Origin of the sequence: Mesorhizobium temperatum (assembly GCF_002284575.1) — a bacterium.
Taxonomy (GTDB): Bacteria; Pseudomonadota; Alphaproteobacteria; order Rhizobiales; family Rhizobiaceae; genus Mesorhizobium; species Mesorhizobium temperatum.
Genome location: NZ_NPKJ01000038.1, coordinates 1 through 56,954, shown reverse-complemented (window position 1 = coordinate 56,954; position 56,954 = coordinate 1). Strand labels below are relative to the sequence as shown.

Below are 56,954 nucleotides of genomic sequence, written 5' to 3'. Positions count from 1 at the left end.
GGTATCGAACAGCGCGTGCACCCGACCATGGTGCCGACGGCTTCGGTCATCGCGCAGGTGCACGGCGTCACCAATGCGGTGGCGATCGAAACCGATATTCTGGGCGAACTCCTGCTCTCCGGTCCCGGTGCCGGCGGCAACGCCACCGCATCGGCGGTGGTCGGCGATATTGCCGACATCGCCAAGAGCCGCCCCGGTTTCCAGCACGGTCCGGTCTTCGGCCTGCCGGCGAAGGAATTGCGGCCGTACAAGAAGGCGCAGATGCGCAGCCATGCCGGCGGCTATTTCATCCGGCTGACCGTGCACGACCGCATCGGCGTCTTTGCCGCCATCGCCAAGCGCATGGCCGACAACGACATTTCGCTGGAATCGATCGTGCAGCACGCCGCCGGGCCGGATACCGCCTTGCAGAAGACGGTGATCCTCGTCACCCACGAGACGACGGAAGCGGCGGTCCGCAAGGCTGTTGACGGCATCACCAAGGACGATCATCTGACCGACAAGCCGCAGGTTATCCGCATCGAGCGGGCGGAATAGGGATTTCTCCTTCTCCTTCAATCGATTGATATCGTTGCGTTTTCAAAAAAGACCCGCCCAGGTCTTGCTGTTGTCATGGAGCTTTGACACAACCGGCGCGCCTCTGGCGGGAGGCAATGTGCCAACGAGGATTGTCCACGATGAACGTCGCCCAGAACATCGTCGCCGGCCTTGACCGGATACTCACCATGGAACTGGTGCGTGTCACCGAACGCGCAGCGGTTGCGGCGGCAAGGTTGCGCGGACGCGGCGACGAAAAGGCCGCCGACCAGGTTGCGGTCGACGCCATGCGCGAGGAGCTCAACCGCCTCGCCATCAACGGCACGGTGGTGATCGGCGAGGGCGAGCGCGACGAGGCGCCGATGCTCTATATCGGCGAAGAGGTCGGTTCCGGCAAAGGCCCGGCGGTCGACATCGCGCTCGACCCGCTCGAAGGCACGACGGTCTGCGCCAAGAACCTGCCTAATGCGCTGGCCGTCATCGCCATTGCGGAAAAGGGCAGTCTCCTGTTTGCGCCCGACGTCTATATGGACAAGATCGCCATTGGCCCGGGCTACGCGGACGGCGTCATCGATATCGATGCCTCGCCGGCCGAAAACATCGCCAGCCTGGCCAGGGCCAAGGGCGTGCCGGTGTCGGAGATCACCGCCTGCATCCTCGACCGGCCGCGCCATGGCGCGCTGATCGAGGCGGTGCGCGCCACGGGCGCTGCGATCCGGCTGATCGGCGATGGTGACGTCGCCGGCGTTATCCACACCACCGATCCGGACGAAACCGGCATCGACATCTATCTTGGCACCGGCGGCGCCCCGGAGGGCGTGCTGGCGGCGGCAGCGTTGCGCTGCACCGGCGGCCAGATGCAGGGAAGGCTGATCCTCGACACGCCGCAAAAGCTGGCGCGCGCGGCAAAGATGGGCATTTTGGATCCGAAGCGGGTCTACCGCGCGCAAGACATGGCGCGCGGGGACGTCCTGTTCGCGGCAACCGGCGTGACCGACGGCAATATGCTGGCCGGCGTCAAGTTCGGTCGCAATTCCATCACCACGCATACGATCGTGCTGCGTTCGTCGTCGCGCACCGTGCGCGAGATCAAGGCAAGGCACCAGGATCTGGAAAAGTTTTGATTCCCGACTCGGCTAGCCGTCGCATATTGTGAGAAATGACAATCCGCAGACGGCGCGTCGCATGACGGGCGAAAATCGTATCTTCCTCGACGTCAGGCAGTCGGCATCAGGTGTTTCCTGGGAACACCGGCTGACCGAGCGGCAGGACATGACTGCGCTTGCCATAGCGCAGGGCTGTGGCGTGCCGGACATCGTCGCGCGCGTCCTTGCCGGGCGCGGCGTGACTGCCGAGCAGACCGAGCGGTTCCTTGATCCGACCATCCGCGACCTTTTGCCGGATCCGGCGTCGCTGACCGACATGAACAAGGCCGCCGCCCGCATCGCCGGGGCAATCATTGCCAGGGAAAAGGTGGCGATCTTCGGCGACTACGATGTCGATGGCGCCGCCTCGTCGGCGCTGCTCAAGCGGTTTCTCACGCATTTCTCCGTGCCAGCGGAGATCTACATACCGGACCGTATCTTCGAGGGGTACGGTCCCAACCCCGAAGCCATGCGCGAACTCGTCTCGCGCGGCGCAACGCTGATCGTCACCGTCGATTGCGGGACCAACAGCGCCATTTCCATCGACGCGGCGAAGGCCGCGGGTGCTGATGTCGTGGTGCTCGACCATCACCAGCTCGGCGGTCCGTTGCCGGCAGCGGTTGCGGTCGTCAATCCCAATCGCGAGGACGACCTTTCGGGGCAGGGCCATCTTTGTGCCGCCGGCGTCGTCTTCCTGGCTCTGGTGCAGACGGCGAAGATCCTGCGCGGCCGGTTGCCGGATGCCGCACCGCCGGACTTGCTCGGTTTGCTCGACCTCGTTGCCCTGGCGACCGTTTGCGACGTGGTGCCGCTGACCGGCGTCAACCGCGCCTTCGTGGTCAAGGGACTGCAGATGGCGCGCCAGCAGAGGAACGAAGGGCTGGCGGCGCTGGCGCGGGTCTCGCGCATCGGCGAGCCGGTCAGCACCTTCCACCTGGCCTATCTGATTGGCCCGCGCATCAATGCCGGCGGGCGCATCGGCGACGCAGCGCTCGGCAGCCGCCTGCTCGCCACCGACGATCCCGTCGAGGCCCGCACCATCGCCGAGACGCTGGACCGGCTCAATCAGGAGCGGCAGCAGATGGAACTGGAAATGCTGGCCGCGGCACGCGTGGAGGCCGATGCGGAGCTTGCTGGCGGCAATGGGCCGGCCATCGTCGTCACCGCCAGCTCCAATTGGCATCCGGGCATCGTCGGCCTGCTGGCCTCGCGTCTCAAGGACCATGCGCGCCGGCCCGCTTTCGCCATCGCCTTCAACGCCAACGGCGTCGGCACGGGGTCTGGCCGTTCGGTGTCGGGCTTCGACCTTGGCCGGCTGGTGCGCGAGGCAGCCATTGCCGGGCTGATCGTCAAGGGCGGCGGCCATGGCATGGCGGCCGGCATCACAGTGGAGCGGGCGAAGCTTGGCGCGCTCCGGGCCTTCTTCGAGGAACGAGCGGCGGCCGACGTGTTCCGGCTGCAAGGCGCGGAAAGCCTGGCGATCGACGGTGCGCTGGCCGCCGAGGGCGCGACGCTCGGCTTGCTCGATGCATTGGAGAAAGCCGGCCCGTTCGGCGCCGGGCATGTCGCACCGATCTTCGCGCTGCCGCGCCATCGCCTCGCCGATGCAAGGCCGGTCGGCACCAATCACATCCGCGCCGAGTTGCAGTCGGAAAGTGGCGGCCGCATCCAGGCGATCGCGTTTCGCGCCATCGATACGGCACTCGGCGAATTCCTGTTCAAGAACAGGGGCAAGCCGGTGCACGTCGCAGGTTCGCTGTCGGGCAATCACTGGAACGGCAACCGCACGGTGCAGTTCCGCATCGTCGATGCCGCACGCGCCTGAGGATCGCTTCCCGATTCTGCCGCGCGGATCGCGTTTAAGCCAGAACCGTCTGCAGGCGGGCCAGCTCGTCGATCTGGGCCATCGTCACCTGATAGCCGATGCGGATCGCCTCGTCGGCGCGGTGGAATTCGGTCAGGCCGATATGGCTGAGCTTTGGCTGCAGCGACATGTCAGGCGGGTCGCCGGCAAGTCGCGCACGCGAAATGCGGTCCTGGATGATGTTGAAGGCTTCGACCATGACGCCGGTGATGCCGAGCCGTGTCTGGTACTGGTGCCCTGCGTCGATCTGGCCGGGCCTTGGCGCATCCTTTTCGACGACCAGTTCGCCGGCGCTGTGCTTGATGACGGCGGCGCGGCCGAACAGATCGTAGTGAAGGTTCACCGCGACCACGAGCGGCTGCTCGTAGGCGCGGCAGACCGAGACCGGAACCGGATTGACCAGCGCACCGTCGACCAGCACGCGCCCGTTGCAACTGACTGGTTCGAAAACGCCGGGCAGAGCATAGGAGGCGCGCATGGCGGTAATCAGCGACCCGCCCGACAGCCAGATTTCATGGCCGGTGCGGATCTCCGAGGTGACGCAGACGAAAGGCTTCGGCAGATCCTCGAAACGGATGCCGGCCATGTGCTCGCGCAGCCTTGCATCGAGCTTCATGCCGCCGAACAGTCCGCTGCCGCGCAGATTGAGATCGAGAAGACCAAAAATGCGCCGCTTGGTCAGGCTTCTGGCGAATTCTTCCAGCTCATCCAGCTTGCCGGCAAGATAGCAGCCGCCGACCAGCGCGCCGATCGAGGTGCCGGCGATCATCGATACTTCGATGCCGGCTTCGTCGAGCGCGCGCAGCACCCCGATATGGGCCCAGCCGCGCGCGCAGCCGCCGCCCAATGCCAGCGAAATGCCTGTCTTCTTGGCGGGGTTCGTTTCGGATGCACCGGCGGACGATGACAGGCCATTGGCCTCTCGAACGTCCGGTCTGTTGCGCGATGACGCCCATTCGAGCATCACAATCTCCCTTGTCCCGCGGCCAACATACAGGCTGGCCGTATCGAAATCATGAATATACGAGGCTGCAGTTCGGCGAATGGTTCATTTGGATGGTTCATGGGGCTTTCGATACGTTTCTTCCGCATCGAACAGCGGCTTACTACCGTCGCTGGCAAGCGTCCCCTTGCCGTCGATCAGCCCCACCGTCCGATAAAAGCAGGAACGCCGGCCGGTGTGGCAGGTTGCGTCGTGGCCCATCACTTTGACGCGCAACCATATGGCGTCCTGGTCACAATCCGTGAGCATCTCGACAACGTTCTGGACATTCCCGGACGTTTCGCCCTTCTTCCACAGAGCGTTGCGCGAGCGTGACCAGTAGTGGGCAATACCGGTTTCCAGCGTCAGCGCCAGCGCTTCGGCGTTCATATGCGCGACCATTAGCAGCATGCCGTCTTCGGCATCGGTGACGACGACGGTGACGAGGCCGTCGGCATCGAAGCGCGGCGAAAAGACCGTGCTTTCTTCCAGTGCCTTCTTGTCTGATGGAGCTTTCGGAAATTCCACTGCCGACATCGCCGGTCCTTGTTCAGAGCCTCGCCCATTCCGATAGGATCGGAATGGGCGAGGCCCTGTCTTGTTGTTGGCCATGATCTTGTCCGAGAACGGGTTCCCACTTCTCGGGATCATGGCTAGCCGACCGGCGAGGATCGTTCAGCCCCTGCCGCCGCGCACCATGGTGACGAAACGGACCTGTTCCTCGGGCGTGTCCTTGAAGACGCCGGTGAAGGTCGAGGTCAGCGTTGTGGAGCCTTCCTTGCGGATGCCGCGCATGGCCATGCACATATGCTCGGCTTCGAGCATGACGGCGACGCCGCGCGGATTGAGCACGTCCTGGATGACGCCGGCGATCTGTGCGGTCATGGCTTCTTGGGTCTGCAGGCGCTGGGCGAAGATATCGACGACGCGTGCGATCTTGGACAGGCCGACAACCTTGCCATCCGGCAGATAGCCGACATGCGCCTTGCCGATGATCGGCACCATGTGGTGCTCGCAATGCGAATGGAACGTTATATCCTTGACCAGGACAAGGTCGTCATAGCCGGCGACTTCCTCGAAGGTGCGGCCGAGTTCCTCGGCCGGGCACTTGTCGTAGCCGCCGAACATTTCGCGATAGGCCTTCACCACACGCTTTGGCGTATCGACCAGGCCCTCCCGGTTCGGATTGTCGCCGGTCCAGCGCAACAGTGTGCGTACCGCGGCCTCGGCTTCGGCCTCAGTCGGCCGATCGGTGACCGGCTTTTCCATATAGGCGGAAGGGGGCATGAATTTCTTGATGACGGCATCCATAAAGGCGTCTCCCGTAGTTCCCCTCTCAGGAGGAACGAGTTGAACGGACCACGACCTTTCGGGTGTTAGAAACGTGCCCTGTTTCCAGCCCGTAAGCGGCGTGAAGTGATTTTGAGCAAGGACGAGGTTGTTGGTTGCCTTGTCCATACCCGAGTACCAGCATTATATATGATCGTGCCGAGCGAAAGGAAGACCGTCAGCGGCAATCGCTGTTCGCTTGGCGGCGACGGATTGGAAAAATATGATCGACGACGTCTACAATGCGAAAATTCTGGGATTTGCCGGGAATATCGCGCGGATCGGCCGGCTCGACCATCCCGACGCAACCGCGCGCGCGCATTCCAAGCTGTGCGGCTCGACCGTGACCGTCGATCTGAAGATGGATGACCGCGTCGTCACCGATTTCGCCCATGACGTTAAAGCCTGCGCGCTTGGCCAGGCGTCGTCCTCGATCATGGCGCAGCATGTCGTCGGCGCCAGCGCGGATGAATTGCGCGCAGTGCGCGAAACGATGCTGAAGATGCTGAAGGAAAACGGCGCGCCACCCGAAGGCCGCTTCGCCGACCTCAGATATCTCGAACCGGTGCGCGACTATAAGGCGCGCCATGCCTCGACCATGCTGACCTTCGATGCGGTGGTCGATGCAATTGGCCAGATCGAGAAGAAGCGCGCCGAACAGGCAGCGTAGCCATCAAATGGCGACGGATCACACGCACCATCACCAGAGGCCGCGATACACGCGCAACTGGCCCGGCCCATGGCGCAAGACGCCCGGCCGAATCCTCGGCACGTCGCTCGTGCGTTTTTATCAGCTGACGCTGTCAGGCTTTGTCGGCAATTCCTGCCGGCACCTGCCGACCTGTTCCGAATATGCGCATGAAGCGATCGCCCGCCATGGATTATGGGCCGGCGGCTGGATGGGTTTTTTCCGCGTGCTGCGCTGCGGGCCGGGCGGAACGCATGGCATCGACAGGGTGCCGGAGGTGCTGACTGAGCGCTATGTCTGGTTCACGCCCTGGCGATACTGGCGGATCGGAAAAAAGCGCAGTGACCCTGAAAGCTGATGCGGAAAGGGGAGCTCTGCATCGGGCAGGATCTTTACGATTTGCTAGGGTTAACCGCACGTTGCGCATTTAGGACAAAATCGAGACAAGACGCCTCGTTAAGCCGCTCCTGACATGCCTCAGGAGAGATTGCCCCAATGCGCCAGATCGACCGCCGCCCATTTGTTTTCGCTTTGGTTCTCTACCTCCTGGCCTGGCTGTTGGGTTTTCCGATCCGCGCTCAATCCGCGCCGCTGAAAGACCTCGAATGCACACTGATCCTGGATGCTGCGAGCGGCGAAACGCTGCATCGGCAAGGAATTTGCGACCAGCGCTTCAGCCCCGCCTCGACTTTCAAGGTTCCCTTGTCGCTGATCGGCTATGACGCGGGAATCCTGATCGACGCGCACACCCCGAGCTGGGACTACAAGCCCGAATTCAAGGCGGTAAAGCGGGACCAGAAGACCGTCGACCCAACGATCTGGGAAAAGGACTCGGTGCTGTGGTTTTCGCGGGAAATCACCCGCCGCCTCGGCAGCGAGCGGTTCGCCGGCTATGTCTCGAAATTCGACTACGGCAACACCGATGTTTCCGGCAATGCCGGCAAGAATGATGGCCTCACCCGGTCCTGGGTGAATTCTTCCCTCAAGATCTCGCCGGTTGAACAGGTCGATTTCTTGCGCCGTTTGCTCGCCCGCAAACTGCTGGTTTCGGACAAGGCCTATTCGATGACCGAGGCGATCTTGCCGACCTTCCAGGCAGGTGGCTGGACCGTGCAGGGCAAGACCGGGACCACACGGCTTGGCGACAGCGGCGACAAGCGCTCGCTTGGCTGGTTTGTCGGCTGGGCGAACAAGGATACTCGCAACATCGTCTTTGCCCGCCTGGTAATCGATACGAAACGTTCCGACACGCCCAAGGGTCCTCAGACGCGGGCGATATTCCTGAAAGAGCTACCGAATCTCATCAACAAGAGTAAGTGATCGGCCATTCGCCTTTACGGCACGGGAATCTGCCCATAAAAGACTGCCGCCGGACGCATCCGGCGTTTACTTGTGCATGTCGTAGCCCCAAAACCGCTGCACACTTTTGGGCGACACGCATTTCACCACCCGCGCTCGTTTGCGGGACTGGATAGGAGAATTTTATGCTGAATTCCGTTTCCCTGACATTTCCCGATGGCTCCGTCCGCGACTACGATGCGGCGATGACCGGCGCTGGCCTGGCAGAGTCGATCTCGAAGTCGCTGGCCAAGAAGGCCGTTGCCTACAGCATCGACAGTGTGGTGCGCGATCTTTCCGATCCGCTCGGCAAGTCCGGCACGATCGAGATCATCACCCGCGAAGACCCGCGCGCGCTGGAGCTCATCCGCCACGATGCAGCACATGTGTTGGCCGAAGCCGTGCAGGAATTGTGGCCGGGTACGCAGGTGACCATCGGCCCGGTGATCGAGAACGGATTCTACTATGATTTTGCCCGCAACGAGCCGTTCACGCCCGATGATTTCCCGGTGATCGAGAAGAAGATGCGCGAGATCATCGCGCGCAACAAGCCGTTCACCAAAGAGGTCTGGTCGCGCGAGAAGGCGAAGAAAATCTTTGCCGACAAGGGCGAGCGCTACAAGCTGGAACTGATCGACGCCATTGCCGAAGATCAGGACCTCAAGATCTATGCGCAAGGCGATTGGTTCGACCTCTGCCGCGGCCCGCACATGGTCTCGACCGGGCAGATCGGCAGTGCCTTCAAGCTGATGAAGGTGGCCGGCGCCTATTGGCGCGGCGATAGCAACAATCCGATGCTGACCCGCATCTACGGCACGGCCTGGGCCGATCAGGCGCAGCTCGATGCTTACCAGATGATGCTGGAGGAGGCCGAAAAGCGTGATCACAGGAAGCTCGGCCGCGAGATGGACCTGTTCCATTTCCAGGAAGAGGGGCCGGGCGTCGTCTTCTGGCACGCCAAGGGCTGGAGAATGTTCCAGAACCTGGTCAACTACATGCGCCGCCGGCTCGACGAGCAGGGTTATCAGGAGGTCAACGCGCCGCAGGTGCTCGACAAGAGCCTGTGGGAGACGTCAGGCCACTGGGGCTGGTACCGAGACAATATGTTCAAGGTGACGGTTGCTGGCGACGACACCGACGACGACCGGGTGTTTGCGCTGAAGCCGATGAACTGCCCCGGCCACGTCCAAATCTTCAAGCACGGGCTGAAGTCCTACCGCGATCTGCCGGTAAAACTTGCGGAATTCGGCAATGTGCATCGCTATGAGCCGTCGGGCGCGCTGCATGGGTTGATGCGCGTGCGCGGCTTTACCCAGGACGATGCCCACATCTTCTGCACCGAGGAACAGCTCGCCGACGAGTGCATCAAGATCAACGACCTGATCCTGTCGACCTATGCCGATTTCGGCTTCGACGAAATCACCGTCAAGCTGGCGACCCGCCCCGAAAAACGGGTTGGCACCGACGCGATGTGGGATCATGCCGAGGCCGTGCTGCAGGACGTGCTCGACAAGATCGCGGCGCGGTCGGGCAACCGGATCAAGACGGGCGTCAATCCGGGCGAGGGCACGTTCTACGGGCCGAAGTTCGAATATGTGCTGAAGGACGCCATCGGCCGCGACTGGCAATGCGGCACCACGCAGGTCGACTTCAACCTGCCGGAACGGTTCGGCGCCTTCTACATCGGTTCCGATTCGGAAAAAAAGCAGCCGGTGATGGTGCATCGCGCGATCTGCGGTTCGATGGAGCGTTTCCTCGGCATCCTGATTGAGAACTATTCCGGCCATTTCCCCCTGTGGTTCGCACCGCTGCAGGTGGTGGTGGCGACGATCACCTCCGATGCCGACGATTACGCGCGAAAGGTCATCGCGCAGCTGAAGGCGGCCGGATTGTTGGCGGAAGCCGATCTTCGCAACGAGAAGATCAACTACAAGGTCCGCGAGCACTCGCTGGCCAAGGTTCCGGTCATCCTCGTCTGCGGCAAGCGCGAGGCGGAGGAAGAGACGGTCAACATCCGCCGGCTCGGCTCGCGCGACCAGGAGTCGCTCGGCCTTGGCCAGGCGGTGGCAATGCTTGCCGAAGAAGCGGTGACGCCCGACCGCAAGCGCAGACGAGCGGCCTGAGTTCAGCCGGATTGTCGACGAAATGGCGGTGGAGCGATCCACCCATTTCACATGCTTGTCACGCCAGCCTTGTAACGAGCCCTCATGCTCAAGCTGAAGATGCGCGAAAGGCCGTTTCCCGAGCTTTCCTATGCCAGCCCGCATCAGCCGGCATTGACGCGCTGGTTCATCCACTCCATCGAAGGCCTGTCCGGTCGCGACCGCTTCGCGGCCCTCTATGACTTTTGGCGGCGCCATGTGGTGCCGACCGGCGAGCGCGTGTTCAGCCGCATGCTGGAGCTGATCGATGTCGAGGTGCGGACCACCGGCCAATGGCCGCCGGAAAAATTGCCTGACACGCCGCTGGTGATCGTCGCCAACCATCCGTTTGGCATCGGCGACGGCATTGCGGTGCTCTCGCTGGCCGAGCAGCTTCAGCGCCCGTTCCGTGTCATGATCCACAAGGATCTGCTCAAGATCCGCGAGATGGAGCCCTATTCGCTGCCGATCGACTTTTCCGAGACCAAGGACGCGCTCAGGAATAATATGGCGGTGCGCCATGAGGCGGTGCGGCTGCTGAAAGAGGGCGTCATCATCGTCATCTTCCCCGCGGGCGGCGTCGCCACCGCGCCAAAAGGTTTTGGCCGGGCGCGTGATCTGCCGTGGAAGATGTTTCCGGCCCGTCTCGTCCAGGATGCCAAGGCATCGGTTGTCCCAATGCACTTTTCCGGCCAGAACGGCCGGCTGTTCCACCTAGTCAGCGGACCAATGAATATGGCCGAGCGCGACGGGCGTGTGGCGAAGTTAGTCGGCAAGGCTTCGCTGACGCTGCGCATTTCCCTGCTCATCCACGAATTCGCGCGGCTGTCGGGCAAATCGATCGACGTGCGCATCGGTGACGTGTTGGGATGGGACGAACTGGAGCCGCTGCGCGACCGCAAGGCTTTGCTCGACCGCCTCCATCGTGGCGTTTTCGATCTGGCGCCGGCCGAGGCGCGCGGCCGCGGCCAATTCCCGCCGCGACGCATACGCAAGGCGGCCTGATCGACAAATCAGGCTGCTGGACCCGAATCTACACGGCAATGTCCGGACGGTTAGTCCGCGCCTTCCTCGGGATCCATCGCCGATGCCTCCGTGGCCAAAACCTCGATTTCCTTGTTCTGCCCGGCCACGACGGTAAAATCCTTCTGGTAGATCCGGTCGCGGTTCTTGGCGATGATCGTGTAGTCGCCCTCGGCAAGCACCATCGAAGCAAAGGCGCCGACGGTTTCCTTGATGGGATCACCGGATTCATTGAGCAACGACCAGGAGGTGTCGGCGATCGCCTCTCCACCCGTTTCGCGTACCAGCTTCATAGTCATCTCCGCCGCACGGTGCTCGACGGCCGCTTCGGTCAGCTTGCCGGCCTCGACGCGGATGTCGGAGCGGATGACCGCATTCACCGAGCCATAGGTCGAGACGACGTGATAGACGCCCGCGTTCAGCCGCACGACGCTGTTCGGCTCGACGTCGGGTATGATCAGGGCGCGATCGTGATTGGCCTCGGCTTGGCCTTCATAGATAGAAAAGCGCAATTTCTTCGGCGATATGCGCACCCCGCCCGACAGCACGGCGTCGAGCTTGAGTCCGCCGGCATCGAGCACGAGGCTTTCGCGCTTGGCGTCCTTGCCGACGGTGATGCGCTTGGTGGCGCCGGCCCGGCCGTAAGAGGCATGGACCAGATAGCTGCCGGGCTCGAGCTGGAACACCGCGCTGCCACCATGGGCGGAAGCGACCATCGGCAGCTTGCCGTCGCCGGTGGGGTCAGGCTTGAAGACGCGCCAGACGATGCCACGTGTGATGTCGGCGCCCTTGTCGGTCAATTGCGCCGACAGCGTGATCGCCCCGCTGCTCCCCACTGCCAGCGGTGCATCGCTTTTCGGAGGCGCATAGCTCGAAATTCCGGGAAGTTTCAGATCACCGAGGCCGTCCGCATCCTGAGCGACGGCAAGCGGCACCGGCACCATCAACAGCGCGGCAGCGAGCCAGATCAGGAAAAGTCGCAATGTCCCCTCAAACATGCCTTGCGTTGAAGCCCAAGGCGGTGGCAATTTCAAGGCTTAAGAGTCCGATCAGCTTCTGCTAGAGGCTCTTTGTCGGCGCGCCGCGCCAATGCCCGAGCCGCCCGATGCCCCGATGGTGCGCTTCAGCTTAAATTCCAAGGAGACTTGCGCCCATGGCGTCGCCGATCATCGATTTTCTGCTCACCCGAAATTCCGTGCCGATCCCGGAGTTGAAGGAACCAGCACCGAGCGACGCTGACATCGCGACGATGATTGCAGCCGCCTCGCGGGTGCCGGACCACGGCCGGCTCGAGCCCTGGCGCTTCATCCTCTATCGGGGCGAGGCACGCGTCGAGATCGGCAAGAAGCTGGCAGCCCTTGCCGCACAGCGCGAAGGGCCGCTGCCAGAAGGCCGCCACAACCAGGAACTGGCGCGCTTTTCGCGCGCGCCGCTGGTGATCGGCGTGGTATCAAGCCCGAAGGAAAACTCAAAAATCCCACAATGGGAGATGTTCCTGTCCGGCGGCATGGCGGCGATGAACCTGATGATATCAGCCAATGCGCTGGGCTATGGCACCAACATGATCAGCAACTGGTATTCCGATGTGCCGGAGGGCAGGGCGATCCTGGGGCTGGCGCCGCATGAGCGGGTCGTCGGCTTCGTCCATATCGGTTCCTATCAGGGGCCGGCGCCCGAGCGGCCGCGACCAGATCCGGCAAGGCTCTATGCCGACTATGCGGGGCCGTGGGTGGGCTGAATGTTCTACGAGCCGTCTAAAGGTCACGGGCTGCCGCATGACCCGTCCAAGGCGATCGTGGCGCCACGGCCGATCGGCTGGATCTCGACGGTGAACAAGGCTGGCGAGGTCAACCTCGCCCCCTATTCCTTCTTCAATGCGTTTTCGACGCGGCCCTTCATCGTCTGGTTTTCGTCCGAAGGCGAGAAGGACAGCGCCACCTTCGCCGAAGAAACAGGCGAGTTCGTCGCCAATCTCGTCAGCCGCGATCTTGCTGAAAAAATGGTTCGCACGGCGGTCGATGCGCCGCGCGGCGTGACCGAATTCGACTATGCTGATCTCACCATGGCGCCGTCGCGCCTTGTTGCGCCGCCCCGCGTGGCGGCAGCGCCCGCGGCGCTTGAATGCCGGGTGACGGAGATCTTGCGGCCAAAGGCGCTGGACGGGACGCTGACCGGCGCTGTCGTCGTTGCCGGCGAAGTCGTCGGCGTGCATATCGACGATGCATTTCTGAAAGACGGCATCTTCGATATCGCCAGGGCGGGCAATGTCGGCCGTCTCGGCTATATGGACTATGCCAGCGTCAGCGAGATATTTTCGATGCGCCGGCCGCGCTGGGGAAAGGATTAGAACCTGATCCCGATGGATCAGGTGGAACTCTAATTTCTTGGTTGGGAGGCATGCGTCAACGATTGCTTCTCTTGATCATCGCAACGATCGTCTCGTAAAGTTCGTCCTGCGCCTGTTGAGCGGTGATTTCTCCTGTCGCGGCAGCATTGGACAAGGCGTCGGCTGCGCCTAACATCGCCCAAAAACCGGCCTGCATGATCCCTCTTGGCCCTGTAGATGGGGCCAACGCCTTCCGGCACCTCTCGATGAAATCCAGTTGGTAGTCGCGCTTGACGGTCTCCAGTTCGGGCGAGCCTGCCAGCGCGGCCAGCACGCCGGGGATCTCACGGCCCTGGGCCAGCACGCATTCGACGTAGGACGATGCGATGACAGAAGCTTTCTCCTCCAAACCCGGAGCGCTTCCTTCAAGGGCGGCGTCGATCAGCGCCGTCTGGCGCGCGTCGAAATCCTGATAGAGGGCGGTCAGCAAGCCGTTGCGCGTCCGGAAATGGTCATAGACCACCGGCTTGGCGACACCGGCCTGTTCGGCTAGGCGCGGCAGCGTCAACGCGTCGGTGCCTTCTTCGCGAACCAGCCATCTCGCCACCTCAAGGAGCTGGCTTAGTCGCTGCTCGCGACTGAGGCGAACGCGTCTCTGCGTGGCTTCGCTATTTTTCGGTGTGCTTGACACGGCTATGTACCAAAAGTAACTTACCTGAAGTATATAGAGTTCGCTCTTCGATCGCAACCATCCGCCGGCCGTCCCCCGGCGGCCGAAGCGGCACGCCTTAGCATGCCGTACGCAGAGGATTTGTGTGCCCTATGACCGATACTTCACTTGCACGCCCGACCGACCGCAGGGCATGGTTGGGCCTCATGGCCGTCTTGCCCCTGGTCCTGCTCGTAGCTATGGACGGCTCGATACTCTATCTCGCCATGCCGCGTGTGACCTCGGCCATCACGCCGACCGCCGACCAAGCACTTTGGATTCTCGACATCTACGGTTTCGTGGTCGGGTCGCTGCTGATCGCCTTCGGCAATATCGGCGACCGTTACGGGCGGCTGAAGCTGATCATGGTCGGCGCGGTGGTCTTCGGTGCTGGATCGCTCGGCGCAGCCTATTCGCAAACGCCTGAAAGCCTGATCGCCTCGCGCGCCCTTATGGGACTGGGCGGCGCGACACTGTTGCCGTCCGGGCTGGCGATCGTGAGCTCCCTATTCCCCGATCCGCGAACGCGCGCTCAGGCGATCGGCATTTTCGCGGCGACTTTTGCGGCTGGTTTCGCCATCGGGCCCGTCATCGGCGGGTTGCTATTGCGGCAATTCGAATGGGGCGCCGTGTTTCTGATCAATGTCCCCGTCGTGATCGGCTTCCTGATCTCTGCACCGGTACTGCTGCAGGAGGTGCGTTCGACTAGCTACGGGCGAATCGATCTCGTGAGCCTCAAATTGTCCTTCGCAGGTATCCTGTTGTTCACCTATTCGCTCAAGAGCGCGGCGGCCCATGGCTTCACGCCGACACTGTTGACCATCGGGATCGTCGGCATCCTTGCCCTTGGGCTATTCGTGCGCCGACAGAGCAGGGTTGACTACCCGCTGCTCGACCTGGACCTATTCCGAGACCCCATTTTCTCCATCGCCATCTTAACCGGCCTTCTTACGCTGGTTGTCTGGTCGGCTACCGGATATCTATCGGGCATCTATCTGCAATCGGTGCTGGGCTTTGATGTTTTCAATGCTGCGCTGCTGACGTTGCCAGGCGCGATCGTGCTGACGGCGACTTGCGTGGGCACTGCTCGCATCGTGGAGCGGATAGGCCGCAAAACTGCCCTTGTTGCCACACATCTGCTCATCAGCGTCGGCGTCCTCCTGCTGCTGTTCACGACCACCGAGGTCGGAATCGCGGCCTTCATCGCCTCGACCATGATCGCTGGCGTCGGATATGGGTTATCCTTTAGCCTGGTGGCCGAGATAGCAGTGTCGGCCGTTCCTGCCGAACGAGCCGGTGCGGCGAGTTCGATCGCCGAGACCAGCAACGAACTGGGCAACGCGCTGGGAATTTCCCTGCTCGGATCGTTGGCCGCGCTGAGTTTCCGGCTGTTGGGTCCCGGCGTGGCCGGCACGCTCAACGAAACACTCGATCAGTCGGACCCTGAAATTATCGTGCGGGCCAACGAAGCCTTCCTCACCGGTTTACATGTCGCGGTCGGCGCCGGCGGTCTACTGACTCTTGCAACTGGCATCATCGCGTGGCTCTGGCTGCCGAGAAAGTTACCCGAATGACCTCTACTGCCGGCGAGTTATAGGACACCCCCAAAGTTAGCACATCCCGCAGAAAGCCCGCTCTAGGCCGGAATCCCTGCCGCTCTGGCTCGCGCCAGAAGCCGCTCTGCCAGCCGCAGATGCGGCCGGTCGTACATCTTGCCATCGATGCCGACGACGCCGGGATTTCCAGCCGCCTCGAATGCCTCGACGATCACCAGGGAGTGTTTCACCGCCTCGGCCGACGGCGTGAAGGCGGCGTTGATGGCCGGCACTTGCGCCGGATGGATCGCCATCTTGCCGGTGAAGCCGTCGCGCTCTGCCTCGGCGCATTCCGCCTCGAAGCCGGCCATGTCGCGAAAGTGCGGAAAAACCGTGTCGATCGCCGCGACTTCCGCAGCACCCGCGGCGAGGATGGTCATGGTGCGGGCGAAGCGGAACACATCGGTGTAGCGGCCAATCTCGTCGCGCGCCGTGCGCGCACCGATTGCTGCCGACAGATCTTCCGCACCCCAGGTCACGCCGACAAGCCGCGCACTTGCGTTGGCGTAGGTCGCGGCCGCCAGCACGCCGGCAGCTGTTTCGGTGATGATCGGCAGGATTTTTATCGCACCATCCGGCAGCCCGCTTTCCGCCTCGTGCACCCTGAGCTTGGCCGAGAGATGCTGGACATCCTGTCCGCTATTCGACTTCGGCAGCATGATGCCGTGGGGTTTCACTGCCACGAGTGCCGCCAGATCGTCATCGGTCAGGTCGGTCGAGAGATCGTTGATGCGGACATAGATTGCGGATCTGGTTTGATGCCTGTGTTCGGTGATGGAGCGTGCGGCGATGTCGCGTGCCAAAGCCTTGTTTTGTGGCGCGACCGAATCCTCGAGATCGACGATGACCACGTCGGCGCCGGCGCCAAACGCCTTTTCCAGCTTCTTTTCGGAATCGCCGGGAACGAACAGCAGCGAGCGCATCGGTCAGGCCGCCTTCTTCATCATCATCGCCTGCCTCGTGCATTTGGCAACGAGCACGTCATTCTGGTTGTAGGCGCGGTGCTCGAATTCGACGATACCGCGGTCCGGCTTCGACCTGGAGTCGCGCACCGACACCACCGTCGTCTCGACGCGGATCGTGTCGCCGTGGAAGACCGGATGCGGAAACATCGTCTCCTTCATGCCGAGATTGGCGATGGTGGTGCCGACGGTGATGTCGTTCACCGAAATGCCGATCATCAGGCCCAGCGTGAACAGCGAATTGACCAGCGGCTTGCCCCATTCGCTTTTGGCGGCGAAGTCGAAATCGATGTGCAGCGGCTGCGGGTTCAGCGTCATTACCGAAAACAGCATGTTGTCGCTTTCAGTGACGGTTTTCCGCAGCGTGTGCCGGAAGACATGACCGACGACGAACTCTTCCAGATAAAGCCCGGCCATGGTCGATCTCCTCCGCTGCCGCATCGGCCCGAAAATCGGAATCGATTTTTCGAAAAGCACGATGCGAAGATTCAAAGTGTTAGAGCGTACTTTCCGAAAGGGACCATGTCGCTCTAGGAAAGGTTGATAGGCGCTGCATACCGCGCTCGCAAGCCAGTTAACAAACATGGTGAACCGTTCGTAAACCATTTCTGCCTACGGTCTTCACTGGGGCGGGAACGGACTCGGGTTAGGGGCGCAGCGGACGGCATGGTTGTTTCGCATTTCCTGAAATGGATCTACACGGCCAAGGTTTCGGAGCGCGCCGCTGCGGCAGGCGCTCTGGCTCGCGCCTACATCAATGCCGATCTGCCTTTCGAGGATCGCTGCGCGGCGGAGGCCGCGCTGACGCTGCTGCTCGACGATGCCTCGTCGAAAGTGCGGCTGGCGATTGCAGAAGCGCTGTCGATGAGCCATCACGCGCCGCTGCAGATCATCAGCGCGCTGGCGTCCGATCAACCGGAAGTTGCAAGCCTGGTGCTGGCACGTTCGCCGATGCTCACCGATGCCGATCTGATCGACCGCGTTGCCGGTGGCCAAAAGGCGACGCAGAAACTGATCGCGGATCGTGCGCGTGTCTCCATGGCGGTCGCAGCGGCGATCGCCGAAATCGGCGAGCCGGAAGCCTGCGCCGCGCTTCTCGCCAACAGCGGCGCCGACATCGCTTCGCTCAGCTTCCGCCGTATCGCCGAACGCCATGGCCATCTGCCTTCGGTGCGCGAAGCGCTGATTTCAGATGCGCGCCTGCCCGCCGATTGCCGGCATATGCTGCTGATAAAACTTGGTGAAACGCTCAAAGGTTCGCCGCTGGTGGTGGCGCTGATGGGCCGTTCCAGAACCGAGCGCGTCATGCGCGACGCCTGCGTCAAAGCTTCCATGACGCTGATCGAAGGCACGCGCCAGGAAGAACATGCGGCGCTCATCGAGCATCTGCGCCTGCGCGGCGACCTGACCGCAAGCTTCATCATTCGCACCATCGCGCATGGCAAGGTCGACTTCTTCGGCTCGGCGCTGGTCGCGCTCAGCCAGCAATCCGAACAACGGGTGAGAGCGCTGCTGGCCGGCGGGCACGACGTGGCGCTGCAGGCGCTGTTCCGCAGCGCCGGCCTTGCCGCGGTCACGCACGCGATCATCCTGCGTGCGCTAAAGATCTGGCGCGAGGTCGCCAATGGCAAGCGCCTTGCCGGCGTCCAGGAAGTCAGTTGGCTAATGCTGAAGGAATTGGGCGGGCAGTCCGCCGAAGGCGATCTCGCCGGATTGGTCAAATCGATCCATCTCGATGCGCTGCGCGAAAACGCGCGCGGCCATGCGCTGGCGATCGCTGCGGCTTAGACCTTCGCGAAAAATCCGGGAAATCCTCGATCGCGCTCCGCAGAGAGGCTGGATCTGCGACATGTCGGCCGCCTCGCTTCGCTCGGTGATGCCAGCCACATACTGCCTTGCAACAGTGACGGCCGCCCGTTTGCGGTTCGCCGAGCAGAAGACGCTCAGATATCCAGCACTTCCGTTTCGGCAAACTCCGCACGTTCCTGGATGAAGCGGAAGCGGGCTTCCGGCTTGGTGCCCATCAGCGCGTCGACCGCGTCTTTGGTCGCCGCCTCGGCGTCGATCACGTCGACCCTGAGCAGCGTGCGCTTTCTCGGGTCCATGGTGGTTTCCTTGAGCTGGGCGGCCATCATTTCGCCCAACCCCTTGAAGCGGCCGATTTCGACCTTGCCGCGCCCGGTGAACTCGGTGCGCAGAAGTTCGTCCTTGTGCGCATCGTCGCGGGCATAGGCGACCTTGCCGCCTTGCCGGATCGAGTAGAGCGGCGGCACCGCCAGATAGAGATGGCCGCCGCGGACCAGGCTCAGCATCTCCTGATAGAAGAAGGTGATCAGCAACGAAGCGATATGGGCGCCGTCGACGTCGGCGTCGGTCATGATGATGACCCGGTCGTAGCGCAGATCCTGATCGCGGTACTTCGAGCGTGTGCCACACCCAAGCGCCTGGATCAGGTCGGAAATCTGCTGGTTACCGGCAAGCTTGTCGTTGCCGGCGCTGGCGACGTTGAGGATTTTGCCGCGCAGCGGCAGCACCGCCTGGCTGGCGCGGTCGCGCGCCTGTTTCGCCGAGCCGCCGGCCGAATCGCCCTCGACGATGAAGAGTTCTGCGCCGGCCGCCGCATTCTGCGTGCAGTCGGCGAGCTTGCCGGGCAGGCGCAGCTTGCGCACCGCGCTCTTGCGCGAAACTTCCTTTTCCTGACGGCGGCGCACCCGCTCGTCGGCACGCGCGATCACCCATTCGAGCAGCTTCGAGGCTTCCTGCGGGTTGTCGGCCAGCCAGTGATCGAAGGGGTCGCGGATGGCAGTCTCGACGATCCTGATCGCCTCAATCGTCGCCAGCCTGTCCTTGGTCTGGCCGACGAATTCCGGCTCGCGGATGAACACCGACAGCATGCCTGCCGCCGAGATCATGACGTCTTCCGAGGTGACGATCGAAGCGCGCTTGTTGCCGACCAGCTCGGCATAGGCGCGCAGGCCGCGGGTCAAAACGTTGCGGAAGCCGGCCTCGTGCGTGCCGCCTTCGCCGGTCGGGATGGTGTTGCAGTAGGAATTGAGGAACCCGTCGCCGCCGAACCAGGTCACCGCCCATTCGAGCGAACCGTGGCCGCCTTGCCTGTCGCTTTTGCCGGCAAAGATTTCGCGGGTGACCTGGAATTCGTCGCCGAGCGAGGCTTTCAGATAGTCCTTGAGGCCACCGGGAAAATGGAACTCGGCCTTGGCCGGCGTCGTGTCCTTCTCCTTGATCAGCGACGGATCGCAGGTCCAGCGGATCTCGACGCCGCCGAACAGATAGGCCTTCGAGCGCGTCATGCGATAGAGCCGCGCCGGCTCGAATGCCGCACCCTTGCCGAAAATCTGCTCGTCGGGATGGAAGCGGATCTTGGTGCCGCGCCGGTTGTGCACTTCGCCGAGTTGCTCCAGGCCGGTCACCGGAACGCCGCGCGAAAAACGCTGGCGATAGAGCTGGCGGCCACGCGCGACTTCGACCTCGAGATGGTCCGACAGCGCGTTGACGACCGAGACGCCGACCCCGTGCAGGCCGCCCGAGGTCTCGTAGACCTTGCTGTCGAACTTGCCGCCGGAATGCAGCGTCGTCATGATGACTTCGAGCGCCGGCTTCTTGAATTTCGGATGCGGATCGACCGGAATGCCGCGGCCATTATCGGTGACCGCCAGATATCCGTCGGCGGAAAGCTCGACATCGATGAAGGTTGCGTGGCCGGCGACCGCCTCGTCCATCGCGTTGTCGATGACCTCGGCGAACAAATGGTGCATCGCCTTGTCGTCGGTGCCGCCGATATACATGCCGGGTCGCCGCCGCACCGGCTCCAGCCCTTCCAGAACCTCGATGTCGGCGGCACTGTAGCTCTCGCTGCCGTCGCGGGATGCCGGGCGCTTCGCCGCCTGCACCAGCGGGTCGGCCGGGCGCGCGGTTGCGCGAACCGGTTGCGGCTGCTTGTCCAAACTGCCGAAAAGATCGTTACTGTCGTCCATGCTGGTCCTGGATTCCGATGCTGCGAATCACCACCCGATACTGCCACGCTTTTTGCGGGCAGGCGACGGAGGTTCCTGTTACGTTCGAGGATAGAGCCTCTTACTGCAAAACCATCCGACAACCAAGCGGCGGAAATGGGTCGAGGGCATCGACGCTTTGTAAACCTTGTCCGAAGGTTACGTCCGAAGGTTGGCCGAAAAACGGTATCCGTCCACTGCCGCTGGCCTAGAATGCGGCAGAACCCGTGAAAAGGCTGCTGCTAGCGCATGTTGGATTACAGTTCGCTCCTGCTCGCGGCGGCACTGTCGGGCACGTGCCTCAGCATCACCATGTTTGCGATCTGGTTCACCGCGCCACAGGCACGCTTTGTGCTGACGGTGGCGTGCGGCATTCTCGTGCTCGTCGCGCATGTGGTCTTGTTCTGGCATTATGCCAGGCATCCCAGCCCCTGGCTTTGCCAGATTGTGCTTGCGCTTCTCAGCCTGGGTTTCCTGACCCTCTGCCTGTCGGCCATGCAGTATCTCGGCGTGCGCGACTACAGGCGCGCCATCTTGCCGACCGTGGCTGCGATGGCGGTTTGCGCAGGCGCGACGTCGCTGGGCCTTGATGGCGTCGGCTTCATCGTCACCTACGCGACGGTAACGGCGCTGCTCTCGCTTATCGGGGTGATGTTCTGGATCAAAGGTGGTCACGATCGCCGGATATTGCTGGTCGTATCGTTCCTGAGCGGCGTCTGTGCGATGTCCTTCGTGCTTTGCGGCGCTGTCCTGCTGGTCGAGGGCCAATGGGTGCTCGGCGTTGCACCCGACAACTGGGCCGAACGGTTGAATTCCGTCGTGGCGGTCGCCTGCATGACCGGGCTCGGGGCACTGACGCTCTCCCTGCACCATTTGCAGGCGCAGATCGAATTGAAGGCCGAGACCATGACCGACCCATTGACCGGGCTGATGAACCGGCGGGCCTTGACGGCATTCTACGGTGAGCGGGTTTTCGGCCCGTTCATGTCCGTCGCCATGTTCGACCTCGATCATTTCAAAAAAACGAACGACGTATTCGGTCATCCGGTCGGCGATCAGGTTCTGCGCCGCTTCGCCGCTGTCATCAGGAAATATGCCAGGACCGGAGTCGACGCCTTCCGGCTGGGCGGCGAGGAATTCGTCCTCGTCATGTCTCGGATGACTGAAGAGAAGGCTTACGACATTGCGAGCAAGATCAGCGTCGCCTTCGGCACGGAAGTCGTGGCCACCCAGCTTGGTCCGTTGCGCAGCACAGTCAGTGGCGGCATTGGCTTTGGCGGGACGGGTGGCACCAGTCTCGACCACGTGCTGGCCGAAGCCGACGCAGCACTCTATGCGGCAAAGCGCGCCGGGCGAAATCGCGTCGTCGCCCAGAAGACGAGCAAGGCCGACGCGCCGGCCTTGCGTTCTGCCTGACTGAGGCTTCTATCTTCTTGTTAGACCATGATCTTGTCCGAAAACCGGATTCCACTTTTCGGGATCATGGTCTACTCCGCCGCACCCAGATATTCCGACAGCGGCGGGCAGGAGCAGACGAGGTTGCGATCGCCGGCGACATTGTCGATGCGCGACACCGGCGGCCAGTATTTGGCTGATGTGTCGGCATCGCCGGCGGGGTAGGCCGCCTCCAGGCGCGAATAGGGATGGGTCCACTGGCCGGCCAGCGCCTCGGCCGCGGTATGCGGCGCATTGACCAGCGGATTGTCGGCCAAGGGCCATTCGCCTCTCGCCACCTTGGCTGCCTCGCCCGATATCGCGATCATCGCTTCGCAGAAGCGATCCACCTCGCTCTTGGGCTCGGACTCGGTCGGCTCGACCATCAAGGTGCCGGCCACCGGAAACGACATGGTCGGCGCATGGAAACCATAGTCGATCAGCCGCTTGGCGATGTCGTCGACGCTGATGCCGGCACTGTCCTTGAGCACGCGGGTGTCGAGGATGCATTCATGGGCGACGCGCCCGTGCCTGCCCTTGTAGAGCACCGGGAAATGCGCTTCGAGCCGCGTCGCCACGTAGTTGGCGGAAATGATCGCCGTCTCGGTCGCCTGCTTCAGGCCGGAAGCGCCCATCATGCGGATATACATCCAGGTGATCGGCAGGATCGAAGCGCTGCCGAACGGTGCAGCCGACACGGCATGACCCGAGCCTTCGGTGACGTGGCCGGGCAGATACGGCTTCAGATGCGCCTTGACGCCGATCGGGCCGACGCCGGGACCGCCGCCGCCATGCGGGATGCAGAACGTCTTGTGCAGGTTCATGTGGCAGACATCGGCGCTGATGTCGCCGGGGCGGGCGAGACCGACCAGCGCGTTGAGGTTGGCGCCGTCGAAATAGACCTGGCCGCCATGGCTGTGGATGAGGGCGCAGATGTCGCGCGCGCCTTCCTCGAAAACGCCGTGCGTCGAGGGATAGGTGAACATCAGCGCTGCGAGGTCTTGCGCATGCTCGTCCGCCTTGGCTTTCAGGTCATCGACGTCGATGTTGCCGTCTTCGGTGCAGCGCACGACGACGACGCTCATGCCGGCCATCGCCGCACTCGCCGGATTGGTGCCATGCGCGGATGACGGAATCAGGCAGACCGTGCGATGGCCTTCGCCGCGTGAGCGGTGATAGCCGCGAATGGCGAGCAGCCCGGCATACTCGCCCTGGCTGCCGGCATTGGGCTGCAGGGTCACCGCGTCAAAACCGGTGATCTCCGCCAGCCAGCCTTCCAGCTCGTCGATCATCGCGCGGTAGCCGGCCGAATGGCTTGCCGGGGCAAAGGGGTGCAGGTTGGCGATATCAGGCCAGCTTACCGGCATCATCTCGGCGGCGGCGTTGAGCTTCATGGTGCAGGAGCCGAGCGGGATCATGGCGCGGTCGAGCGCCAGGTCCTTGTCGGCCAGCCGGCGCAGGAACCGCATCATGTCGGTTTCCGAACGGTTGTCGTGGAAGACAGGCTGCGTGAGAAACTCCTTGCCGCGCGGCTTTCCGGGCATGGTGCTGCCGGTAGCGGCGCCTGCCTTGGCGCCGAACAGCGCCACGATCGCGTCCAGATCGGCAACGGTCGAGGTCTCATCGAAGCTGATGCCGATGTGGTCGGCGTCGATGAAGCGCAGCAACCGGCCGGTCTTTTCAGCAGCAGCGGCGATTGCGCCGGCTCTGCCTTTCACTTCCACCGTCACCGTGTCGAAGCGGCTGGCGCCAAGCACCGAAAAGCCTGCTGCCTTGAGGCCGGCAGCCAGGCGATTGGCCAGCGTGTGGATTCGCTCCGCAATCGCCTGCAGCCCGGCAGGGCCATGCCAGATCGCATAGGCTGTCGCCATGTTGGCGAGCAGCGCCTGCGCGGTGCAGATGTTGGAGGTCGCCTTGTCGCGGCGGATATGCTGTTCGCGCGTCTGGAGCGCAAGGCGATAGCCGGGGCGGCCCTTGCTGTCGGTGGACTGACCGACAAGGCGGCCGGGCATCAGCCGCGTCAGCCTGTCGGAGACGGCGCAATAGGCGGCGTGCGGCCCGCCAAAGCCCATTGGCACGCCGAAGCGCTGCATCGGGCCGACGGCGATGTCGGCGCCAAGCTTTGCCGGCGCGTCGGTCAGCGTCAGCCCGAGCGGATCGGCGATGAAGACGACCAGCGCGCCGGTGGCACGGGCTTTCTCGATGGCCGCCTTGTGGTCGCCATAGACGCCAAACGTGTCGGGCCAGGAGACCAGCAGAGCGGCGGTATTGTCGTCGATGGTTTCGCCGTCGACCTCGATGCCGAGCGGTTCGGCGCGGGTGCGCACGACGTCGAGCGTCTGCGGATGCGGCGTGCCGGCCAGCGCCACTTTGGTCCGCTTATCGCGATGATGGCGTAACGCGATGCCGACAGCCTCGGCCACCGCCGTCGCCTCGTCGAGCAGCGAGGCCGACGCCACCGGCAGCCCGGTCAGCTCAGTGACCAGCGTCTGGAAATTGAACAGCATTTCGAGCCGGCCCTGGCTGATCTCAGCCTGGTAGGGCGTGTAAGCCGTATACCAGGCCGGATTCTCGAACAGGTTGCGCTGGATGACCGGCGGCACGTGGACGCCGTGGTAGCCGGCGCCGATGAAGCTTTTCAGAACTGTATTTTTCGCCATTGTCGCTGAAAGCTCGGCCAGCGCCTCCGCTTCGCTCGCCGGGGCCGGCAAGGCCAGCGGCCGGTCGAGCCGGATAGATTTCGGCACAGCCTGGGTGATCAGCGTCTCGACCGAGGGAACGCCGATCGTCGCCAGCATGGCTCTGACGTCATTGAGGCCGGGGCCGATATGGCGGGCCGAGAAGGCGTAGGGTGCTGCGGTCATCTTTCCTGGTCCTGCTATCAACCAATATGGGCTTTATAGGCGGCCTCATCCAGGAGACCTTCGAGTTGGCTTTCATCGGCCAGCCTCATCTTCCACAGCCAGCCGTCGCTGGTCGCTGCCGAATTGACCAGAGACGGGTCCGACGAGAGCGAGGTGTTGGCCTCGGTGACCTCGCCGTCGACCGGTGCATAGACGTCCGATGCCGCCTTGACGGATTCGACCACCACGGCCGTATCGCCCTTGACCAGCTTTTTCCCAAGCTCCGGCAATTCGACGAAGACGAGATCGCCGAGCTGCTCCTGTGCGTAGTCGGTGATGCCGACGGTGGCGACACCGCCTTCGACGCGGAGCCATTCGTGATCTTCGGTGAAATAGGTTTTTGCCATGGGAAGGTTCATCCTTTGCGGTAGCGATGCGGCGTGAAGGGCAGGGGATTGATATCGACCGGGATTTTGGTCCCGCGAACGTCGGCGAAGAGTTTTGCGCCAGGTTTGGACAGCGACGTCTGGACATAACCCATGGCGACCGGATGGGCGGCCGACGGGCCGAAGCCGCCCGAGGTGACGTGGCCGGCGGGATCGCCGTCGGCGTCGAAAAGGGCAGCGCCGGTGCGCACCGGCTGGCGGCCTTCCGGCTTCAGGCCGACGCGTTTCTGCGCCGGGCCGCGCTCCAGGATTGAACGCAATGCGTCGGCGCCGATGAAAGCGCTAGAGGCGCGAACCTCCTTTGGGATCGCCCACATCAACCCGGCGCTGGCCGGGTCGGTCTCAGGCGTGATGTCCAGTCCGTGCAGGCACAGCCCTGCTTCGAGCCGCAGGCTGTCGCGGGCGGCCAGCCCAACCCACATCACGCGCTCGTCCTCGAGCAGTTTGGCGACGAGATTTCGCGCGTCCGCTTCCGGCAGGCCGATCTCGAAACCGTCTTCACCGGTATAGCCCGACCGGCTCATGAACCAGTTCTCGCGGGGCTCAAAGCCGTGCATGAACAGCAGCGCTCCAGTCTCGATGCCGCCGCGGGACAAGGCGGCCCAGGCTTCGGGCCCCTGGATCGCCAGGAAGACGCGGTCGAGTGCGTCCACCTTTGCGTCAAAATCCATGGCAAGGGCGCGCAAGTGCTTTTCGTCGGCTTCGGCATTGCCGGCATTGGCGACGACCATGAAGCGTGCCTGGCCGAGCCTGGTGACGATCAGATCGTCGAGGATGCCGGCGGCTTCATTGAGAAAGAACGTGTATTTGGACTGGGAAATCTCAAGCGCGCCGGCGTCTAACGGGCAGGCTCGGTTCAGAAGCGCGACGGTGCCCGAGCCACTGATCTCGAACAGCTTCATGTGCGAGATGTCGAACAGCCCTGCATGCTCGCGGGTATGAAGGTGCTCTTTCATCACGCCGGCCGGATAGGTCAGCGGCATCGACCAGCCGGCGAATGCGCCAAAGCGCGCACCGGCGGCCACGTGCAGGTCTTCGAGGGGAAGGTGTTTGGTGTCGTCGCCCGTCATGTCGTCTCCAGAGTCGCACGCAATCGGCCGCGAATGGCGACCAGTCCGTGCCCCTCTGTCTGAAGCCTGAGAGACTCGCGCCCCGTAACTCTGTCGGCAGCGCTTACACCTTCGGCGCGGGGGCAAGCCCCGACTTTCCAGAGTGTCTTTCCCGTCTACGGTTCTTTTGCCTGAGAGATTTCGGGCGATTTCCCCTTCGGCGGCAGCTCTCGCTGCTCTCTCCCGCAAACAGGTAGGACTCAATTTGAGCCCTCGACTCGTCATCCATAGCCTGTGGGCGACACCTTGTCACCTGCCAGCGACACCTTACCGACAAGTCTTTGCTAACCACGCGGTTTGCCGGTTTCTCAAGACACTGCCGATATATCCCCGTCCAAACGGCGTTTGGGCGGGGAACGAAACATGACCTCGAAGAATCGCATCACGGCCGAGGATGTCGTCATGCTGCGTCGCGAAGTGTTCGGCGATGGTGTGGTGACGCGCGGCGAGGCCGAGGCGCTGTTTGCGCTCGACGCAACGGCCAAGGACAAATGCGCGGAATGGCCGGACTTTTTCATCGAAGCCGTCACCGACTTCATCGTTCATCAGGAAAAGCCGGCGGGCTATATCTCGCAGGACAATGCCGACTGGCTGGTCCGAGCGATTTCGCGCGACGGCATGGTCTACAGCCGGACCGAACTCGAACTGCTCGTGCATGTTTTGGACAAAGCGAAGTCGTCGCCGAACGGGCTTTGCGTGTATGCGCTGGAGCAGGTCGCCGATGCCGTCATCGACGGCAAGGGGCCGCTGACGCACGGCGGCAGGCTGGTCCCCGGCCTGATCGCCAAAGCCGAAGTCGAGCTTCTGCGCCGCATCCTCTATGCCCATGGCGGCGACGGCAACATTGCGATCACCCGCGCCGAGGCCGAGATGCTGTTCAAGATCAACGAGCGGACTGCGGCAGCCAACAACGATCCGTCGTGGAATGATCTGTTCGTCAAGGCGATCGCCAATTTCGTCATGTGCTCGGCCGGCTATGAAGCGCCGGTACGCGACGTGGCGCTGCGCCAGGATTCTTTCCTGGATCAGGCCGATCCGGAGATCGGCGGCTTCTTCGGCCGCATGGTATCGGGCGGTCTCGCCGGCATCATGGAAGCCTATCGCGCGCCGGGCGATATCGAATCCGAATGGGAATCGAAGAACAAGGCAGCCGAGGCGCTGGCCCGCCGCGCCGAAACCATCGACGCCAGCGAGGCGAAATGGCTGGCCGAGCGCATCGGCAGCGACCGGCCGCTGCATGAGAACGAGCGCGCGCTGCTGACACTGATCAAGCATGCCTCGCCGGAAATCCATCCGGTGCTCAAGCCGCTGATCGACAAGGTCGCTTGAGCAAAAAGCGCTAAAACACTGATCGGAAACGGCGGAGCTTTGGCCTCAGATGCCGCCGTACCAGTCGTAGCCATTATCCTCCCAGTAGCCACCCCTGCCGCCGCCGATAGTGGCGAAACTGTCGACCAGTTCGATCTTGCGGAGATACTTTGGCATCTTGTAGCCGATCTGGCGCTCGACGCGGACACGCAGCGGCGCGCCGTTCTCGACCGGCAGCGGCTTGCCGTTCAAGCCATAGGCAAGGATCGTCTGCGGGTGACGGGCATCGATCAGGTCGATCGAACCGTAATATTTGATGTCACCGGACAGGCTGCGGTCGATCGTGTCGAGGCAATGGAACATCACGTAGCGCGCCTGCGGCTTGACCACGGCCTGATCCAGCACCAGCGACAGCGGCGTGCCGGTCCATTTGGCGATGCAACTCCAGCCTTCGACGCAGTCGTGGCGGGTGATCTGGGTGCGGCTTGGCATGTTCATCAATTGCTCACGGGTCAGCGACAGCGGCTTTTCGACAAGGCCGGAAACCTCGAGCCGCCAGTCGGCGAAATTGTTGGCGAGCAGGCCCTTGTAGACATCGTCGTCCGGTGCGGTGACGCCGTTCGGCCGTTGCGGCTGGCGAATGTCGGCCTCGGTGAATTCCGGCGCCAGCGAATCGCCGGCGAGCAGGCGCTGCGCGCGCCACGTCAGGCCGTTGGCGCCTTCGAGGAAGCTGCGCAGGCCGTCGCCGACGCGAAGCTGACTGTCGAAGGCATCGCAACCCGACAGCATGATACCGGAGACGCCGAGGCTGGCCGAGGTCAGGAATTTTCTGCGGCTGATCACAAACTTCGCCATCTCACACACTCCTCTCCGGCTTTTTGCTGCCATGCGCCGGCGGGTCGGTTCGGTACCAGCCGGTGATGATGGAACGCAGCTCGTTGATCGGGCCGGCGGCGAAGATCATCAGCATATGGATGATGAAGAAGGCGACGAGCAGCAGCATCACGATGAAATGAATGGTCCGCGCCGTCTGCCGGCCGCCAAGCAGATCGTTGAGGAACGGCAGCACCGCATTCATGCTAGGCGACATGGCAAGGCCGGTGATGATCATCAGCGGCAGCAGCACGAACATTACGCCGCCATAGGCCATCTTCTGCAGCGTGTTGTATTCGCGCGTGTGGTGGAACTTGAATTTGGCATGATCGACGAAGTCTCGCGGCAAGCGCCTGAGATCGCCGATGCGCGGAACAAGATCGCGGCGCAGATGACCGTTGATCAGGCTGGCGACCAGCCAGACGACCAGCGTCGTGGTCAGTATCCAGGCGAAGAAGAAATGGACGACGCGGGCGGTGCCGAGGTCATAATAGGAGGGGATCGTCGCCCAGGACGGGAAGGCGCGGGACGTCTCCCGACCCGCCGGCCCCGACCAGCCGAGCACGCCGGTGGTATCGAAGCGCTTGCCGAAGATTTCGGTGTAGCCGCGCGGGCCGCTTGCGGTGTTCTCGGCGCCGATGGCGAAGACGGTGTTGTTGTATGCAAATCCCGACTCCTTGCCGATATAGAGCTGGGGACGGGCGTTGAAGATCTGCAGGCCGGAAAGCAGCATGAAGAACAGCGAGATGGCCCAGAGCCAGTGCGTCAGCCGCGTCCAGCGCGACTGCCGGTAGATCAGCGTCGCATCCTTCGGGAGGGCAGTATCTGGCCCGACGGTGGATTGGCTCCTGGCGACCGATTCCATTCTTTCGCGTCCTCCCGGCCGTTCAGTCGGCCTTTCCGATCGTTCTCCTCCCAATACGTTGCCAGCCAAAGCGATGTTTCATCCGATCACGGAATTATTACGAGCTGCCCGATACTACCGGCTCCCGAGACTGACGGCGAGGTTGACCGCGGCGGCGACGATCACTGTATTGAAAAAGAACGACAGGATCGAATGCAAAAGCACGATGTGACGCATTTGCGTGGTCGAGACCGCGGTATCGGAGGTCTGCGAGGTCATCCCGACGGTGGTCGAGAAGTAGAGGAAGTCCCAGCCGTCCGGCCGTTCCTTACCGGCAAATACGAGGCCGCCGACCGGCTTTTTCTGTTTCGCTTTGCTGCCGGGGTTGGTCTCTTCATCGTTGACCCAGTAAACATGCGCGTAGTGCAGCGCTGTCATGGCGTGGATGGTGAACCAGCCGAGCGGGATCGACAGCAGCGCGAAGGTGAGTTCGACAGGGTGCGCGCTGCCCTCCCGATTGATCAATTGGAACAGCGAGATGATCGCGACGGTGACGACAATCAGCGTCACCGCAAAGATGACCAGCACCGGCTGGTCGGTGGCCCGCGCGTTCTTGCTCAGATAGCGGTCGGTGAGCAGCGGCATCTGGGCGACGACGATGACGGTGTAGGCGGCGAAAAACGCATTGGCGCCGATCGAAAAGGCGAGCGGAGTGCGCAAGACCAGCGCGATCGCCAGTGCCACTACACCGATGCAGGCCGACACCGCGAACTGCATGTGGCGGTGAAGTGGTTTCTTCAGGGGCAACTCGGTCGTCATGGCCCGTTGTCTTTAGGACGCGTAAACGACATTGTAGCACTTTTGAAGTCTGCGCATGCGTGCGCCACTCTCCGCGAGGATCGGCTCGCGATCGGGGAAACAGAACCGTTTCAATCACGACATGAAACGCTCTAGAAAACCCCGCCGATCCCAATGCCGCCGCTGATGTCGGGCGGAGGTGCAACCGGGCGCGAGGATTGCTGCTGCGACTTTGCGGCTTTTCGGCTGCCCGCCCCCTTGCGCGCCGGAGCCGCCTCTGATGCCACCTTCGCCGGCTTGATCTTCCGCACGACCACCGGATCCTTGCAAACCCGCCCGGAGTGCAGGAACAGGTCACTCAGGAGTTCAACCGTAGGCTCGGTCGCGGATGCGGTTCTCGCGGTGTTTTTGTAGTAGTTGGTGAGCGCGCGCACGGAGCCCTTGCCCCAACTTCCGTCCACTGTCATCCGATAGCAGCCCAAACGTCGCAATTCGGTCTGGATACTGCGCGCGAGATCAGTCGCTTTTTGGGAATCCGTTTCAGCCGCAGAGGTACCGACGATCAGCGCTTCAAGTCCGGAGACGATGCTCTGCCTGGTCCCCTCAAGGCTGGCGACCTGCGTGCCGGCGGGCTTGGCCGCAGCGTCGGGTAAGGGCGAAACCTCGACCGAACGCAATGTCTGGCCAACGATCAGCACGGCCGTCTGCAGGTCGTTGGAAGCGAGCTCGACCTTCAACCTCTCCTTGGCGGCAGGATCGGCCAGGATGCGCGACAGGCTGGCGCTGAGCTGGGCCGGGTCGAGCACTTGCTGCTCGGTGAAGTAAAACTGCTCGCGAAGGTTCGACTGATCCCACGGAACCTGACGCCCGATGGTGATTGCCTCGGTCTCGTTGCGCACCCGGATCATCATATCCGAAATGCTGAGCCCGGGAATCTCGACGTTCTTCAACAATGCCGTGGTGAAGGGGCTGTTGTCGCCCGAGCCGTCGACAGCAACGTTGCCAGGCTGTGTGGCAAAGGCAATGAACGTGTTTTCACCGACTTCGATCTGCGCGAGGCCGTCCATGGCGCTGAGGCCTTTGCCCATCGGGTTGTTACGACAGGCATCAAGAAACACGAAGGTCTGCCTTTCACGGCTGGCAAATCTCGAAATCACATCGTTGAGCTTGACCGCGCCCGCGATCAACTCCTGCAGGTTCTCGGCGCTGGGCGTATCGACCGGCAGAAGATAGTTCTCGCCCCCGAGTTGCACGCCGTGGCCAGCGTAGAAGATGAGGACAGCACTGGCGCCTGCCAACTTGCCCTCGGCTTGTTCGAAAAGCTTGGTGAACCCGTCGGACGACAGGTTGGTTGCCGTTAGCACATCGAATTTCAGCCTCTTCAAGCTTTCAGACAATCTGGCGGCGTCGTTTGCAGCATTGGCCAGATGCGGGAGACGGGCGCTCCGGTAGTCGGAGTTGCCGATGACGATCGCGAGCCGCTTGCTTGGCTGTGGCGACTGGCCTTCCCCGACCGCGGCTTGAGCGCCGAGGGATCCGAAAAGTGAAACCAGCAGGACCGCAGCAATGCGCAGGAGGGGACGGTAGCTCATGGCAAGGGCTCGTTTCGGCGCGTGAAATCTTCAGGTCGCCGAAGTGTCCGCCCGACTGACGCCGTTCCGCTCATGCGCCGGAAATCTTTTCTCCGAAGACCGCCGCAATTTTTACACCAGAACCCATATCAAAGAAAGCGTAAGGCGCGACCCGCCTTCGATCTGGCCGAGCTCGGTTTCCCTAGAGATGCCGTGGGGTCCAGCCGGACGATTGCCGCCGCAACCATTTCGGTCCGCCGGAAGCCAGCGGTTCCACACGAAATCATATCCACGCCAGAGATAATTTGTTACGCTCCAACCAACGCTGGCGTAGTGTTGCACTCGCATCTACTCCAGTCAGTGATGTTTTTCATAGTTCAACTGCGCATGGCATGTCCTGATATTTAAGCCAGATGACACAAGTAGCAGGGGAAGGGGATAATGAAAGGCAGGAGTTGGCGTTTGCGCCTGTGCACGAGTTCAATTTCGATTGGTGCTGCATTGGTTTTCCTGCCTTCGAAGGCAAACGCCTGTATCGACGACGAGAGTGAAGGTCCCCCTCTGCAGACGGACTGCTACGTCGGCGTGACCGTCAATAGCGCGATTGTCGACACGTCCCTGGATGCGCTTCTCAAATTGTCCGACGACATCATCCAGGCGGAAGTCGGCCCCGCAAACGCAGCTCCGCCGGCCCGGTCTTCACCGTTCGGCGTTTTCGCTTCCGGCCAGTTGGCCCACACGGAGCATGACGGCTTCACCGTTTCGGACGATTTTGACGTCTTTGACGGACCGAGCTTCGATGTCGATGAATTCTCCGCTGCCGTCAGTGTCGACTTCGATGCGGCAAAGCATTTCGGATTCGACAGCGAGCACGGATTGAACCTGGGGCTGTTCGGCGGTTATGCCTCGGCTGACGTCAATGTCGACGTTTTCGGTGTCGGTGACGCGACCAACAAAAGCGGCATGTTCGGCGGCTATGGGCTTTATCGTCAGGGCACCAGCTATGCTCTTGTGGCCGCCTCGGCTTTCCTGGGCAACACGGACGTCAAGGGAAATGACGGCAGCTACGACACGCAAGGCTACGCGATAACAGGGTCGATCGGCCGCATCTTCAACTTGACCGATCGCGTGCGTTTCGATCTTCGTGGCGGGCTGTTGGGTGTTAGCTTTACCGGCGACGCATACACGGACGACTCCGGCACTGAATTTGGAAAGAGCCGTTTATCGTTTGGCGCGATCAAGTTCGACCCTGGGGTTTACGCCGATTACCAGCTCGGAAACGGCATGGTCATCAGCCCCTATGCGCGCGCGGATCTGCAGCAGCGTTTCGGCTATTCCAACACGGCAAGCGTTTCTGGCCTGAAGAGCGATTTTGAGGATGCGGACTTCTCGGTGGCGCTGTCCTCCGGCTTCAATCTGAAGATGTCTTCATCGACAACCGTCAGCACTGAAATTCGCGGCAAATGGTCCGAGGACAGTTCAACCATCAGCGGCAAGCTGGGCCTCAAGATCGCGTTCTAATCCGGTGCGGCGGATTTCAGCGCACGCCGCAAGATGCGGTCGAGTTCGCCGAGAAACCGCGAGCGGTCCTGCGGCGCGAAACTGGCGTTGTAGCCCTTGCTTTCGCCGGTCTCGCGCAGGTGCTGCTTGAGGTCGCGCATCGCCACCGCCATGCCGATCGTTTCCGGCGTGAACGGGCGTCCGGTCGGCCCAAGCACATGGGCGCCGAGCGCCACCGTGCGGGCGGCAAGCGGGATGTCTGAAGTCACAATGATGTCGTTGGGCTTGGCATTGTCGACGATCCAATCGTCCGCCGCATCGGCGCCCTTGGACACGACGACGTTTCGGACCATGGGATCGCGCGAAGGGCGCAGGCCGCCATTGGAGACGAAGGTGACGACGACGCCATGACGCTCGGCGACTTTCTCGACCTCGGCCTTCACCGGACAGGCATCGGCATCGACGTAAATGGCAGGTGCGGGCATCGTTCGTTCCAACGCGTATGAAGCCGGGCGATTTCGCCAGGCTCGATCGACGATATTCGAGCGGTCAAAGGTCGGCGCTGCCCCTCATCCGCCTGCCGGCACCTTCTCCCCGTATAGTGACGGGGAGAAGGGGCTGGCCGCAGCCTCGGCACGCTTTCTGAAACGCTGGAGATTGGCGAAATCCCTTTGCGAAGGCGTCTTTCTCCCCGTCACTATACGGGGAGAAATGCCCGGCAGGGCAATGAGGGGCAGCGCAAACCTAAAGCGATTGCCATGCTTCTTCGCGGTCCAAGTCGCGATTTCTCAATAAACAACCACGCTCCTGATGCTCTTGCCCTCATGCATCAGGTCAAAACCCTTGTTGATGTCTTCCAGCTTCAGCGTGTGGGTGATCATCGGGTCGATCTCGATCTTGCCGTCCATGTACCAGTCGACGATCTTCGGTACGTCGGTGCGGCCGCGCGCGCCGCCAAAGGCGGTGCCCATCCAGGTGCGGCCGGTGACGAGCTGGAACGGCCGCGTCGAGATCTCCTGGCCGGCGCCGGCTACGCCGATGACGACCGACTTGCCCCAGCCGCGGTGCGACGCTTCTAGGGCCTGCCGCATCACCTTGGTGCTGCCCGTGCAGTCGAACGTATAGTCGGCGCCGCCGATCTGGTCGGCGCCGCGCTTGGTCATGTTGACGAGATAGGGCACGATGTCGCCGTCGATCTCCTTCGGATTGACGAAATGCGTCATGCCGAATTTCTCGCCCCATTCCTTCTTGTCGTTGTTCAGGTCGACGCCGATGATCATGTCGGCGCCGGCAAGGCGCAGCCCCTGGATGACGTTGAGGCCGATGCCGCCGAGGCCGAACACTGCGGCCGTGGCGCCGATCTCGACTTTGGCTGTGTTGATCACCGCGCCGATGCCGGTGGTGACGCCGCAGCCGATGTAGCAGATCTTGTCGAAGGGCGCGTCGGGATGGACCTTGGCCACCGCAATCTCGGGCAGCACGGTGAAGTTGGAGAAGGTCGAGCAGCCCATATAGTGGAAGATCTTGTCCTTGCCGATCGAGAAGCGCGACGAGCCGTCCGGCATCAGGCCTTGTCCCTGGGTGGCGCGGATCGCGGTGCACAGATTGGTCTTCCTGGACAGGCAGGACGGGCATTGCCGGCATTCCGGCGTATAGAGCGGGATGACGTGGTCACCCTTCTTGACCGAGGTGACGCCCTTGCCGACATCGACGACGATTCCCGCACCCTCATGGCCGAGGATCGCCGGAAAGATGCCTTCGGGATCGGCGCCCGACAGCGTGAATTCGTCGGTGTGGCAGATGCCGGTCGCCTTGATCTCGACCAGCACCTCGCCGTCGCGCGGGCCGTCGAGGTCGACCTCCAGGATCTCCAGCGGCTTTCCGGCGGCAACAGCGACAGCGGCACGGGTTTTCATCGGGAACCTCCTCTCAGGGCAAATCTGCAATCGGGGCGGAGCATTAGCGTATCTGCAGGTTCTGGACTATGGGACGAATTGACAGTTCGTGGCCGGGTTTTGGTCGGCGCCAGCCGACTTGCGCCCGGGCATATGCGCCAACTTGCCTTGACCGGCCGGGCGAAGCCCATAAAAGAAAGGCAGCCGAGGGAACGCAACCCGCATGTTCACAAAAATCCTGGTCGCAAATCGTGGCGAGATCGCCTGCCGCGTCATCAAGACGGCGCGCAAGATGGGCATTGCCACCGTCGCGGTCTATTCGGATGCCGATCGCGACGCCGTACATGTCGAGATGGCCGACGAGGCTGTCCATATCGGGCCTTCGCCGGCCGCTGAGAGCTATCTGGTGCCGGAGAGGATCATCGCTGCCTGCAAGGCGACAGGTGCTGAAGCCGTGCATCCCGGCTACGGGTTTTTGTCCGAACGCGCATCCTTCTGTGAAGCGCTGGAGAAAGAAGGCATCGTCTTCATCGGCCCGAAACCCAGAGCGATCAGGGCGATGGGCGACAAGATCGAATCGAAGAAATTCGCCAATGCAGCCAAAGTCAGCACGGTGCCAGGCTGGCTCGGCGTCATCGAGAATGCCGTCCATGCGGAAAAGATCGCCGGCGAGATCGGCTATCCCGTGATGATCAAGGCCTCGGCCGGCGGCGGCGGCAAGGGCATGCGCATCGCCTGGAGCAAGGCCGAGGTGCGCGACGGTTTCGACCGGGCGCGGTCGGAGGCCAAAAGCTCGTTCGGCGACGATCGCGTCTTCATCGAGAAGTTCGTGGTCGATCCGCGCCACATCGAGATCCAGGTGCTGGCCGACGCGCATGGCAACGCGCTTTATCTCGGCGAGCGCGAATGCTCGATCCAGCGCCGCAACCAGAAGATCGTCGAAGAGGCGCCTTCGCCCTTCATCGACGCCAAGACCCGGAAAGCCATGGGCGAGCAGTCGGTGGCGCTGGCCAAGGCGGTCGATTATGAGAGCGCCGGCACGGTGGAGTTCATCGTCGACAGCCAAAAGAACTTCTATTTCCTTGAAATGAATACGCGATTGCAGGTCGAGCACCCGGTAACCGAGCTCGTCACCGGCATCGATCTGGTCGAGCAGATGATCCGCATAGCTGCCGGCGAAAAGCTCGCTATCAAGCAAAGCGACGTCAAGCTGAACGGCTGGGCGGTGGAAAGCCGGCTCTACGCCGAGGACCCGTATCGCAATTTCCTGCCGTCGATCGGCCGGCTGACGAGATACCGGCCACCGGAAGAGGGACGGTTCGGCGACCTCGTCGTCCGAAACGATACCGGCGTCACCGAGGGTTCGGAAATCTCGATGTTCTATGATCCGATGGTCGCCAAGCTGTGCACCTGGGCGCCGACGCGGCTCGCGGCAATAGACGCCATGTCCGAGGCGCTCGACAGCTTCGTGGTCGACGGCATCGAGCACAACATGCCGTTCCTGGCGGCGCTGATGCAGCATCCGCGCTGGCGGGAAGGGCTGATATCGACCGCTTTCATATCAGAGGAATATCCCGATGGCTTCGCGCCGATCGTGCCTGATAGCGAGGAGAAGGCGGTGCTCGCAGCGATCGCCACCGCGGTCGAACTGCTGCGCCGCGACCGGCTCGACCGGCTGGGCGGGCGGCTGGCGCCGCACTCGGGTGTTCTGAAACGCGACTGGGTGGTCAAGATCGGCAAGGATTACCGTTCGGCCTCGGTTATCGAAGGTATGATCTCCATTCCGATGGAGCTCGGTCTGTCGATCGACGGCGGCAAGGCGCTGACGGTAGCCTCCGACTGGCGTCCGGGCGATCTCATCTGGCGCGGCACGGTCGGCGACCGAAAAATCGCGGCGCAGATCAGGCCGGTACCGAACGGGCTTCGCATCGCCTGGAAAGGCATGTCGGTGACCGCACGCGCCATGCTGCCGCGCACCGCCGAACTCGAAAGGCTGATGCCGGAAAAAGTGGCGCCCGATACCTCCAAAATGCTGCTCTGCCCGATGCCCGGCCTCGTCGTGTCGATCGCCGTTGCCGAAGGGCAGGAGGTCAAGGCCGGCGAGACGCTGGCGGTCGTCGAGGCGATGAAGATGGAAAACGTGCTGCGCGCCGAGCGCGATCTCACCGTGTCGAAACTCAAGGCCAGGCCGGGCGACAGTCTCGCCGTCGATGCGGTGATCATGGAGTTTGCGTGAGGATAGATGCCGTCACTTGTCACGTTGAACCACCGACAGTTACAAGGCAATCGCATTAGTTGGCGCTGCCCCTCATTGCCCTGCCGGGCATTTCTCCCCGTATAGTGACGGGGAGAAAGAGGCCTTCGCAAAGGATTTCGCCAATCACCAGCGTTGCAGAATGGGTGCCAAGGTTGCGGCCAGCCCCTTCTCCCCGTCACTATACGGGGAGAAGGTGCCGGCAGGCGGATGAGGGGCGGCGCCAGCGTCGACAATTGGCCGGTCGAGCGCCCGCTCTCGCTGGACTCGCATCGTCCGGTGCCGGACAATACATCTTCATCGACTGAGTCCTTGTGAGGCGGCGCTAAAAAACCATGGCGAATGAGACACTTCCACGCGATCCCTTGCGACGCGAGGCCTTTGTGAGGGCATCGCGGCCGGAAGAGCCGGCGCGCCCATTTATCCATCTGCGCGTGCATTCGGCCTATTCGCTGCTCGAAGGCGCTTTGCAACTCGGCACAGTCGTCGGCCATGCAGTCAAGGATCAGGCTCCGGCCATTGCCGTCACCGACACCAATAATCTGTTCGGCGCGCTGGAATTTGCGCAAAAGGCGGTGAAGGAGGGTATCCAGCCGATCATCGGCTGCCAGACCACGCTCGCCTTTTCCGGCGAAGCCAGCGATAGCCAGCGCGACCGCAGGCGGCAAGGCCCGGAGATGCGGCCCGTGGTTTTGATCGCGGCGACCGAGGCCGGCTACAGCAATCTGGTCAGGCTGGTCAGCCGGGTCTATTTGGAAACGCCGCCCGGCGAGGCCGTGCATCTGACGACCGAGATGCTGGAAGGCCATTGCGACGGCCTGATCTGCCTCAGCGGCGGGCCGCGCGGCCCGATCGGCAATGCCTTGAAGGAGGATCGCCGCGATCTCGCCGAGACGCGGCTTTTGGCGCTCAAGGCGTTGTTCGGCGACCGGCTCTATGTCGAGCTGGAACGGGTTTCCGGTTATGACCGGGCCATCGAGAAATCGTCAGTCGACCTCGCCTATACCAATGACTTGCCGCTGGTCGCCACCAACGAGGCGTTTTTCTCCTCGCGCGACGACTATGAGGCTCATGACGCGCTGATCGCCATCGCCGAAGGTTCGGTCGTCGCCGTCGACAATCGCCGCCGCCTGTCGCCCGACAATTTTCTGAGAAGTCAGGCTGACATGGCGAGGCTGTTCGCCGATCTGCCGGAAGCGATCGACAACACCGTCGAGATCGCGCTGCGCTGCTCCTACTATCCCAAGACCCGCAACCCGATCCTGCCGCGCTTTGCCGGCGGCGATGTCGCCGACGCCGAAGCGGCGGTGAAGGCGGAGGCGCAGGAGCTTGCCAGACAGGCGCATGAAGGGCTGGAAGCGCGGATCGCCGCGCACGGCCTGGCCCCTGGCTACACAGTCGAACAATATCGCGAAAGGCTGGATTTCGAGCTCGGCGTCATCGAGAGGATGAAATATCCCGGCTATTTTCTGATCGTCGCCGACTTCATCAAATGGGCGAAGGGGCAGGGCATTCCGGTCGGGCCGGGCCGCGGTTCGGGCGCCGGCTCGCTGGTCGCGTATTCGACGACCATCACCGACATCGATCCGCTGCGCTTCTCGCTGCTGTTCGAGCGCTTCCTCAATCCCGACCGCGTGTCGATGCCCGACTTCGACATCGATTTCTGCCAGGACCGGCGCGAGGAGGTCATCCGCTACGTCCAGCAGAAATACGGACGCGACCAGGTCGGCCAGATCATCACCTTCGGCACGCTGCAGGCCCGCGCGGTGCTGCGCGATGTCGGCCGCGTGCTGCAGATGCCCTATGGCCAGGTCGACAAGCTCTCCAAGATGGTGCCGTCGAACCCGGCCAATCCGGTCAAGCTCGCTGACGCCATTGCCAACGAGCCGCGCTTTGCCGAAGAGGCCGAGCGGGAGCCCATCGTCCAGACGCTGCTCGACATGGCGCAGAAGCTGGAAGGGCTCTACCGCCACGCTTCGACGCACGCCGCCGGCATCGTCATCGGCGACCGGCCGCTGTGGGAGCTGGTGCCGATGTACCGTGACCCGCGCTCCGACATGCCGGTCACCCAGTTCAACATGAAGTATGTCGAGCAGGCCGGACTGGTGAAGTTCGACTTCCTCGGCCTGAAGACGCTGACCGTGCTGGAGACCGCGGTCAAGCTGATCCGCCGCCGCGGCATCGAGATCGATCTCGCCCACATTCCGCTCGACGACCCCGACACCTACGCCATGCTGTCGCGCGGCGAAGTGGTCGGCGTGTTCCAGGTGGAAAGTGCCGGCATGCGCAAGGCGCTGATCGGCATGCGGCCCGACTGCATCGAAGACATCATCGCGCTGGTCGCGCTTTACCGGCCGGGACCGATGGAGAACATCCCGACCTACAACGCCAGAAAGCATGGCGAGGAGGAGATGGCGTCGATCCACCCGAAAATCGACCATCTGGTGAAGGAAACGCAAGGCGTCATCGTCTACCAGGAACAGGTGATGCAGATCGCGCAGGAGCTCTCCGGCTATTCGCTGGGCGAAGCCGATTTGCTGCGCCGCGCGATGGGCAAGAAGATCCGCGCCGAGATGGACAAGCAGCGCGAGCGCTTCGTTTCGGGCGCGGTCGAGCGCGGCGTCGGCAAGCCGCAAGCCGACTTCATTTTCGACCTGCTGGCAAAGTTCGCCGACTACGGTTTCAACAAGTCGCATGCCGCCGCCTATGCAGTCGTCTCCTATCAGACGGCTTATCTGAAAGCGCACTACCCGGTCGAGTTCCTGGCTGCGTCGATGACGCTCGACATGGGCAACACCGACAAGCTCGCCGATTTCCGCCAGGATGCGCTGCGCCTCGGCATCAATGTTGTGGCGCCGTCGGTAATGACCAGCTTCCGGGCCTTCGAAGTCGGCGAGAACCGGATCTTCTATTCGCTGGCCGCGCTCAAGGGCGTCGGCGACGCCGCGGTCGAGCATATCGTCGCCATGCGCGGCGAAAAACCGTTCAAGAACCTCGCCGATTTCTGCGAAAGGGTCGATCCGAAGATCGTCGGCAAGCGGGTCTTCGAAAGCCTGATCATGGCCGGCGCGCTCGACTGCTTCGGTCACGACCGCGCCGCGATGATGGCGGGCGTCGAGCGGATGATGGGGCTGGCCTCGCTTGCCCAGCAGAATGCAATGTCGGGCCAGCACGACATTTTTGGCGCCTCGCTCGGCGCACAGTCGCAGGCGCTCAATCTGCCGGCGACCGACCCGTGGCTTGCCGCCGACCGTCTGCACCGTGAATTCCAGGTGGTCGGCTTCTATCTCTCTGCGCATCCGCTGGACGAATACAAGGCGGCGCTGCAGAAGATGCGGGTGCAGACCTGGGCCGAGTTCTCGGCCGCGGTCAAACGGGGTGCTGCCGCCGGGCGGCTTGCCGGCACCGTCACCACCAAGCAGGAGCGCAAGACGCGCACCGGCAACAAGATGGGCGTCGTGCAGTTCTCCGACACGTCAGGCCAGTATGAAGCAGTGCTTTTTTCCGAAGGTCTGGCGCAGTATCGCGACCTGCTCGAGCCCGGCCGTTCGGTGGTGATCACCGTTTCGGCCGAGGACAGGCCCGAAGGCGTTAATCTGCGCATCCAGACCGTGCAGTCTCTGGAAGACGAGGCAAGCCGTATCCAGAAGGCCTTGCGCATCTTTGTCAGGGATGACCGACCGGCGTCGGCTATTCAATCGCAGCTTACCCAGCGCGGCGACAGCCAGGTGAGCATTATCGTCATCAAGAATGAGGCGCAGGGCGAGGTCGAGATCGAACTGCCCAGCCGTTACCGCGTCTCGCCAAAGATTGCGTCGGCCATGCGCGCGGTGCCGGGCGTGGTGGAAGTCGAGTTGGTGTGAGCTAACGACCGTATTCCGCCAGCCCGGTCGCATTGCCCGGTGACGATGCCGCTGGTATTGTGGGGCCTGGGTCTTTTGGCGGCCGGGGGGAGTGCGTCATGGATGAGCGGGATGCCGCTGCCGAACTCCAGAAAATGGTCAATGGGTTCCAGGTATCTCAGGCGATATGCATCGCCGCCACGCTGGGCATCGCAGACCATCTCAAGGACGGAAAACGCACCAGCGGCGAACTGGCCGCGCTGACCAATACCCATCCGCAGGCGCTCTACCGGCTGTTGCGCGCCCTTGCGTCCGTCGGCGTGTTCCATGAAGCGGAAGACCGATCCTTCTCGCTGACCCCGGTTGGCGGCGCGTTGCGATCCGACGTTCAGCATTCGGTCGCGTCGTGGGCGATTCTGGCCGGACGGCCCTATTTCCGTCAGGCATGGAGCGATCTGCTGCACAGTGTCAGTACCGGCGAAAACGCCTTTCGCCACGCTTATGGCAAGGGCGTGTGGGAATACCGGGCGGAACATCCGGAAGAGTCCGTCATCTTCGACCGGGCGATGACGGCCATGTCGCGTGGCGTCGCCGCCGCGGTGATTGCGGCCTATGACTTTCGGCCGTTCGCTGTCGTCATGGATGTCGCGGGCGGGCAGGGCGCGCTACTTGCCGAAATCCTCCGCCGCAATCCCGGCCAGCGCGGCATTCTTTTCGATCAGCCGCAGGTGGTGGCGAAGGCCGGCCCGGTCTTTGAGGTTGCGGGCGTGGCCGATCGCTGCGACGTCGTCGCCGGCGATTTCTTCGTCTCGGTGCCCGAGGGCGCCGATGCGATTGTGCTCAAATGGATCCTGCATGACTGGGACGACGATACAAACATCCGGATCCTGAAAACCTGCCGCCGGGCGATGCGCCCAGAAGGCAAACTGCTGGTGCTTGAGAGCATTCTGGCGCCGCCCAACGAAGGCGCCAGTGCAAAATTCGGCGATCTGAACATGCTGGTCATGCCGGGCGGGCAGGAGCGCACGGCGGAAGAATTCAGGTCGCTGCTTGCGGCGTCGGATTTTCGGGTCGCCAATATTGTTGAAGCCGGACCTCGCATCAGCATCATCGAGGCGGAACCGGTCTGACTGCTTTCCGGGCCCGAAACTCTCCGGATGTTCTCAAGCCACAGCGGCTTCCCTCTGCTCTGCCCACTGGACGGCTGTCGCAGCGAACGTTATCGCAGTTGTCATGAAGGCGCCGGAAAGGGACGGAGTGCAGGATTTTTCAGCCTTGACGCGGCTGCGCGGCACGCTGCGCAAACTCTATCACGGGCGCACGCCCGCGGCTTTCCGGTTTCAATTGGTCGCCATTGTCATCGACCTTGCCATCATCGCCTTCTTCATCGCCACACCGGTGATCCAGGAGTCGTCCTCTTTCCTCTGGCTCGATTATTCTGTGGCAGCACTTGTCGCCGCTGACATGACTGCCCGGCTGCTTGCCTCCAACGACATGCTGCGCCTCATGAAACAGCCGGCGTCGTGGGTCGACGCCTTCATCCTGCTGACGCTGCTGATGCCTTCGGCGCTGGCCAACCTAGGTTTTCTGCGCATATTGCGGCTGTGGTCGCTGTCGCGCAGCGGCGCGCTGTGGCGGTTTTTCGAGATGCGCGGGCTAAAAAAATGGCGCGAGGCGAGCCATGCAGTCATCAATCTCCTGACTTTCCTGTTTGTCATCACCGGCTTCGTCTACACCTTCTTCTTCCGCACCGGGGCCGGTCTCGAAGGCTATGTCGACGCGCTGTATTTTACCGTCGCCACGGTGACAACGACCGGCTTCGGCGACATCGTCCTGCCGGGTATCGCCGGCAAGCTCACCGCGATCGTCACCATGATCATCGGCATATCGCTGTTCGTCAGGCTGGCGCAGGCGCTCTTCCGTCCCGCCAAGGTGTTTTTTCCTTGCCCGCAATGCGGGCTTCAGCGGCACGAGCCCGACGCCGTCCACTGCAAGGCCTGCGGGCATCTCCTCAACATCCCCGACGAAGGCGACTGAAATGCGAGACTAGAGCGCGGTTTTGGTGGAACCAAAACCGCGCTCTAGCTCTTTGCTTTAACGCATTTTGTCGGACGCCAAACGAAGACGTTTGGCTGCAAAATGCTACGACGCTGCCACTTCCGCAGGCTTGGTCGCTTTTTTCTGCAGATTGAGCAGATTGCCCAGCAGGATCAGCAAGGCTCCGCCGGCGGTGAAAGCGTCGATCTGCTCCTGATACAGCAGCCAGCCGATCAGCGCCGACAGCGGCACGCGCAAAAAGTCCATCGGCGAGATGACGGTCGCGTCGGCATAGGTGAGCGCGCGGGCCATGCAGAAATGCGACGACATGCCGGTGAAGGCGATCAGCAGGAGCCACGGCCACAGTTCGAGCGGCGGGTTGCGCCATTCGTAGAGCGCCGGGGCAAGGCCGAGCACCGACTGGATGACCAGCATCCAGAAGATGATGGACACGACGCTGTCCGTCCGCGTCAGCGATTTGACCAGGACTACAGATATACCGAAGCAGACCGCAGCACCCAGCACGACAACATGTCCCGGATCAACGGAGCCGACGCCCGGACGGACGATGATCAGCACGCCGATCAGCCCGAGCACGATGGCCGCAAGTTTTGGCCGGCTTAGTCTTTCACCAAGAAAGCCGACCGCCAGGATGGCCGTCCAGATCGGCGTCGTGAATTCGATGGAGATCAGCACGGCCAGCGGGATCAAAGTCAAGGCGTAGAGCCATGCCGCCTGGCCGACAAAATGGACGACATTGCGGGCGATATGGGCCAAGGGGCGTTTGGTGCGCATCGCCGCAAAACCGCCTGACAGCATCACCAGCGGCAGGAGGATGAAAAGTCCGATCACCGAGCGCAGCTCCAGCACCTGGAAGACGTTGAGCTCGGCTGTCGTGGCGCGGCCGGCGACCGACATCGTCAGAAACGACGCGATCGACAGCGCCATCCAGAACGCGGCCTTGGGGATCGACGGTGAAGGTGCCATGCGCGCTATTTTGCAAGCCCGGACTTTCATCGCAACCGCTAGTCGACGCATTCGGCTGGGCCAGAGCGGCACGTTGCAAAACGGTCATGCTGAGGGCGGAACCTGCCGTCACGGCGAGCGTTGGTCCAACAGCCATTTCGTTGGAAATATCGTCGTTCCGATATCTACGAGGAGAGATCCCATGAAATCATTCACACGATTTGCACTTGCCGGCTGCCTGACGGCTGCCGCCGGCGCGGCTCATGCCGACGAGGCCGATTTTCTTCGCTCGTTCGAGGGGAATTTTGCCGGCAAGGGCACCGTCAAGGTAACCACCGAGGCGCCGACGGTGAACGTCTCCTGCCGCTTCAATTCCGACGCGACATCGAGCTCATTGTCGCTGGACGGCACCTGCCGCGGTCTTGTCGTGGTGACGCGTGCCATAAGTGCCGATCTGAAGTCCCGCGGGACGAAGTACACCGGCACCTATGTCGGATCCCGCACCGGGCCGGCGCAGCTCAGCGGCAGGCGTTCGGGCAACGCCATCAATCTCGGCATCCGTTGGGCCAAGGAGGTCAACGGCGATCGCACGGCGCAAATGACGGTCGAGAAGAGCGGCGAGGACGGCATGCGGCTGACCGTTGTCGACGTCGACCCGAAAACCGGCGAGCGGGTGATGACCAGCCGGATCGATTTGCGGCGCATCTGAAGACGCGCTCTTTTTGAGCATGATCTTTTCCGAACCGGATTCCACTTTTCGGGATCATGCTTAAACCGCGTCGCATCTGAAGGGGTTCATGCGACGCGCTTTAAGTTCTTGTTTTTATGCATGTCGTTGTCCCAAAACCGCTGCGCACCCTCGGGTCGGCCGAGGGCATGCTTTTGGGCGACACGCATCAGTCCTCGATCGGCTCGGGCGGGTGGGCGTTGCGGCCCTTGCCGAAGGTATAGCCGGTCTCCACCGCCTTGCGGCCGAACTTGTCGCGCAGCGTGTCGATGGCGCCTTCGGCCATGGCGCGTTTGCGCGACTGGACATCGACGAGATCGGGTGGATCGGCCTTTTCGTCATTCGAGAGGTCGCTGACGCCGATGCCGAGCAGCCGGTATCTTGTACCGTCCGCTTCCTTGCGCAGCAGCGCGAGCCCGGTCGAAAAAATGCGGTCGGCCAGCCGTGTCGGGTCGCCGAGTTGGCGGTTGCGCGTGCGGGTCTTGAAATCCTGGGTCTTCAGCTTCAGCACGACGGTGCGCCCGGCGATACCGGATTTCTTCAGCCGCCCCGAGACTTTTTCCGACAGCGCTCTCAGCACCGAAACCAATTCATCCAGGGACGCAATGTCGGTGTCGAAGGTGGTTTCCGCCGAGACGCTTTTCGCATCCTGGTCGGGATGGACGCGGCGCTCGTCCTCGCCGCGTGAAAGATGATAGAGCCGGTCGCCCATCACGCCGTAGCGGCGCATCAGGTCGTTGCGCTCCAAACGCTGCAATTGGCCGATGGTGCGGATGCCGTCCCCTTCAAGCGTGGCGGCGAAGGCTTTTCCCACGCCCCAGATCAGCGTCACCGGCTGCTCGGCCAGGAATCCGGCCGCCTCGGCCTCGCCGATTACCGAAAAGCCGCGCGGCTTGCGAAAGTCCGACGCCACCTTGGCCAGGAACTTGCAGTAGGAAAGGCCTGATGAAACGGTGATGCCGATCTCTTTCTCCACGCCGAGCGCGAAGCGCGCCAGCACCACCGCCGGTGGCAAGCCATGCAGGCGCTCGGTGCCGGCAAGGTCCAGAAACGCTTCGTCGATGGAGATCGGCTCGACCAGCGGCGTCAGCGCCTGCATCATAGCGCGCACCTCGCGGCCGACGCGTACATATTTTTCCATGTCCGGCGGGATGACGACCGCTTCCGGACAGGCTTCGAGCGCCTTGAACATCGGCATCGCCGAGCGCACCCCATGGATGCGGGCGATGTAGCAAGCGGTGGAGACGACGCCGCGCTTGCCGCCGCCGATGATCAACGGCCGGTCCTTCAGCGCCGGGTTGTCGCGCTTTTCGACCGCCGCATAAAACGCGTCGCAATCGATATGGGCAAGATGCAGCCGGTAGAGCTCCGGATGACGGGCAAGCCGTGGACTGCCGCAGCGTTCACAGCGCCGTGCCTCGCTGCGCTGAAAGGTCAGGCAGTCGCGGCAAAAACCGTGATCGGGATTGTTGACAGAAGCCGCCATCGCTGCGAACATAAAGAGAACAAAAGCAATGGTACGTCAGGACGGACGCCACGACAAGGCGGTGGACCGGGAGAGAGCTCATGAATACGACCATAGCGCCATTGGTGCCCGAGCTTTGGGCGGATTTCGAAGATCTTTTCGGTAAGCAAGGCGCCTGCTACGGCTGCTGGTGCACACATTTCCGGCTGTCGCCGGCAGCGCGCCGCGCCAGCAACCGGGAGCGCAACAAGGACCACATCAAGGCGCGGATCGAGGCCGGGCCGCCACCGGGCCTGCTGGCGTTCGAGGATGGCAAGGCGGTCGGATGGATGCAGATCGGTCCGCGCGCCGACGTGCCCGAATGGAACAATAAGGGCAGGGGGTCGGCGCCGGTCGATCCCGCCGACGCCACGGATCCGGGCGTCTGGGCGATCTCATGCTTCTTCATCCGCGTCAAGGCGCGCGGCAGGGGCGTGACGCACCGGCTGGTCGAAGGCGGCATCGAGTTTGCTCGCCAGAATGGCGCGCGGCTGGTCGAGGCGTGTCCGATCGACCTGTCGAAAGATTCGCGTTCGATCGGGCTGTTCGTCGGCTCGTCGCGGGTCTTCGAGAAAGCCGGCTTCGCGAGGCTGGTCGAGCGCAAGGCAGGCCGGCCGCTGATGCGACTGGTGCTTTGAGCCAGTGCCGCTGTGCTCGCCGCTGCCGCGGCGGTCGCTCGGCGGCGGCCAAACTATCGCGGGCGGCCTGCATAGTCAGACAGTTGACGTCCAGCAGGAATAAATCCGCCTGCGGTCCGTTCCTCCTCGGATTTTTCCATGGAGGCTATCGATGTTCCATTTTTCCCAGACCACTCGCTCGATCCGGTTTGTCTGTCGGCCGGAAGATTATGGCGTCATTGCGCCGCCAGTGGCAGCCAAGACGGTTCTGCCGGACTGGTTCCGCAAATTGCCGGCAGTCGATTCGCAGCAAGCGTCGGCCACCAATAATGGTCTAACCGTCAAGCGCTGCATGCCGTTTCTCGACGCGATGACAACCGGCTGGATCCTGCCGCTCGCGGCGACCGTCCGCCTTGAGGTCAAGGACGGCGGCCGAGCCGTCGATGCCGGCTGGGAGTTCGACAGGGTGATGGTGAGCAATCATGGCGCCCATCAGGTCGCCGGCAACCCGAAGGAACCGGCACCCCCATGCAAGTTTCACAATTACTGGTCGATCCGGACCCCGCCGGGCTGGAGTTGTTTGTTCCTGCCGCCGCTCAACAGGCCGGCTCAGCCTTTCGAATGCGTCGCCGGCATCGTCGATACCGATACCTATGCAGCCGACATCCATTTTCCGTTTTTCGCGACCGCGCCCGACGGCCTCTACGTCATCGAAAAGGGCACGCCGCTCGTCCAAATCATACCGGTTCGCCGCGAAGGTGCGGCACTCAAGGCGGAGATCCGGGCGGAGACCGGAGCCGAGGCGACGGAGCGCGAAACCGTCTACCGCAACACGATTGCGAGCGAAGGCTGGTATCGCAAATGGGCCCGCGCGGCCCGCTAGACTTTTCCCGGAGAAGAATGCGAAACGGGGCCGCTTGGCCCCGCTTCTTTGTGGATTGCCAGAGCGGCGGCTTTCAAGTCGAAGCGTCGTTCCGCGCTTCCGGCTCGCGGTCATGGTGGCATAGCCGGTCATGGTGGAAGGGTAGCTGGCACCGTTGCGGAAAGCGCCGTTCTGCGCCGTTGCATTCTTCGGCGGATGTCACGGAATGGATCCCAGGTCTACGCCGCGTCGCTTCGCTCCTTGCTCCGCCCTAGGATGACGAAGGTGTAGTAGCGCTGGCTAATCGCCAGCGTTGGAGATTAGTGGTTGCAGGCCGGTTGGGCAGCGACCGTCGACACCATATCCTCTGTGCGGAGCAACGAGGCATTCCGGCGGGAATGCGAAACGGGGACCAGCTGGCCCCCGTTCCTCCGTGGATTGCTAAAGCGGCGGACACAAGTCGAAGCGCGCCGTCGCTCTATCGCCCGGCCGACGTCAACGCCGCCAGTTGCGCGACCACCCACGATCCGAACCGTTCGAGTTCGAATTGGAGGAGCTGTTCGACGATGAGTTCGAATTCGAGTTGCTCGATGAATTGGAGCTGGAATTCGATGAACTGTTGGACGACGAGTTCGAACTCGAATTGCTCGACGAATTGGAGCTCGAATTTGACGAACTGTTGCCCGCGACGATGAAGGCACCGTCGCTTTGGCTGGTCATTGCGGCCGGCGGACGCTCGGTTTGCGATGGCGCCGCGGGATACTCCTTCGCCTGCGCCGCGGTGCTCGCGAGCGCTGCCATTCCTGCGACCAGTGTCGACTTGAGTTTCCAGTGTCTTGTCATGGTAGTTACTCCTTGTTTCAGGCTGGACCGGCAGTTGCGGTCCGGCGGAGTAACGGGCGATTGCCGGCTTTATTCCATTCATCGAAAGCCTGTTTCCATTCAGAAAAAGCCGGGCCGTTGCAGCTTCACTTCCGGTCCTTCCGACGGACCTCGTCCAGCGCTTGGCCTTCCTCCTCGGCTGACATCGGAGCGCCTGCTTCAATCGCCGAAAGATAGGCGTCCAGGGCTTCGGTCGACGAGGCCGGGGCATAGCCTCCGGCGTCGCCGGGCGCCACGACCGCGAAGCTGACGCGCCATTCGTCGCCGGAACGGCAGGCAACCGATACCACCGTCGAGCGGTCCTGCGAGTCGACCTCGAATTCGCGGCACAAATCCTGCGCATCGTTACGGAACGTTGCGATTGCCCGGAACCGATCGCTGATCCCGGCGAGCCTGATTTCCTTGCCGGATTCGACCGTTGCAAGGGCTTGGGCCAGGGCCGGCCTGATGACGCCGGCAACCCACAGCCCGCCCGGCGTGCGTTCGTTGGTGCCTGCTGCCCAATACCCGGCGAGCCCGCCGACAACGGCCGCCGCGAGAGAGGCAGCAATCGGCAGCATCCATTGAGACCTCGATGGCGGTCCCGCTATGCGCCCGCCGCCGAAGGGCAATACCGATGCTTCCGTCTTCTCGCCGGCGCGCTTGGCCTCGATCATTTGCTCGACGGCCGCGACAAGCTTTTCGGGAACCGGCTCGTCGAGCAGCGGCTTCAGCGCGGCCTGCGCCTGCGCCCTGGTTTCGATGAACATGGCAATCCTGGTAACCAGACGGTCGTCGATTTCCATCGCCTGCTCGATCCTGGCGACCGTGTCCGGATCAAGCTCACCATCGGCGAAGCGCATCAGGATCTCGTCCGAAAAAGTCTCTTCGTTCATTTGCTAGCCCCTTTTGTGACCGCAGAACGGGTGGGAGCCATGGATATTCCCGTCGCCTCCGCCAGATTCTTCCTCGCCCGGGCCAGCCTGCTCATCACCGTCCCGATCGGCACGGCAAGGACTTCCGCGGCTTCCTTGTAGGAAAGCTCTTCGACACAGACCAGAAGCAGCACGTCGCGCTGATCGCCGGCGAGTTCGCCGATGGCTTGCGCCACGCTGTTCAGCGCCAGCCGCGCCTCCATCTCGCGCTCGCCGGAAATGCCGGCGATGTCATGGCGCTCGTCGATATCGTCCTGCGGGCCGGCGACCTTGCGCCTGCGGATGTCATCGATCCACAGATTTCGGAGAATCTTGAACATCCACGCGTCGAAGCGCGTCCGTTGCTCGAAACGCTGCTCGTTGGCAAGCGCCCGTTCGCAGGCGCGCTGAACGAGATCGTCCGCCATATCGCGGGACCGGCAGAGCGCAATCGCGAACCGGCGGAGATTCGGGAGAAAAGCGATAAGCTGGTCTTGGACGCGGTCGGTTTTTTCCGGCATGTTGCTCCAAGTTTTTTCGGAATAAAGCGGCCCCGCGCCCGTTTCCTCGCAAAGCTAGCTTATTGCCGGATAGGTCCGCTAGCCTCGCGATGTTGAAAATCGGCGACGGCCGGAATCTGAGGGAGATTATGGGCGCCACCTCATGGCTGAGACCAAGAGCCCTGCTGCCTTTCTGGGTAGTCGTCGCGTTAATGGTCGATCTTCAGGCGCCGAGCGGCCAGCTGGCGCTCGGCGGGTTCGGACCAAAATCGGCGTTCGCTGATGACGATGGTGGTGGTGACGATGGTGGCGATGACGGCGGCCAATCCGGCTCGTCGTCTGGTGGGTCGGGAACGGCGCCCCGCCGGTCGACTGGACCGAATCTGTTTCGCACGCTGACCGATCGGTTTATTCCGCGCCCGCCAAGACGCGGCGGCAGGCGTGCGCAACGGCCAGCCGTCCCATTGCCGTCTCGGGCGCCGGACCAGATCGTGGCGACCGGGCTGAGTTCGGCCGAGATCGGTCAGCTTCAGGCAACGGGCTTCACCGTCCTCGACCGCGCCGACATTCAGCTTCTTGGATCGGAGCTGGTTCGGCTGCGCATACCACCCAATATGCCGCTGGAGGCTGCGCGCGATCTTGTCATCGATGCCGCTCCGCAGTCGACGGCAGATTTCGTGCATTACTACCGGCCCGGACAAGAAATCGAATGTGCCGGACCGCACTGCGCCGCCGCTGACCTGATCGGCTGGCCGGCTGATACCGGCCTGCCCGCCGGCTGCGGTGGCAATGTCACGATCGGCCTTATCGACACGGCGATCAATCCTGCGCATGCCGCCTTCTCGAAAGGACGGGTCGAAGTTATTCGCCTGTCGGACGACGGCGTTCCCGAGTCCGGCCGCCAGCACGGCACCGCCGTCGCGGCCCTGCTTGTCGGTGGCGCCGACAGCCGTACCCCCGGCCTCCTGCCGCACGCCAGGCTCATCGCGGTCGATGCGTTTCACCGCGGCGATCGCCAGGATGACCGCTCGGAGGTCTATGACCTTCTTCGCGCGCTCGATCTTCTTTCCGGGCGCGGCGTGCAGGTGACGAATATGAGCCTGTCGGGTCCTGCGAATGCTCTTCTCGAGCAGTTTGTCCGAAAACTTTCCGAACACGGCATGGTGATCGTCGCTGCCGCCGGCAACGGAGGTCCCAACGCCGAACCTGCCTATCCGGCGGCATACGCGGACGTGATCGCGGTGACGGCGGTGGACCGCATGAAACGTCCCTACAGGCGTGCCGGCCGCGGCGAGCATATCGATCTGGCCGCCCCCGGCGTCGAAGTATGGACGGCCGCGTCGGTCAGCGGCGCACGGCCGAAGACCGGCACCTCCTTCGCGGCGCCATTTGTTGCCGCCGCAGCGGCGTTGATGAAATCGGCAAACAGCAACGCCTCCGCAGCCGACATTCATGACGCGCTCGGCAAGTCGGCGGAAGATCTCGGCGCGCCGGGAAAGGACGCCGTCTTCGGCTGGGGCCTGCTCAATGCCCGCGCCGCTTGCGTCGTCACGCCGAAGAAGGCGACGTGAAGCTCCACTGTTGATGCCGGAGGGACAGCGCCCCTCTGTCCTGCCGGACATCTCCCCCACAAGGGGGGAGATTGGCTGCTTTGGCGCTCCGCTAACTCCTGCGACGGTCGCCATTCGCGAAGGCGTTGGTGACGGCCGATCTCCCCCCAAGTGGGAGATGTCCGGCAGGGCAGAGGGGGCGCGAAGGATCGGTACAGATCGGCTACTAGCGCCCAGGAGGGATTGCACCTTGCCCGTTTCTGCTTACGGTTACATCTGGAGTTTTCTACCATAAGAATAGCAACGGAGATTCTGCGTGAAGCGTGTTCTGCCGGCCGTCTTTGTCCTCGCGCTCAGCGCGCCCGCCTTCGGCCAGACCGTTGACAGCGAGCGTGCGAAGCAGCTCTCCGAAAATCTGTCCCGCTATGTCGGCAAGCAGGCGATCGACCGCGGTCTCCTGAAGGTTTCCGTGGAAGGCGACGCTTACAAACTCGCTGTCGACGTCAAACCTGTCGTGGACCTGCTGGCGGCGCAGCATTCCTTCAAGTTCGACTTCAGCCCCTACGCATTGCTCGTCAAGCCGAGCAGCAACGGGACATGGAGCGTCTCGGCGGATGTGTCGCAAAGCGGGTCCTTCGAGTTCAAGGGGCCAGAGGGCCTGCAGAGCATGCAGTTCTCGATTACAGACGGCAAGTTTTCCGGCGTCTACGATCCCGAATTGGCGGCTTTCACCAGCGCCACACACTCGATGGCCGGAATGACGATGGAATCCCGGGACACCATGCAGCGCGCGGAGGTGAGCACCGGCGCCGGTACTGCCACCATGAATGCAACCAAAGCTGTGAATGGCGGCGTGGATTTCACCGCGACGCAGACGGTCGCCGATTTCGCCGAAGCGCTTGATTTTGACGACCCCAAAAGCGGGCTGAAATTCCCGCTTACGATCAAATCGCCAGAGCTGTCGGTGAATGCGACCGGCAAAGGCTTGAGGACAAAGCCGTTTCTCGATCTGCTGGCATTTGCCGTCGCCAATGAAGACGAAGCCAAGCTGAAGGCCAACCAGGCGCAGCTCAAATCGCTTTTGCTCGCCGCGCTGCCGCTGTGGGAGCGGATCGACGGAAGCTACGGGCTCAAGGATATCAGTGTCGAAAGCCCGGTCGGGCATTTCAGTGCGGCGGAGCTGGGCACCAGCTTCGGGTCCGACGGCATCGCCCAGAACGGAGCAATCAACTATACGATCAAGGCCGCAGGATTGACGATCCCTCCGAATCTTATGCCCGCCTGGGGTACGGCGCTGCTGCCCACCGACATCAATCTGAATTTCGGCGGCGCCAATATCGATCTCGACAGCATGGCGAAAAAGGCGATCGAAGCCTTTGATCTAAACAAGAATCCGCCGCTGCCGGCGGACTTTGGCGATCAGATCAAAGCTGATTTCATGGCTAAGACGCCGAAATTTGTCATCGGCCACAGCACGGTGAAGAACGGCGACATGGAAATCGCGATGGAGGGCGAGATGACGTTCCCCGGCATGAAGCCGGAGGCAAATGTGACGATCGATATCGCAGGCTACGACAGAATTGTGGAAAGCCTGCAGGCGGCGGCGAAGTCGGAGCCGGAAGCCGCGCAATATGTGCCGGTGGCGCTTGCGATCAAGGGATTCGGCAAGACGCTGCCGGACGGCCGCATCGAATGGATCGTCAACGGCAAGCCGGACGGTTCGGTCACGGTCAATGGTGTCATGGTGAAGCCGGCCGATCCGGTTGCGAATGATGAAGGCGACGACAGCGAAGAAGAAACGACGCCGTAGGCGTTTTCGCGATCCGATCGTCGCTCATATCGAATGCTCATGGTCGTCGTCGCCAAGCGGCAGCGCCCGCAGCGCCTTGCCGACGGAAGCCGGCGGCGTGCCGGTTTCCTCCGCGAACCGCATGAGCGTCGGCTCGTGGGCGAGGATGAACTGCAGCCCGCCGGCCAGGAACCCCGGCTCGCCGGCGGCCTGGCGGATGGAATGCGCCTCGATGCCGGTGATCGCCAGGAAACGGGGCAGAAGTTCCGGATCGGCGGCGACGAAGCCCAATGCCTTCACGGCAATGGTTTCCGCTTCCTCGCGCATTGACGCTGCGTTTGCCATCACTACCTTTCTGCGCGGTGGAATGAGTCTCTTTTTGGCAGTAATCGCAAGCGTCGCCTGCGGCAAGCCATCTAGCTCTGCAATGCGGTGTTCGAGGTGAAATCCGAAGCTTTTCCAGCAGCCGGTTTCCGTTTCGTCAATTATATTGCCGTAGAGTCGAGCAGGGTTTGGTGCGTACCGGCGAGGGCGCATGACGGCAACCTTCGAGCGGAAGGCAGGCCGGGACGGGAATTTGATGCCTAAGAAGGTCATGATCGTCGAGGACAATGAGCTCAACATGAAGCTCTTTCGCGACCTCATCGAAGCGAGCGGTTACGAGACGGTACGCACACGCAACGGCCTGGAAGCACTGGATCTGGCGCGACTGCACAAGCCGGACCTCATCTTGATGGACATCCAACTGCCCGAAGTGTCGGGGCTGGAAGTGACCAAATGGCTGAAGGAGGACGACGACCTCCATGTCATACCGGTCATTGCCGTCACCGCATTCGCGATGAAGGGCGATGAGGAGCGCATCCGCCAGGGTGGCTGCGAAGCCTATATTTCCAAGCCGATCTCGGTGCCGCGTTTCATAGAAACCATCAAATCCTATCTGGGCGACGCCTGATGCGCCCTTCCAGCCGAGCCGGAGCTTTATAAGATGACCGCACGGATCCTCGTCGTCGACGACATCCCTGCCAATGTAAGGCTGCTCGAGGTCCGGCTGCTTGCCGAATATTTCGAGGTGCTGACCGCCACCAACGGGCTGGACGCGATCGAGACCTGCGAAAACGGCAAGGTCGACGTCGTGCTGCTCGACGTGATGATGCCTGATATGGACGGGTTCGAGGTCTGCCGGCGGCTGAAGAGCGATCCGGCGACATCGCACATCCCCGTCGTCATGATCACCGCGCTCGATCAGGTTTCGGACCGGGTGCGCGGCCTCGAGGCCGGTGCCGACGATTTTCTGACCAAGCCGGTCAACGATCTGCAATTGATGACGCGCGTCAAAAGCCTGGTCAGGCTGAAGACGTTGACCGACGAGCTGCGCCTGCGCGCCTCGACCACGCGCAATATCGGCATCGAGGAGCTGTTGAGCCGCAACTTCGCATCCGCAGACACCGCGCCGAAGGTTCTGCTGATCGACGAGCGCAAATCCTCCTTCGAGCGCGTCCAGAAAATGCTGCGCGGCAGCGCCGACCTCGACATTGCCACCGATCCGCATGCCGGCTTCTTCCAGGCCGCCGAGACGCCCTATGAATGCGTGATGATCTCGACGGCCTTTGCCGATTTCGATCCGCTCAGGCTCTGCTCGCAACTGCGTTCGCTCGATCGCACCCGTTTCGTGCCGATCATCCTTCTGGCGCGGGAGGGTGAGGAGGGGCGCATCATCCGCGGCCTCGAGCTCGGCATCAACGACTATCTGATGCGGCCGATCGACCAGCAGGAGCTGACCGCTCGGCTGCGCACGCAAGTGCGCCGCAAGCGCTACAACGACCAGCTTCGCGCCAGCGTCACCCAGACCATCGAGATGGCGGTGACCGACGCCCTGACGGGGTTGCACAACCGCCGTTACCTCGACAGCCATCTGCAGACGCTGTTCGACCGTGCCGTGGCGCGGCGACGGCCGCTGTCGATGATGATCACCGATCTCGACCGCTTCAAGACCATCAACGACGCACATGGCCATGACGGCGGCGACGAGGTGCTGCGCGAATTCGCGCGGCGGCTGCGCAAGAATGTGCGCGGCATCGATCTCGCCTGCCGCTTCGGTGGCGAGGAGTTCGTCGTGGTGATGCCGGATACGGACGGCGCCGTCGCCGAAAAGGTCGCAGAGCGCATTCGCGCCGAAATCGCCCAAATGCCGTTTGCCGTTGGTCATGACGGCAAGACGATCGAGGTTACTGTCAGCGTCGGCGTCTCGTCGGTGCTGAAGGGCGTGGATACGGTTGCCGGGCTGATGAAGCGCGCCGACCTCGCGCTCTACGAAGCCAAGAGCGCCGGCCGCAACCGCGTCGTCGCCAACGCGGCGTAAGGTCCGTTGATATTCAGCTGGCCTGCAAATGGCAGTGTCCTGCGCTTCCGGTACTGGCGTACCCGGACCACGCTCCGTTCCGGTTTTCGGGAGCCATTTTCGACTCAGCCTCACCTGAATCTCAACAGACCTCAGTTCAGAGGCAGGCGCCGACGCCTGATTATCCAGTCAGTGCGACAGGGTTACGAATTTACCTTAACGCAAGCGATTCGCCGGGCTTGGTTAAGAAATTGTTGATTTTCACAGGCTGTTGCGCAAATGTGCAGATCAATGACGGAACCGGCGCGAGGGTAGATCGCCGGGTCGATCCGAAGAATACCCCATGATTCAGGTCCGCCGCATCTCCTGGGTCCGTGGGGTCGGCCGGCCGGCGCTGGCACATAGTGGCCTCCTCGTACCGCTGCCAAACGCCGACCGGCCCCCATTCTCAAAATGACATCAAGACTCTGCGCCAAGCATTGGAAATTTTGGACTTTTCGAGGCCTTGAAACGAAAACGCCGCCCACAGGGGCGGCGTTTCGGCTTAAAGCAGGAAACCAGATTACTTGATCTTGGTTTCCTTGAACTCGACGTGCTTCTTGGCGACCGGATCGTATTTGCGAAACGACAGCTTGTCCGTCTTGGTGCGGCTGTTCTTGCTGGTCACGTAGAAGAAACCGGTGTCGGCGGTCGACAGAAGCTTGATCTTGATGTTTGCGGCTTTGGCCATTGTATCAGTCCGTTATGTTCGTGGAGTTTTGGCCGCTGGAGCACGGGGAAACACCCGGACGCGGGAAACTTGGCGCGACACATAAAGAACGCGCCCGGAAAGTCAACCCCGTGAGGCTGCCTCTGTCGTAAGCAGATGAGTTGTCCGGATTAGGTAGCACGTGAGTTGTCCGGTTTTATCGCCAGCGCAT

Annotated in this window: 50 protein-coding genes and 1 riboswitch (1 of these 51 running past the window's edge); of the genes, 26 read left to right on the top strand and 24 right to left on the bottom strand. The window is 62.5% G+C overall.

What is annotated here, in order from left to right; genetic code table 11:
• From CIT26_RS10820 to recJ, 3 genes are all read left to right on the top strand, one after another.
• A protein-coding gene (locus CIT26_RS10820; protein WP_095492572.1) for a homoserine dehydrogenase crosses the window boundary here: on the top strand, positions 1-537 show its end. Its footprint begins 777 nt before the window's first position; the window shows 537 of its 1,314 coding nt (coding positions 778-1,314); the start codon falls outside the window, past its left edge; its stop codon occupies positions 535-537.
• Positions 538-677: 140 nt separating this feature from the next.
• Complete coding sequence (gene glpX / locus CIT26_RS10815) at positions 678-1,661, top strand: class II fructose-bisphosphatase (RefSeq protein WP_095492571.1); 984 nt, start codon at positions 678-680, stop codon at positions 1,659-1,661.
• 61 nt (positions 1,662-1,722) lie between these two features.
• Complete coding sequence (gene recJ, locus CIT26_RS10810; protein ID WP_095492570.1) at positions 1,723-3,507, top strand: single-stranded-DNA-specific exonuclease RecJ; 1,785 nt, start codon at positions 1,723-1,725, stop codon at positions 3,505-3,507.
• 34 nt (positions 3,508-3,541) lie between these two features.
• Here the strand turns inward: recJ and CIT26_RS10805 are convergent, their stop codons facing one another.
• The 3 genes from CIT26_RS10805 to folE form a co-directional block, all read right to left on the bottom strand.
• Complete coding sequence (locus CIT26_RS10805) at positions 3,542-4,510, bottom strand: patatin family protein (protein ID WP_095492569.1); 969 nt, start codon at positions 4,508-4,510, stop codon at positions 3,542-3,544.
• Between the two features lie 84 nt (positions 4,511-4,594).
• Positions 4,595-5,065 carry a phosphoribosyl-AMP cyclohydrolase gene (gene hisI, locus CIT26_RS10800; RefSeq protein WP_095492568.1) on the bottom strand — a complete coding sequence of 157 codons (471 nt, stop codon included), beginning with the start codon at positions 5,063-5,065 and terminating at the stop codon, positions 4,595-4,597.
• A gap of 138 nt (positions 5,066-5,203) precedes the next feature.
• Positions 5,204-5,839 (bottom strand): GTP cyclohydrolase I FolE, encoded by a 636-nt coding sequence (gene folE / locus CIT26_RS10795; RefSeq protein WP_095492567.1) that lies wholly within the window; start codon positions 5,837-5,839, stop codon positions 5,204-5,206.
• 241 nt (positions 5,840-6,080) lie between these two features.
• Here folE and CIT26_RS10790 point away from each other — a divergent pair, with 241 nt between their 5' ends.
• The 5 genes from CIT26_RS10790 (at position 6,081) to CIT26_RS10770 (ending at position 11,029) form a co-directional block, all read left to right on the top strand.
• Entirely contained in the window at positions 6,081-6,527 is a 447-nt protein-coding gene (locus CIT26_RS10790; RefSeq protein ID WP_095492566.1) for an iron-sulfur cluster assembly scaffold protein, read from the top strand.
• Between the two features lie 7 nt (positions 6,528-6,534).
• Entirely contained in the window at positions 6,535-6,903 is a 369-nt protein-coding gene (gene yidD / locus CIT26_RS10785; RefSeq protein WP_095492565.1) for a membrane protein insertion efficiency factor YidD, read from the top strand.
• 137 nt (positions 6,904-7,040) lie between these two features.
• Entirely contained in the window at positions 7,041-7,865 is an 825-nt protein-coding gene (gene blaOXA, locus CIT26_RS10780; protein WP_095492564.1) for a class D beta-lactamase, read from the top strand.
• 164 nt (positions 7,866-8,029) lie between these two features.
• Positions 8,030-10,006: a threonine--tRNA ligase gene (thrS, locus tag CIT26_RS10775; RefSeq protein WP_095492563.1), complete on the top strand. Its 1,977-nt coding sequence runs from the start codon at positions 8,030-8,032 to the stop codon at positions 10,004-10,006.
• 84 nt (positions 10,007-10,090) lie between these two features.
• Positions 10,091-11,029 (top strand): lysophospholipid acyltransferase family protein, encoded by a 939-nt coding sequence (locus CIT26_RS10770; RefSeq protein ID WP_095492562.1) that lies wholly within the window; start codon positions 10,091-10,093, stop codon positions 11,027-11,029.
• 50 nt (positions 11,030-11,079) lie between these two features.
• Here CIT26_RS10770 and CIT26_RS10765 read toward each other — a convergent pair whose 3' ends face one another.
• Positions 11,080-12,045 carry a hypothetical protein gene (locus CIT26_RS10765; protein ID WP_095492561.1) on the bottom strand — a complete coding sequence of 322 codons (966 nt, stop codon included), beginning with the start codon at positions 12,043-12,045 and terminating at the stop codon, positions 11,080-11,082.
• Positions 12,046-12,200: 155 nt separating this feature from the next.
• On the opposite strand from CIT26_RS10765, the gene CIT26_RS10760 reads away from it, so the two are divergent.
• Entirely contained in the window at positions 12,201-12,785 is a 585-nt protein-coding gene (locus CIT26_RS10760) for a nitroreductase family protein (RefSeq protein ID WP_095492560.1), read from the top strand.
• Positions 12,786-13,394: a flavin reductase family protein gene (locus tag CIT26_RS10755; protein ID WP_095492559.1), complete on the top strand. Its 609-nt coding sequence runs from the start codon at positions 12,786-12,788 to the stop codon at positions 13,392-13,394.
• A gap of 55 nt (positions 13,395-13,449) precedes the next feature.
• Here the strand turns inward: CIT26_RS10755 and CIT26_RS10750 are convergent, their stop codons facing one another.
• Positions 13,450-14,064 carry a TetR/AcrR family transcriptional regulator gene (locus CIT26_RS10750; RefSeq protein WP_095492558.1) on the bottom strand — a complete coding sequence of 205 codons (615 nt, stop codon included), beginning with the start codon at positions 14,062-14,064 and terminating at the stop codon, positions 13,450-13,452.
• Between the two features lie 131 nt (positions 14,065-14,195).
• Here CIT26_RS10750 and CIT26_RS10745 point away from each other — a divergent pair, with 131 nt between their 5' ends.
• A complete protein-coding gene (locus CIT26_RS10745) occupies positions 14,196-15,656 on the top strand; it encodes an MFS transporter (protein WP_095492557.1) in 1,461 nt (486 codons plus the stop codon).
• Between the two features lie 62 nt (positions 15,657-15,718).
• Here the strand turns inward: CIT26_RS10745 and CIT26_RS10740 are convergent, their stop codons facing one another.
• Entirely contained in the window at positions 15,719-16,600 is an 882-nt protein-coding gene (locus CIT26_RS10740) for an HpcH/HpaI aldolase/citrate lyase family protein (protein ID WP_095492556.1), read from the bottom strand.
• Between the two features lie 3 nt (positions 16,601-16,603).
• Positions 16,604-17,080 carry a MaoC family dehydratase gene (locus CIT26_RS10735; protein WP_483423508.1) on the bottom strand — a complete coding sequence of 159 codons (477 nt, stop codon included), beginning with the start codon at positions 17,078-17,080 and terminating at the stop codon, positions 16,604-16,606.
• A 225-nt stretch (positions 17,081-17,305) separates the two neighbouring features.
• On the opposite strand from CIT26_RS10735, the gene CIT26_RS10730 reads away from it, so the two are divergent.
• Positions 17,306-18,427 carry a DUF2336 domain-containing protein gene (locus tag CIT26_RS10730; RefSeq protein ID WP_095492555.1) on the top strand — a complete coding sequence of 374 codons (1,122 nt, stop codon included), beginning with the start codon at positions 17,306-17,308 and terminating at the stop codon, positions 18,425-18,427.
• Between the two features lie 155 nt (positions 18,428-18,582).
• Here the strand turns inward: CIT26_RS10730 and parE are convergent, their stop codons facing one another.
• Positions 18,583-20,634, bottom strand: a complete 2,052-nt coding sequence (gene parE, locus CIT26_RS10725; RefSeq protein ID WP_095492554.1) for a DNA topoisomerase IV subunit B — start codon at positions 20,632-20,634, stop codon at positions 18,583-18,585.
• A gap of 267 nt (positions 20,635-20,901) precedes the next feature.
• Between parE and CIT26_RS10720 the strand changes: the two genes are divergently transcribed.
• Positions 20,902-22,068 (top strand): GGDEF domain-containing protein, encoded by a 1,167-nt coding sequence (locus tag CIT26_RS10720; protein WP_095492553.1) that lies wholly within the window; start codon positions 20,902-20,904, stop codon positions 22,066-22,068.
• Positions 22,069-22,139: 71 nt separating this feature from the next.
• Here CIT26_RS10720 and gcvP read toward each other — a convergent pair whose 3' ends face one another.
• Genes gcvP through gcvT form a run of 3 tightly spaced genes read right to left on the bottom strand, consistent with a single transcriptional unit; the run spans position 22,140 to position 26,445 of the window.
• Positions 22,140-24,950 carry an aminomethyl-transferring glycine dehydrogenase gene (gene gcvP / locus CIT26_RS10715; RefSeq protein ID WP_095492552.1) on the bottom strand — a complete coding sequence of 937 codons (2,811 nt, stop codon included), beginning with the start codon at positions 24,948-24,950 and terminating at the stop codon, positions 22,140-22,142.
• A gap of 17 nt (positions 24,951-24,967) precedes the next feature.
• Positions 24,968-25,336, bottom strand: a complete 369-nt coding sequence (gcvH, locus tag CIT26_RS10710) for a glycine cleavage system protein GcvH (RefSeq protein WP_095492592.1) — start codon at positions 25,334-25,336, stop codon at positions 24,968-24,970.
• Positions 25,337-25,344: 8 nt separating this feature from the next.
• Positions 25,345-26,445 carry a glycine cleavage system aminomethyltransferase GcvT gene (gcvT, locus tag CIT26_RS10705; protein WP_095492551.1) on the bottom strand — a complete coding sequence of 367 codons (1,101 nt, stop codon included), beginning with the start codon at positions 26,443-26,445 and terminating at the stop codon, positions 25,345-25,347.
• A 148-nt stretch (positions 26,446-26,593) separates the two neighbouring features.
• Positions 26,594-26,680: riboswitch (glycine riboswitch) on the bottom strand.
• Between the two features lie 167 nt (positions 26,681-26,847).
• Here gcvT and CIT26_RS10700 point away from each other — a divergent pair.
• Positions 26,848-27,813 (top strand): hypothetical protein, encoded by a 966-nt coding sequence (locus CIT26_RS10700; protein WP_095492550.1) that lies wholly within the window; start codon positions 26,848-26,850, stop codon positions 27,811-27,813.
• Positions 27,814-27,858: 45 nt separating this feature from the next.
• Here the strand turns inward: CIT26_RS10700 and CIT26_RS10695 are convergent, their stop codons facing one another.
• From CIT26_RS10695 to CIT26_RS10680, 4 genes are all read right to left on the bottom strand, one after another.
• Entirely contained in the window at positions 27,859-28,647 is a 789-nt protein-coding gene (locus CIT26_RS10695; protein ID WP_095492549.1) for a molybdopterin-binding protein, read from the bottom strand.
• Between the two features lies 1 nt (position 28,648).
• Entirely contained in the window at positions 28,649-29,530 is an 882-nt protein-coding gene (locus CIT26_RS10690; RefSeq protein ID WP_095492548.1) for a cytochrome b/b6 domain-containing protein, read from the bottom strand.
• Positions 29,531-29,644: 114 nt separating this feature from the next.
• Complete coding sequence (locus CIT26_RS10685) at positions 29,645-30,328, bottom strand: DUF1345 domain-containing protein (RefSeq protein WP_095492547.1); 684 nt, start codon at positions 30,326-30,328, stop codon at positions 29,645-29,647.
• Between the two features lie 131 nt (positions 30,329-30,459).
• Positions 30,460-31,899 carry a caspase family protein gene (locus CIT26_RS10680; protein WP_095492546.1) on the bottom strand — a complete coding sequence of 480 codons (1,440 nt, stop codon included), beginning with the start codon at positions 31,897-31,899 and terminating at the stop codon, positions 30,460-30,462.
• Between the two features lie 615 nt (positions 31,900-32,514).
• On the opposite strand from CIT26_RS10680, the gene CIT26_RS10675 reads away from it, so the two are divergent.
• Positions 32,515-33,399 (top strand): autotransporter outer membrane beta-barrel domain-containing protein, encoded by an 885-nt coding sequence (locus tag CIT26_RS10675; protein WP_245319345.1) that lies wholly within the window; start codon positions 32,515-32,517, stop codon positions 33,397-33,399.
• Here the strand turns inward: CIT26_RS10675 and CIT26_RS10670 are convergent.
• Both CIT26_RS10670 and CIT26_RS10660 read right to left on the bottom strand, forming a co-directional pair.
• Positions 33,396-33,863 (bottom strand): YaiI/YqxD family protein, encoded by a 468-nt coding sequence (locus CIT26_RS10670; RefSeq protein WP_095492544.1) that lies wholly within the window; start codon positions 33,861-33,863, stop codon positions 33,396-33,398. The two genes, CIT26_RS10675 and CIT26_RS10670, sit on opposite strands and share 4 nt — an antisense overlap.
• 303 nt (positions 33,864-34,166) lie before the next feature.
• Positions 34,167-35,294: an S-(hydroxymethyl)glutathione dehydrogenase/class III alcohol dehydrogenase gene (locus CIT26_RS10660; RefSeq protein WP_095492543.1), complete on the bottom strand. Its 1,128-nt coding sequence runs from the start codon at positions 35,292-35,294 to the stop codon at positions 34,167-34,169.
• Between the two features lie 202 nt (positions 35,295-35,496).
• On the opposite strand from CIT26_RS10660, the gene CIT26_RS10655 reads away from it, so the two are divergent.
• The 4 genes from CIT26_RS10655 (at position 35,497) to CIT26_RS10635 (ending at position 43,406) form a co-directional block, all read left to right on the top strand.
• Positions 35,497-37,509, top strand: coding sequence for an acetyl-CoA carboxylase biotin carboxylase subunit (locus tag CIT26_RS10655; protein ID WP_095492542.1), 2,013 nt, complete (start codon positions 35,497-35,499; stop codon positions 37,507-37,509).
• 353 nt (positions 37,510-37,862) lie between these two features.
• A complete protein-coding gene (gene dnaE, locus CIT26_RS10645) occupies positions 37,863-41,390 on the top strand; it encodes a DNA polymerase III subunit alpha (RefSeq protein WP_095492541.1) in 3,528 nt (1,175 codons plus the stop codon).
• A gap of 98 nt (positions 41,391-41,488) precedes the next feature.
• Positions 41,489-42,499, top strand: a complete 1,011-nt coding sequence (locus tag CIT26_RS10640) for a methyltransferase (RefSeq protein ID WP_095492540.1) — start codon at positions 41,489-41,491, stop codon at positions 42,497-42,499.
• Positions 42,500-42,602: 103 nt separating this feature from the next.
• Entirely contained in the window at positions 42,603-43,406 is an 804-nt protein-coding gene (locus CIT26_RS10635) for a potassium channel family protein (protein WP_095492539.1), read from the top strand.
• 105 nt (positions 43,407-43,511) lie between these two features.
• On the opposite strand, the gene CIT26_RS10630 is transcribed toward CIT26_RS10635, so the two are convergent.
• Complete coding sequence (locus CIT26_RS10630; RefSeq protein ID WP_095492538.1) at positions 43,512-44,393, bottom strand: DMT family transporter; 882 nt, start codon at positions 44,391-44,393, stop codon at positions 43,512-43,514.
• A gap of 181 nt (positions 44,394-44,574) precedes the next feature.
• On the opposite strand from CIT26_RS10630, the gene CIT26_RS10625 reads away from it, so the two are divergent.
• The gene (locus CIT26_RS10625) at positions 44,575-45,081 is read left to right on the top strand and encodes a hypothetical protein (RefSeq protein WP_095492537.1); all 507 of its coding nucleotides are present in this window, start codon (positions 44,575-44,577) and stop codon (positions 45,079-45,081) included.
• 187 nt (positions 45,082-45,268) lie between these two features.
• On the opposite strand, the gene CIT26_RS10620 is transcribed toward CIT26_RS10625, so the two are convergent.
• A complete protein-coding gene (locus CIT26_RS10620; RefSeq protein ID WP_095492536.1) occupies positions 45,269-46,597 on the bottom strand; it encodes a DNA polymerase IV in 1,329 nt (442 codons plus the stop codon).
• A gap of 68 nt (positions 46,598-46,665) precedes the next feature.
• Here CIT26_RS10620 and CIT26_RS10615 point away from each other — a divergent pair, with 68 nt between their 5' ends.
• Positions 46,666-47,241: a GNAT family N-acetyltransferase gene (locus CIT26_RS10615; RefSeq protein WP_095492535.1), complete on the top strand. Its 576-nt coding sequence runs from the start codon at positions 46,666-46,668 to the stop codon at positions 47,239-47,241.
• Between the two features lie 151 nt (positions 47,242-47,392).
• Positions 47,393-48,103, top strand: a complete 711-nt coding sequence (locus tag CIT26_RS10610) for a DUF6065 family protein (protein ID WP_095492534.1) — start codon at positions 47,393-47,395, stop codon at positions 48,101-48,103.
• Between the two features lie 457 nt (positions 48,104-48,560).
• Here the strand turns inward: CIT26_RS10610 and CIT26_RS36530 are convergent, their stop codons facing one another.
• Genes CIT26_RS36530 through CIT26_RS10595 form a run of 3 tightly spaced genes read right to left on the bottom strand, consistent with a single transcriptional unit; the run spans position 48,561 to position 50,378 of the window.
• Positions 48,561-49,007, bottom strand: coding sequence for a hypothetical protein (locus CIT26_RS36530; protein WP_167391363.1), 447 nt, complete (start codon positions 49,005-49,007; stop codon positions 48,561-48,563).
• A 43-nt stretch (positions 49,008-49,050) separates the two neighbouring features.
• Positions 49,051-49,839, bottom strand: a complete 789-nt coding sequence (locus CIT26_RS10600) for an anti-sigma factor family protein (protein WP_095492532.1) — start codon at positions 49,837-49,839, stop codon at positions 49,051-49,053.
• Positions 49,836-50,378, bottom strand: a complete 543-nt coding sequence (locus CIT26_RS10595) for an RNA polymerase sigma factor (RefSeq protein WP_095492531.1) — start codon at positions 50,376-50,378, stop codon at positions 49,836-49,838. The genes CIT26_RS10600 and CIT26_RS10595 overlap by 4 nt, the downstream gene beginning before the upstream one ends.
• A 470-nt stretch (positions 50,379-50,848) precedes the next feature.
• Here CIT26_RS10595 and CIT26_RS10590 point away from each other — a divergent pair, with 470 nt between their 5' ends.
• Entirely contained in the window at positions 50,849-51,928 is a 1,080-nt protein-coding gene (locus CIT26_RS10590; RefSeq protein ID WP_245319343.1) for a S8 family serine peptidase, read from the top strand.
• Between the two features lie 295 nt (positions 51,929-52,223).
• A complete protein-coding gene (locus CIT26_RS10585) occupies positions 52,224-53,717 on the top strand; it encodes a hypothetical protein (RefSeq protein ID WP_095492530.1) in 1,494 nt (497 codons plus the stop codon).
• 24 nt (positions 53,718-53,741) lie between these two features.
• Here CIT26_RS10585 and CIT26_RS10580 read toward each other — a convergent pair whose 3' ends face one another.
• Positions 53,742-54,041, bottom strand: a complete 300-nt coding sequence (locus tag CIT26_RS10580; RefSeq protein WP_095492529.1) for a DUF3572 domain-containing protein — start codon at positions 54,039-54,041, stop codon at positions 53,742-53,744.
• Between the two features lie 250 nt (positions 54,042-54,291).
• Here CIT26_RS10580 and CIT26_RS10575 point away from each other — a divergent pair, with 250 nt between their 5' ends.
• Positions 54,292-54,648, top strand: coding sequence for a response regulator (locus CIT26_RS10575; RefSeq protein ID WP_287247952.1), 357 nt, complete (start codon positions 54,292-54,294; stop codon positions 54,646-54,648).
• A 33-nt stretch (positions 54,649-54,681) separates the two neighbouring features.
• Positions 54,682-56,055 (top strand): PleD family two-component system response regulator, encoded by a 1,374-nt coding sequence (locus tag CIT26_RS10570; RefSeq protein ID WP_095492528.1) that lies wholly within the window; start codon positions 54,682-54,684, stop codon positions 56,053-56,055.
• Between the two features lie 541 nt (positions 56,056-56,596).
• Here CIT26_RS10570 and rpmG read toward each other — a convergent pair.
• Positions 56,597-56,764, bottom strand: a complete 168-nt coding sequence (rpmG, locus tag CIT26_RS10560) for a 50S ribosomal protein L33 (RefSeq protein ID WP_006201775.1) — start codon at positions 56,762-56,764, stop codon at positions 56,597-56,599.
• Positions 56,765-56,954: the final 190 nt, after the last annotated feature.

Coding starts and splice junctions, on each gene's coding strand:
- CIT26_RS10570 (WP_095492528.1), top strand. CDS start 54,682: ATGACCGCACGGATCCTCGTCGTCGACGACATCCCTGCCAATGTAAGG.
- folE (WP_095492567.1), bottom strand. CDS start 5,839: ATGGATGCCGTCATCAAGAAATTCATGCCCCCTTCCGCCTATATGGAA.
- CIT26_RS10615 (WP_095492535.1), top strand. CDS start 46,666: ATGAATACGACCATAGCGCCATTGGTGCCCGAGCTTTGGGCGGATTTC.
- CIT26_RS10790 (WP_095492566.1), top strand. CDS start 6,081: ATGATCGACGACGTCTACAATGCGAAAATTCTGGGATTTGCCGGGAAT.
- recJ (WP_095492570.1), top strand. CDS start 1,723: ATGACGGGCGAAAATCGTATCTTCCTCGACGTCAGGCAGTCGGCATCA.
- CIT26_RS10625 (WP_095492537.1), top strand. CDS start 44,575: ATGAAATCATTCACACGATTTGCACTTGCCGGCTGCCTGACGGCTGCC.
- CIT26_RS10755 (WP_095492559.1), top strand. CDS start 12,786: ATGTTCTACGAGCCGTCTAAAGGTCACGGGCTGCCGCATGACCCGTCC.
- gcvH (WP_095492592.1), bottom strand. CDS start 25,336: ATGGCAAAAACCTATTTCACCGAAGATCACGAATGGCTCCGCGTCGAA.
- CIT26_RS10695 (WP_095492549.1), bottom strand. CDS start 28,647: ATGGCGAAGTTTGTGATCAGCCGCAGAAAATTCCTGACCTCGGCCAGC.
- gcvP (WP_095492552.1), bottom strand. CDS start 24,950: ATGACCGCAGCACCCTACGCCTTCTCGGCCCGCCATATCGGCCCCGGC.
- glpX (WP_095492571.1), top strand. CDS start 678: ATGAACGTCGCCCAGAACATCGTCGCCGGCCTTGACCGGATACTCACC.
- CIT26_RS10735 (WP_483423508.1), bottom strand. CDS start 17,080: ATGCGGCAGCGGAGGAGATCGACCATGGCCGGGCTTTATCTGGAAGAG.
- thrS (WP_095492563.1), top strand. CDS start 8,030: ATGCTGAATTCCGTTTCCCTGACATTTCCCGATGGCTCCGTCCGCGAC.
- CIT26_RS10765 (WP_095492561.1), bottom strand. CDS start 12,045: ATGTTTGAGGGGACATTGCGACTTTTCCTGATCTGGCTCGCTGCCGCG.
- CIT26_RS10805 (WP_095492569.1), bottom strand. CDS start 4,510: ATGCTCGAATGGGCGTCATCGCGCAACAGACCGGACGTTCGAGAGGCC.
- rpmG (WP_006201775.1), bottom strand. CDS start 56,764: ATGGCCAAAGCCGCAAACATCAAGATCAAGCTTCTGTCGACCGCCGAC.
- CIT26_RS10635 (WP_095492539.1), top strand. CDS start 42,603: ATGAAGGCGCCGGAAAGGGACGGAGTGCAGGATTTTTCAGCCTTGACG.
- CIT26_RS10720 (WP_095492553.1), top strand. CDS start 20,902: ATGTTGGATTACAGTTCGCTCCTGCTCGCGGCGGCACTGTCGGGCACG.
- gcvT (WP_095492551.1), bottom strand. CDS start 26,445: ATGACGGGCGACGACACCAAACACCTTCCCCTCGAAGACCTGCACGTG.
- yidD (WP_095492565.1), top strand. CDS start 6,535: ATGGCGACGGATCACACGCACCATCACCAGAGGCCGCGATACACGCGC.
- CIT26_RS10630 (WP_095492538.1), bottom strand. CDS start 44,393: ATGGCACCTTCACCGTCGATCCCCAAGGCCGCGTTCTGGATGGCGCTG.
- CIT26_RS10655 (WP_095492542.1), top strand. CDS start 35,497: ATGTTCACAAAAATCCTGGTCGCAAATCGTGGCGAGATCGCCTGCCGC.
- CIT26_RS10680 (WP_095492546.1), bottom strand. CDS start 31,899: ATGAGCTACCGTCCCCTCCTGCGCATTGCTGCGGTCCTGCTGGTTTCA.
- CIT26_RS10575 (WP_287247952.1), top strand. CDS start 54,292: ATGATCGTCGAGGACAATGAGCTCAACATGAAGCTCTTTCGCGACCTC.
- CIT26_RS10670 (WP_095492544.1), bottom strand. CDS start 33,863: ATGCCCGCACCTGCCATTTACGTCGATGCCGATGCCTGTCCGGTGAAG.
- CIT26_RS10660 (WP_095492543.1), bottom strand. CDS start 35,294: ATGAAAACCCGTGCCGCTGTCGCTGTTGCCGCCGGAAAGCCGCTGGAG.
- CIT26_RS10685 (WP_095492547.1), bottom strand. CDS start 30,328: ATGACGACCGAGTTGCCCCTGAAGAAACCACTTCACCGCCACATGCAG.
- CIT26_RS10730 (WP_095492555.1), top strand. CDS start 17,306: ATGGTTGTTTCGCATTTCCTGAAATGGATCTACACGGCCAAGGTTTCG.
- CIT26_RS10745 (WP_095492557.1), top strand. CDS start 14,196: ATGACCGATACTTCACTTGCACGCCCGACCGACCGCAGGGCATGGTTG.
- hisI (WP_095492568.1), bottom strand. CDS start 5,065: ATGTCGGCAGTGGAATTTCCGAAAGCTCCATCAGACAAGAAGGCACTG.
- CIT26_RS36530 (WP_167391363.1), bottom strand. CDS start 49,007: ATGAATGGAATAAAGCCGGCAATCGCCCGTTACTCCGCCGGACCGCAA.
- CIT26_RS10640 (WP_095492540.1), top strand. CDS start 41,489: ATGGATGAGCGGGATGCCGCTGCCGAACTCCAGAAAATGGTCAATGGG.
- CIT26_RS10690 (WP_095492548.1), bottom strand. CDS start 29,530: ATGGAATCGGTCGCCAGGAGCCAATCCACCGTCGGGCCAGATACTGCC.
- CIT26_RS10760 (WP_095492560.1), top strand. CDS start 12,201: ATGGCGTCGCCGATCATCGATTTTCTGCTCACCCGAAATTCCGTGCCG.
- CIT26_RS10740 (WP_095492556.1), bottom strand. CDS start 16,600: ATGCGCTCGCTGCTGTTCGTTCCCGGCGATTCCGAAAAGAAGCTGGAA.
- CIT26_RS10600 (WP_095492532.1), bottom strand. CDS start 49,839: ATGAACGAAGAGACTTTTTCGGACGAGATCCTGATGCGCTTCGCCGAT.
- dnaE (WP_095492541.1), top strand. CDS start 37,863: ATGGCGAATGAGACACTTCCACGCGATCCCTTGCGACGCGAGGCCTTT.
- CIT26_RS10610 (WP_095492534.1), top strand. CDS start 47,393: ATGTTCCATTTTTCCCAGACCACTCGCTCGATCCGGTTTGTCTGTCGG.
- CIT26_RS10770 (WP_095492562.1), top strand. CDS start 10,091: ATGCTCAAGCTGAAGATGCGCGAAAGGCCGTTTCCCGAGCTTTCCTAT.
- CIT26_RS10580 (WP_095492529.1), bottom strand. CDS start 54,041: ATGGCAAACGCAGCGTCAATGCGCGAGGAAGCGGAAACCATTGCCGTG.
- CIT26_RS10620 (WP_095492536.1), bottom strand. CDS start 46,597: ATGTTCGCAGCGATGGCGGCTTCTGTCAACAATCCCGATCACGGTTTT.
- parE (WP_095492554.1), bottom strand. CDS start 20,634: ATGGACGACAGTAACGATCTTTTCGGCAGTTTGGACAAGCAGCCGCAA.
- CIT26_RS10700 (WP_095492550.1), top strand. CDS start 26,848: ATGACCTCGAAGAATCGCATCACGGCCGAGGATGTCGTCATGCTGCGT.
- blaOXA (WP_095492564.1), top strand. CDS start 7,041: ATGCGCCAGATCGACCGCCGCCCATTTGTTTTCGCTTTGGTTCTCTAC.
- CIT26_RS10595 (WP_095492531.1), bottom strand. CDS start 50,378: ATGCCGGAAAAAACCGACCGCGTCCAAGACCAGCTTATCGCTTTTCTC.